The organism is Pantoea dispersa (genome assembly GCF_019890955.1).
In the GTDB taxonomy this organism is placed as follows: Bacteria; Pseudomonadota; Gammaproteobacteria; order Enterobacterales; family Enterobacteriaceae; genus Pantoea; species Pantoea dispersa.
The window spans coordinates 3711097-3768767 of record NZ_CP082346.1; the positions used below are offsets into that span (position 1 = coordinate 3711097).

Below are 57671 nucleotides of genomic sequence, written 5' to 3' on the forward strand. Positions count from 1 at the left end.
TCTTGTTCTTTGATGTCTTTGACGGTGCCTTCCGGCGCTTCGCGCTCGTAGATCACCAGACGCAGTTTAACGCGCAGCGGTGCGGAATACGTCACGCCACGGATCTGACATTCTGTCACGTCAAACACCGGCTCACCCAGACGGTAGCTGACATACTGCAACTCAGAGTTGCCGCTGTAGCTCGCGATTGGGAACACGGAACGGAAGGCTGCTTCCAGACCGTACTGGCCTTCTGGATCTTGCTCGATAAACTTCTGGAACGAGTCAAGCTGGATAGAAAGGAGATAAGGCACATCCAGTACTTGTGGACGTTTACCAAAATCCTTACGAATACGTTTTTTCTCGGTATAGGAGTAAACCATAGGGTTCCTCAGCTAGCTGACAAGTCGACCCACGCTGTCCGTCCTGAAGGGACAGTTCATGCAACACTATTTTGTTTTTCATGCGATGCGCGGCACCCCATGCAATACATCTTTCTATCACTCTTAAATCATTTCATCGCCGTTGCGCAGGCAGGGAACCCTCACAGGAAAGCGGTATATTAAGTCGTCGATAGAAAAAGATATTGAAGAGGAACAATGGACAAACAGTGCGAAACGCCATCATTCCCCTGTAGCGCAAAAAGGCTGGTGACCAAAAAGTCACCAGCCATCAGTCTGTTTACGCAGACTGCAACCCGAGGGTTGTCTTACTTAACTTCAACTTCAGCGCCAGCTTCTTTCAGAGCAGCTTCAAGTGCAGCTGCGTCGTCTTTGCTGATGCCTTCTTTGATTGCAGCTGGAGCAGCTTCAACCAGGTCTTTAGCTTCTTTCAGGCCCAGACCAGTTGCGCCACGAACGGCTTTGATTACAGCAACTTTGTTCGCGCCAGCAGCTTTCAGGATAACGTCGAATTCAGTTTTCTCTTCAACAGCTTCAGCCGGGCCAGCAGCAACAGCGACAGCAGCAGCAGCAGAAACGCCGAATTTTTCTTCCATAGCAGAAACCAGCTCAACTACTTCCATTACGGACATAGCTGCAACGGCTTCCAGGATTTGATCTTTAGTGATAGACATGACAATTGTTCCTAAGAATCAGTAAAAGTTTATACGTTAGCAAGTACGAAGAAAAAGAATCTGGCCTTAAGCCGCTTCTTTCGCGTCGCGAACAGCAGCCAGAGTGCGGACCAGCTTGCCAGCAGCAGCTTCTTTCATGGTCGACATCAGACGTGCCAGTGCTTCTTCGTAAGTCGGCAGCGTTGCCAGACGGTCAATTTGTGCCGCCGGGATCAGCTCACCTTCAAAGGCTGCAGCTTTGACCTCAAAGTTTGCATTCGCTTTCGCGAACTCTTTGAACAGACGAGCAGCAGCGCCCGGGTGTTCCATAGAGTATGCAATCAGGGTCGGACCAACAAACGTGTCTTTCAGGCACTCGAATGGAGTACCTTCAACGACGCGGCGCAGCAGGGTGTTACGAACAACACGCATGTAGACGCCAGCTTCACGACCTGCTTTACGCAGTTCAGTCATTTTATCAACGGTAACGCCACGGGAATCCGCAACAACCGCTGAAAGCGCGCCTTTGGCTACTTCGCTAACTTCAGCAACAATTGCTTGTTTGCCTTGAAGATTTAATGCCATTAGCTTTGCTCCTGGATTTGACCGGGAAAATTTCCCGGAACTCACTTCACTTACACACCCGAAGGCCGTAAGCGCGTTACACGGTGAGCAGAATCCAGTGAAGAAAAAATTCTTTTTGGTTCTGTCACCGTCTACGCAGGATATTAAGCATCACTTCCGAAGAGGTTCTGCTCCTGCGGTCTTGGACGGAGGCCAGGATCAGGCCTGGCTCCAACCTTAATCGCTGAATGACAAGGTGTTTAGACCTGTGCACTCCGCGACTATGAATTTGGGTTCTGAATTGACGGATCAACCAGAACAACGGGCGTAAGATTCTAGATGAATTTTTCGCCCGTTACAAGCAGCAATTAGTTTGCTGCTGCGTTCAGACCAGCCTGGTCAACGGCAACGCCGGCGCCCATGGTGGTAGAGATGCTGACTTTCTTGATGTACACGCCTTTCGCCTGAGCAGGTTTAGCTTTTTTCAGCGCAACCAGCAGAGATTCCAGGTTTTCTTTCAGTTTGTCAGCATCGAAGTCCACTTTACCGATGGTGGTGTGGATGATGCCGTTTTTGTCGTTACGGTAACGAACCTGACCCGCTTTAGCGTTTTTCACAGCTTCAGCAACGTTAGGAGTTACGGTACCAACTTTCGGGTTTGGCATCAGACCACGTGGGCCCAGAACCTGGCCCAGCTGGCCAACAACGCGCATTGCATCCGGAGAAGCAATAACAACGTCAAAGTTCATTTCGCCTTTCTTGATCTGATCAGCCAGGTCTTCCATACCTACCAGCTCAGCGCCAGCTGCTTTAGCAGCTTCAGCGTTTGCGCCCTGGGTAAAGACGGCAACACGTACTGAACGACCAGTACCGTGTGGCAGAACGGTCGCGCCGCGCACGTTCTGGTCAGATTTACGTGCATCGATGCCGAGGTTAACAGCAACGTCCACGCTCTCTACGAATTTAGCGGTAGCCAGTTCTTTCAGCAGAGCAACAGCTTCGTTGATGTCATACTGTTTAGTCGCATCAACCTTGTCACGGATCACGCGCATGCGCTTGGTCAGCTTAGCCATTTCTTAGTCCTCCACTACCAGGCCCATGGAACGAGCAGTACCTTCGATAGAGCGAGTCATCGCTTCTACGTCAGCACCAGTCATGTCCGCAGCTTTGGTTTCTGCGATTTCACGTACCTGAGCACGAGTTACTTTACCGACTTTATCTTTGTTCGGCTTACCAGAACCAGACTTGATGCCTGCTGCTTTTTTCAGCAGAACGGCAGCCGGAGGCGTTTTGGTAACGAAGGTGAAAGAACGGTCGCTGTATACGGTGATAACTACTGGAGTCGGCAGACCCTTTTCCAGTGATTCTGTTTTGGCGTTGAACGCTTTACAGAATTCCATGATGTTAACACCCTGCTGACCCAGAGCCGGACCAACTGGTGGGCTCGGGTTAGCCATACCAGCTGCAACCTGCAGCTTGACGTAGGCTTGTACTTTCTTGGCCATGATATTTCCTCTATTGGGTATAGCGCCTGGCGAACAGGCTCCCCGTGATAACGATTTACACGCTGTTGCCAGCGCATAAAAACAAAAGGCGCGAAATTATAGGTAAATTTCGCGCCTTCCGCAAGAGCTAAAAAGTGAACAAACGGCTTAGCCTTTCTCCACCTGAGCAAAGTCGAGTTCTACCGGCGTTGCACGGCCGAAGATAGAAACAGAAACCTTCAGGCGGCTCTTCTCGTAATCCACTTCTTCGACCACACCGTTGAAGTCGGCAAACGGGCCGTCGTTGACACGCACCATCTCGCCTGGCTCGAACAGCGTTTTCGGACGCGGCTTATCACCCACCTGCTGCAGGCGGTTCATGATCGCATCCACTTCTTTATCACTGATCGGTGCCGGACGGTCAGAGGTACCACCAATGAAGCCCATTACACGCGGTACACTGCGCACTAAGTGCCAGCTGGCGTCATTCATCACCATCTGGACCAGTACGTAACCAGGGAAGAATTTGCGTTCACTTTTGCGACGCTGGCCGCCACGGATTTCCACGACTTCTTCAGTCGGCACCATGACTTCGCCAAACAGTTCTTCCATGTTGTGCAGTTTGATATGCTCTTGCAGCGACTTGGCTACGCGGGCTTCAAAACCGGAAAACGCCTGAACGACGTACCAGCGTTTTTTTGGAGCTTCAGACATCTCAGAACCTCAGGCCAGTGATAAACGATACCAGACGGACCAGAATACCATCCAGCCCCCACAAAATCAGTGACATCACGGCAGTGACCGCGGCAACGATTAACGTGGTGTGCAATGTTTCCTGGCGAGTTGGCCAGATGACCTTACGCATTTCGGTTCTTGCTTCACGTGCAAAAGCCACGGTTGCTTTGCCTTTGGTGGTCAGCAACGCAATGCCGCCCGCCGCAGCGATCAACACCACGACAGCCAGCGCGCGTAAAGGCAGTGTCACATCGCGATACAGGTAGTTACCGACGATTGCTACCAGCAGCAATGCGATCACAACTACCCACTTTACCGCTTCCAGGCCGCGCCCGCTCCCTTGAGCTTCGGTATTCGCACTCATAAACCAACCTGCCACAATAATTCAGAAACTATTCTGCCCCGCAGAGCGAGGCATCCAAACCGAATGCGCTTTTGGGCATAACTCGGTATCCAGCGCCGTAATACAGAGCCTGTCTCAGCAATGATTATGATCGAAAATCACTGATGAGCCAGGTTCTGGTTAACAGCGTACAAAAGGGCATCAAATGATGCCCTTTCCGTGTGCATTGCGTCAAATATTATCGCTATTACGCGATAACTTTAGCAACAACGCCCGCGCCAACGGTACGGCCGCCTTCGCGGATTGCGAAGCGCAGACCTTCGTCCATTGCGATTGGATGGATCAGGGTAACAACCATTTTGATGTTGTCGCCTGGCATTACCATCTCAACGCCTTCTGGCAGCTCTACTGAACCGGTTACGTCAGTGGTACGGAAGTAGAACTGTGGACGGTAGCCTTTGAAGAACGGAGTATGACGGCCGCCTTCGTCTTTAGACAGAACGTAAACTTCTGACTCGAACTGGGTGTGTGGCTTGATAGTGCCTGGCTTAGCCAGAACCTGACCACGCTGGATCTCTTCACGCTTGATACCGCGCAGCAGAACACCACAGTTCTCGCCTGCCTGACCCTGGTCCAGCAGTTTGCGGAACATTTCAACACCGGTACAGGTAGACTTGGCAGTCGCTTTGATACCAACGATTTCTACTTCGTCGCCCACTTTCACGATGCCGCGCTCAACACGACCGGTAACAACGGTACCACGGCCAGAGATTGAGAATACGTCTTCGATTGGCAGCAGGAACGGCAGGTCGATAGCACGGACTGGATCGGGGATGTAGCTATCCAGGTGCTCAGCCAGCTCAACGATTTTCGCTTCCCACTCAGCTTCGCCTTCCAGCGCTTTCAGCGCAGAACCGCGTACGATTGGGGTATCGTCGCCAGGGAAGTCGTAAGCAGACAGCAGGTCACGCACTTCCATCTCAACCAGTTCCAGCAGCTCTTCGTCATCAACCATGTCGCACTTGTTCAGGAACACGATGATGTAAGGAACGCCAACCTGACGACCCAGCAGGATGTGCTCACGGGTCTGTGGCATTGGGCCATCAGTCGCAGCAACAACCAGGATCGCGCCGTCCATCTGCGCAGCACCGGTGATCATGTTTTTCACATAGTCGGCGTGGCCTGGGCAGTCAACGTGTGCGTAGTGACGGGTCGGGGTTTCATATTCAACGTGAGAGGTGTTGATGGTGATACCACGAGCCTTCTCTTCTGGCGCGTTATCGATCTGATCGAATGCACGCGCCTGGCCGCCGTAGGTTTTAGCCAGAACGGTGGTGATTGCCGCAGTCAGAGTGGTTTTACCGTGGTCGACGTGACCGATGGTGCCCACGTTTACGTGCAGTTTGTTACGTTGAAATTGCTCTTTAGCCATCGCTTGTCCCTCTAAGACACGGATATATCAAAGATATCGTCACATTAACCAGGCAAAACCTGATGTTAGTTTTACAGAGAGAGAATCAGGAGAGAGATAAAGGAAGTGGTGCTGATACCCAGAGTCGAACTGGGGACCTCACCCTTACCAAGGGTGCGCTCTACCAACTGAGCCATATCAGCACATCTGGAGCGGGCAGCGGGAATCGAACCCGCATCATCAGCTTGGAAGGCTGAGGTAATAGCCATTATACGATGCCCGCATCCTGGAACTCGGCTACCTGTTCTTTCTGTAGCTTATGAATAATAAAAGAAGACCTTCTATTATTCGAGCCAGTCAGAGTTTCCGACTGACGGTGATCACGCTACTGCGCAATCTGAATTCGAAGGTGAGAGAGTTGAACTCACCCATCAGATAAGCCTTTATCTGACGCTCAACCGAGAGGTTGAGATGGTGGTGGGAGAAGGATTCGAACCTTCGAAGTCTGTGACGGCAGATTTACAGTCTGCTCCCTTTGGCCGCTCGGGAATCCCACCTACTTGATGGTGCCGGCTACCGGAATCGAACTGGTGACCTACTGATTACAAGTCAGTTGCTCTACCAACTGAGCTAAGCCGGCATCAAGTGACGCGCATTCTAGGAAGACCGGGTTCAGGATGCAACAAAAAAATTGCTAAATTTGCACTACCGCTTACTATTTGTGCAAATCCTCGCAAAACGCCCCGCCAGCGCAGCAAAAAGCAGCAAACATGGTTTGTTTTTCCGCCAGCCCACAGCCTGATTATTCTTTGATACCGCGTTAGCCTCACACTGTGATCATAAAAATGCGGGCCTGCTTACGAAAGCGTGCTCAGGTTTATCATTTTACTTCTTTTTAAAGTCACACTGGTGTTACCCTCCTGCCCATTGTTCTCGTTAAATTACCCCTGTGACGTGCAACTGAGTTCGACACATCGCTGTATGCCTGTTGCTGCAAGGTGTTGATGAGCCAGAATTTGCGGTCAGATGCATGCTTATGAGTAAAAAAACGACGCCACTGACGACGCCCTACCTGCAGTTTGATCGCCAGCAATGGGCTGCGCTGCGAGATTCCGTACCGATGACGCTGGCCGCCAGCGAAATTGAACGGCTGCGCGGTATCAATGAAGATCTTTCGCTGGAAGAAGTCGCTGAGATCTACCTGCCGCTATCACGTCTGCTGAACTTCTATATCAGTTCAAATCTGCGCCGTCAGGCGGTGCTGGAGCAGTTCCTTGGCACCAATGGCCAGAAGATCCCTTACATTATCAGTATTGCCGGCAGTGTCGCCGTCGGTAAAAGCACCACCGCGCGCGTGTTACAGGCGCTGCTTAGCCGCTGGCCCGAGCACCGCAAGGTGGAACTCATCACCACCGATGGCTTTTTGCACCCTAATGCGGTGCTGAAAGAGCGCGGCCTGATGAAGAAGAAAGGCTTCCCGCAGTCGTATGATATGCATCGACTGGTGAAGTTCGTATCGGATTTGAAATCGGGCGCCAGTCAGGTCACCGCACCGGTGTATTCACACCTGATATACGATGTCATCCCGGATGGCGATAAGGTGGTGCAGCAGCCGGACATCCTGATTCTGGAAGGGCTGAACGTCCTGCAGAGCGGTATGGATTATCCGCACGATCCGCATCATGTATTTGTCTCAGATTTCGTCGACTTTTCAATATATGTCGATGCGCCAGAAAACTTATTAGAGCGCTGGTACGTTAATCGCTTTCTTAAATTCCGCGAAGGTGCCTTCAGCGATCCGGACTCTTATTTCCACCACTATTCCCAGCTGCCTGAAGAGGAAGCAGAGAGTATTGCACGTGGGTTATGGAAAGAGATTAACTGGCTGAATTTAAAAGAAAACATCTTACCTACACGTGAGCGGGCCAGCCTGATCATGACCAAGTCTGCGGATCATGCCGTGCAAAGCGTGCGGTTACGGAAATAGTATTAAAACGCCCTGCTTTGTCAGGGCATTTAATGCATTACTGTTTACTGTGTTAATTAGCGGGACGTAATGAGATTTCCCCACCGACCCAGGATTTAATCTCACCATCCTGTTCCAGCAATAAACCGCCCTGCTTATCAATTCCGCGCGCAATGCCATGCACTTCACGATCGCCAATCAGCAGTTTCACCGGACGATGGATAAAGTTATCCAGCGCTTCCCAGCGGCCGACAAACGGCGCCAGCCCATCGCGTTCAAACAGCGGTAAAGCTTCACGCAGACGGTTTATCAACCTGGCGGCGAGTTCGTTACGATTGATCTCAATGCCGGCTTCCTGCAGATTGATCCAACCCTGATTGATTTCCGCCGTGCCTTCGCCCCGCATCACCAGGTTGATCCCCGCGCCCATCACAATTTGCGCCGCATCGCCGGTTTTACCGGTGAGCTCAACCAGAATACCCGCCAGTTTACGATCCTGCAGATAGAGGTCATTTGGCCACTTAACGCGGACGTCTGCCGCGCCCAGCGACTGGATAACCTCTGCCATCACGATACCAATCACCAGACTCAGGCCCATTGCCGCAGCTGGCCCCTGCTCCAGTCGCCAGTACATGGACATGTAGAGATTGGCGCCAAACGGCGAGAACCATTTCCGTCCGCGCCGGCCGCGCCCGGCCTGTTGATATTCCGCGATGCATGCATAGCCGGAGTTCAGCTGGTCCATGCGATCGAGTAAATACTGATTCGTGGAGTCAATAACCGGAATCACCGCCAGATCTGCCTGATGCAGATGCGCCAGGATCGCCTCTTCATTCAGCAGCTGAATGGGCGCTGGCAGGCTGTAGCCTTTCCCTGTCACGGTGTAGACATCCAGGCCCCAGCTTTTCAGCGTCTGAATATGTTTATTCACGGCAGCGCGGCTCATACCGAGCGCTTCACCCAGTTGTTCACCAGAGTGAAATTCGCCATCGGCCAGCAGGGCGACCAGTTTTAATGGAACGCTATGATCTTTCATGAAATCACCTCGACGGCGTTACGCTCGCCCTGCGCGCCAATAAACCGCACCTCTGGCTCCAGCCACACGGCAAATTTTTTCCCCACCTCCTGGCGCACATGATGGGCCAGGGCGACAATATCCTGCGGTGTGGCATTGTCTTCATTGATCAGTACCAGTGCCTGCTGACGATGCACCGCAGCGCCGCCAAGACGGTAGCCTTTCAACGCACACTGATCGATCAGCCAGCCGGCGGCCAGCTTGACTTCACCACTGTGCTGTGGATAGTGCGGCATAGCAGGATAGTGCGTGAGCAATACCTCTGCCTGCTGAGCGGAAATCAGGGGGTTTTTAAAGAAACTGCCTACATTGCCTGTTACGCGCGGATCGGGCAGCTTACTTTGCCGCATATGGCACACCGCATTGAATACGTCCCACGCGCATACGGTGGCGGGATTGAGCTTCGCCAGATCGCCATAGCTCAGCACCGGTTTCCACTGCTTCGCCAGACGCAGCCCGACGGCCACAATCACATAGTCATGCTTCATCGCGTGTTTGAAGATGCTGTCGCGATAGCCAAACTGGCACTCATCACGGTGCAGACGCGTGACTGTGCTATCCGGCAGGTGTAACACCTCGACGTACTGGCAAATATCTTTAAATTCAACACCGTAAGCGCCAATGTTCTGGATGGGTGCCGATCCCGTCACGCCTGGAATCAGCGCCAGATTTTCCAGCCCGGTGAGGCCTTTCTTTAGAGTGTGCTCAACCAACTGATGCCAGTTTTCGCCAGCACCCACGTGCAGATGCCAGGCTTCGTCGTGCTCTTCCAGGGTGATGCCTTTAATCGCGTTAATCACCACGCAGCCGGCAAAATCTTCGAGGAACAGGACGTTACTGCCCTCGCCAAGCACCATAAACGGCTGATTATTCTGCTGGCTGGCGTGCCAGGCAGAGGAAATGGCTTCTGCGCTATCCGCAACAACAAGCTTTTCAGCCGCGATTGCAAGACCCAGTGTGTTGAACGCTTTCAGGGAAGTCTGAGGGCTGGACATGTTACGGCCTTTACTGATTAATCTGGCCGTAGTTTACCCGATTGCACGGTTTTACAGTGGGGAGTTTTCGCGTTTTTAGCGGGAAATTTGCCGGAGTACGGACGTAAAAAAGCCCCGGACTTTCGTCCGGGGCTTTTTTACGGGTTTGATGCCTGGCAGTTCCCTACTCTCGCATGGGGAGGCCCCACACTACCATCGGCGCTACGGCGTTTCACTTCTGAGTTCGGCATGGGGTCAGGTGGGACCACCGCGCTGTTGCCGCCAGGCAAATTCTGGTGCGCGAAACGAATCTTTTTCACTGATGCCGCGTTGGCCGCCCTCGTAAAGTCAGTCACATACTCGTGTATGCTCCTTCCTTTCCTCCGGCCTGCCGCCTTGCCTCAGCGCAAAATCTTTCGTTTCCGCTAATTTTTCCGTCACAAGCTGAAAATTCTCCGGTCTCTCAGACCAAAACGCCTCTGGCGTTGTAAGGTTAAGCCTCACGGGTCATTAGTACCGGTTAGCTCAACGCATCGCTGCGCTTACACACCCGGCCTATCAACGTCGTCGTCTTCAACGTCCCTTCAGGACCCTTAAAGGGTCAGGGAGAACTCATCTCGGGGCAAGTTTCGTGCTTAGATGCTTTCAGCACTTATCTCTTCCGCACTTAGCTACCGGGCAGTGCCATTGGCATGACAACCCGAACACCAGCGGTGCGTTCACTCCGGTCCTCTCGTACTAGGAGCAACCCCCCTCAATTCTCCAGCGCCCACGGCAGATAGGGACCGAACTGTCTCACGACGTTCTAAACCCAGCTCGCGTACCACTTTAAACGGCGAACAGCCGTACCCTTGGGACCTACTTCAGCCCCAGGATGTGATGAGCCGACATCGAGGTGCCAAACACCGCCGTCGATATGAACTCTTGGGCGGTATCAGCCTGTTATCCCCGGAGTACCTTTTATCCGTTGAGCGATGGCCCTTCCATTCAGAACCACCGGATCACTATGACCTGCTTTCGCACCTGCTCGAGCCGTCACTCTCGCAGTCAAGCTGGCTTATGCCATTGCACTAACCTCCTGATGTCCGACCAGGATTAGCCAACCTTCGTGCTCCTCCGTTACGCTTTGGGAGGAGACCGCCCCAGTCAAACTACCCACCAGACACTGTCCGCAGCCCGGGTAACGGGCCTACGTTAGAACATCAAACATTAAAGGGTGGTATTTCAAGGTTGGCTCCACGCAGACTGGCGTCCGCGCTTCAAAGCCTCCCACCTATCCTACACATCAAGGCTCAATGTTCAGTGTCAAGCTATAGTAAAGGTTCACGGGGTCTTTCCGTCTTGCCGCGGGTACACTGCATCTTCACAGCGATTTCAATTTCACTGAGTCTCGGGTGGAGACAGCCTGGCCATCATTACGCCATTCGTGCAGGTCGGAACTTACCCGACAAGGAATTTCGCTACCTTAGGACCGTTATAGTTACGGCCGCCGTTTACCGGGGCTTCGATCAAGAGCTTCTCCTTGCGGATAACCCCATCAATTAACCTTCCGGCACCGGGCAGGCGTCACACCGTATACGTCCACTTTCGTGTTTGCACAGTGCTGTGTTTTTAATAAACAGTTGCAGCCAGCTGGTATCTTCGACTGGCCTCGGCTCCGGGAGCAAGTCCCTTCACCTACGCGCCAGCGTGCCTTCTCCCGAAGTTACGGCACCATTTTGCCTAGTTCCTTCACCCGAGTTCTCTCAAGCGCCTTGGTATTCTCTACCTGACCACCTGTGTCGGTTTGGGGTACGATTTCGTGTTACCTGGAGCTTAGAGGCTTTTCCTGGAAGCAGGGCATCAGTTACTTCACCGCCGTGGCGGCTCGTCGTCACGCCTCAGTGTTAAAGAAGACCGGATTTGCCTGGTCTTCACACCTGCACGCTTAAACCGGGACAACCGTCGCCCGGATAACCTAGCCTTCTCCGTCCCCCCTTCGCAGTAACACCAAGTACAGGAATATTAACCTGTTTCCCATCGACTACGCTTTTCAGCCTCGCCTTAGGGGTCGACTCACCCTGCCCCGATTAACGTTGGACAGGAACCCTTGGTCTTCCGGCGAGCGGGCTTTTCACCCGCTTTATCGTTACTTATGTCAGCATTCGCACTTCTGATACCTCCAGCGTGCCTCACAGCACACCTTCAGCGGCTTACAGAACGCTCCCCTACCCAACAACACATAGTGTCGCTGCCGCAGCTTCGGTGCATGGTTTAGCCCCGTTACATCTTCCGCGCAGGCCGACTCGACCAGTGAGCTATTACGCTTTCTTTAAATGATGGCTGCTTCTAAGCCAACATCCTGGCTGTCTGTGCCTTCCCACATCGTTTCCCACTTAACCATGACTTTGGGACCTTAGCTGGCGGTCTGGGTTGTTTCCCTCTTCACGACGGACGTTAGCACCCGCCGTGTGTCTCCCGTGATAACATTCTCCGGTATTCGCAGTTTGCATCGGGTTGGTAAGCCGGGATGGCCCCCTAGCCGAAACAGTGCTCTACCCCCGGAGATGAGTTCACGAGGCGCTACCTAAATAGCTTTCGGGGAGAACCAGCTATCTCCCGGTTTGATTGGCCTTTCACCCCCAGCCACAAGTCATCCGCTAATTTTTCAACATTAGTCGGTTCGGTCCTCCAGTTAGTGTTACCCAACCTTCAACCTGCCCATGGCTAGATCACCGGGTTTCGGGTCTATACCCTGCAACTTAACGCCCAATTAAGACTCGGTTTCCCTTCGGCTCCCCTATGCGGTTAACCTTGCTACAGAATATAAGTCGCTGACCCATTATACAAAAGGTACGCAGTCACCTAACAAGTAGGCTCCCACTGCTTGTACGTACACGGTTTCAGGTTCTGTTTCACTCCCCTCGCCGGGGTTCTTTTCGCCTTTCCCTCACGGTACTGGTTCACTATCGGTCAGTCAGGAGTATTTAGCCTTGGAGGATGGTCCCCCCATATTCAGACAGGATACCACGTGTCCCGCCCTACTCGTCGGACTCACAACTCATGCATCTTCGTGTACGGGGCTGTCACCCGGTATCGCGCGACTTTCCAGACGCTTCCACTGATGCACAAGCTGATTCAGGTCCTGGGCTGCTCCCCGTTCGCTCGCCGCTACTGGGGGAATCTCGGTTGATTTCTTTTCCTCGGGGTACTTAGATGTTTCAGTTCCCCCGGTTCGCCTCGTTAACCTATGTATTCAGTTAACGATAGTGTGTCGAAACACACTGGGTTTCCCCATTCGGACATCGACGGCTGTAGCGGTTCATATCACCTTACCGTCGCTTTTCGCAGATTAGCACGTCCTTCATCGCCTCTGACTGCCAGGGCATCCACCGTGTACGCTTAGTCGCTTAACCTCACAACCCACAGGCGTTTTGCAACGCTGCAGACTGCAAGCATTTGAGAGACCCGAACGCATCGCCATTTCATTCTTATTACGGAGAATGAACACGACGCGTCGTTTCAAATTTTCAGCTTGTTCCGGATTGTTAAAGAGCAATATCTCAAACACGACGTTACCGTCAGTTTTGAGATATTCTGTGGAGACACCTTTCACCTGTCACCAAGCAGTGGCGTCCCCTAGGGGATTCGAACCCCTGTTGCCGCCGTGAAAGGGCGGAGTCCTAACCGCTAGACGAAGGGGACACAAAGTGTCACGACTTCGCAGCCGTCCTGCTCGTTACTTTTCTATCAGACAATCTGTGTGAGCACTTCGCGGGAAGGTATCTTCAGGTAAGGAGGTGATCCAACCGCAGGTTCCCCTACGGTTACCTTGTTACGACTTCACCCCAGTCATGAATCACAAAGTGGTAAGCGCCCTCCCGAAGGTTAAGCTACCTACTTCTTTTGCAACCCACTCCCATGGTGTGACGGGCGGTGTGTACAAGGCCCGGGAACGTATTCACCGTAGCATTCTGATCTACGATTACTAGCGATTCCGACTTCATGGAGTCGAGTTGCAGACTCCAATCCGGACTACGACGCACTTTATGAGGTCCGCTTGCTCTCGCGAGGTCGCTTCTCTTTGTATGCGCCATTGTAGCACGTGTGTAGCCCTGGCCGTAAGGGCCATGATGACTTGACGTCATCCCCACCTTCCTCCGGTTTATCACCGGCAGTCTCCTTTGAGTTCCCGGCCGAGCCGCTGGCAACAAAGGATAAGGGTTGCGCTCGTTGCGGGACTTAACCCAACATTTCACAACACGAGCTGACGACAGCCATGCAGCACCTGTCTCAGAGTTCCCGAAGGCACCAAAGCATCTCTGCTAAGTTCTCTGGATGTCAAGGCCAGGTAAGGTTCTTCGCGTTGCATCGAATTAAACCACATGCTCCACCGCTTGTGCGGGCCCCCGTCAATTCATTTGAGTTTTAACCTTGCGGCCGTACTCCCCAGGCGGTCGACTTAACGCGTTAGCTCCGGAAGCCACGCCTCAAGGGCACAACCTCCAAGTCGACATCGTTTACGGCGTGGACTACCAGGGTATCTAATCCTGTTTGCTCCCCACGCTTTCGCACCTGAGCGTCAGTCTTCGTCCAGGGGGCCGCCTTCGCCACCGGTATTCCTCCAGATCTCTACGCATTTCACCGCTACACCTGGAATTCTACCCCCCTCTACGAGACTCAAGCCTGCCAGTTTCAAATGCAGTTCCCAGGTTAAGCCCGGGGATTTCACATCTGACTTAACAGACCGCCTGCGTGCGCTTTACGCCCAGTAATTCCGATTAACGCTTGCACCCTCCGTATTACCGCGGCTGCTGGCACGGAGTTAGCCGGTGCTTCTTCTGCGGGTAACGTCAATCGGCAAGGTTATTAACCTCACCGCCTTCCTCCCCGCTGAAAGTACTTTACAACCCGAAGGCCTTCTTCATACACGCGGCATGGCTGCATCAGGCTTGCGCCCATTGTGCAATATTCCCCACTGCTGCCTCCCGTAGGAGTCTGGACCGTGTCTCAGTTCCAGTGTGGCTGGTCATCCTCTCAGACCAGCTAGGGATCGTCGCCTAGGTGAGCCATTACCCCACCTACTAGCTAATCCCATCTGGGCACATCCGATGGTGTGAGGCCCGAAGGTCCCCCACTTTGGTCTCGCGACGTTATGCGGTATTAGCTACCGTTTCCAGTAGTTATCCCCCTCCATCGGGCAGTTTCCCAGACATTACTCACCCGTCCGCCACTCGCCACCCAAAGAGCAAGCTCTTCTGTGCTGCCGTTCGACTTGCATGTGTTAGGCCTGCCGCCAGCGTTCAATCTGAGCCATGATCAAACTCTTCAATTTAAAGTTTGATTTGCTGCAACCAGTGCAGCGATGCTCTGTGAATTAAACTTCGTAATGAATTACGTGTTCACTCAGCAAAGACTTGATATTTTTTACGTCCGGAGACGCTGATATCAATCCTGCGAGTGCCCACACAGATTGTCTGATAAATTGTTAAAGAGCGGTGCGACGCGGCGTTCGGCCTGCTGTCGCGAGGTGGCGTATATTACGCTTTCCTCCTTCAGAGTCAAACACTTTTTTCAGCGTTTTTCTCCGGCGGGGTGAATCACTCCACGCCCTGCTGAGCCGTCTGCGTTGCCGCTTTGCCGTCTCAGTGGTGGCGCATTATAGGGCGTTAATTCTGGCTGACAAGGGTTTATTGCAAAAAAATAATCGTTCGGCCTAAATTTCACCACTACGCGTTATTTTGCGGCAATTTGCCTGGTAACTGTGCGAAATCCTGGGCAAAACGCGTGACTTTCTCCCAGTCGGTGTATTCAACTTCCTTCGATGTATCCGTTTCGCCGCCGGTCATACGCATAATGAACTGAATCATGATGCGATCGAACCAGCGATAGCGTGGATAGCGTAGCGCACCGGCAAACACCGCACAGCGATCCGGTTGCCACGGTGACTGCGCCAGGAACTTACGCGTATAGGCATTGGTTTCCGGCGTGCACTTATCGGCTTTGCGCGCAGTAAGATTGACGCTGAAAAAGCCGCTGACGCGCTGCTGCAGTGCCGCTTTATGTTGCGTGACGAATTTCATCAGCTCAGGCTGGAAATGGCCATAGCGGATCGAAGCACCAATCAGCACGCGATCATACTGTGCCCACTCCACCTGCGGCGCCTGTGCCAGATCCAGCACATCGCACAACTGCTGCGGTGTCAGCGTGCGGGCAATACGCGCCGCGATTTCACGGGTTTGCCCGTCACGGCTGGAATAAAGAATCAACGCTTTCATCACTCATTCCTGTTTTATTATTCGCGCCAGAAGGTGGGCGTGAACAGCACCAGCAGCGTGAACACTTCAAGGCGTCCAAACAGCATGGTGGAGATTAAAATCCACTTGGCGACATCATTCATCGACGTGAAGTTATCTGCCACCACACCCAGACCCGGGCCAAGGTTATTCAGCGTCGCCGCCACTGCGGCGAAGGCCGAGAAGTCATCCACGCCGGTGGCGATAATCGCCAGCATGCTGACCAGAAACACCAGCGCGTAAGCCGAGAAAAAGCCCCACACCGCTTCGAGAATACGTTCCGGCAGCGCACGGTTCCCCAGTTTAATGGTATAGACCGCATTGGGATGCACCAGGCGTTTCAGTTCGCGCGACCCCTGCTTGCACAGCAGCAGAATACGAATCACCTTCAGGCCACCGCCGGTCGAACCCGCCATACCGCCGATAAAGGCTGAACACAGCAGCAGCACCGGCAGGAACAGCGGCCAGCGCGCAATACTGTCGGTGGTAAAGCCCGCCGTCGTCGCCATCGATACCACCTGGAAAAACGCCTGATTGAGGGTTTGCCAGCCGCTGGAATAGACATTATGAAACCACAGCACCAGGGTACAAATCAGCACCAGCGTCAGCTGCACGCCAATGAACATGCGGAATTCCGGATCGCGCCAGTAGACTTTCAGGTTTCGCCCGCTGAGCAACGAGAAGTGCAGGCCGTAGTTACAGCCGGAGATCAGCAGGAAAATCGCCACGATGGTATTAATGGTCGGGCTATTGAAGTAGCCGATGCTGGCATCATGGGTAGAAAAACCGCCGATGGCGATGGTCGAGAAGCTGTGACCGATGGCATCAAACATCGGCATGCCCGCCAGCCACAGCGCCAGCGCACAGGCCACCGTTAGCAGTACATAAATCAGCCACAGGGTTTTAGCCGTTTCGGCAATGCGCGGGCGCATTTTGTTATCTTTCAGCGGCCCCGGCATTTCGGCGCGATACAGCTGCATACCACCGACGCCAAGAATCGGCAGAATGGCCACCGCCAGCACGATGATCCCCATGCCGCCAAGCCACTGCAGCATCTGGCGATAGAACAGAATCGCTTTGGGCAGCGAGTCGAGCCCTACTAACGTAGTGGCACCGGTGGTGGTTAAGCCAGAGAACGATTCGAAGAAGGCGTCGGTCACCGACAGATGTGGCTGCTCGGCGAAGATAAACGGCATTGCCCCCACGCTGCCCAGCACGGTCCAGAACAGCACCACAATCAGAAAGCCTTCACGCGGTTTCAGCTCACTTTTTTGTTTGCGGTTGGGCCACCACAGCAGCGAACCGATGACGATCGCCATCATAAACGTCTGACTGAACGCGCGCCCGGCACCGTCGCGATAAATCAGGGCCACTAAGCCTGGCAGGATCATGGTTACCGAGAACAGAATCACCAGCAGGCCCACGATGCGGGTAATGGCGCGAAAATGCATTCAGCCGTTTCCTTTAAACAGATGCGGTTAGTTGTCCAGCGGGATCAGCGCCAAAGCGCCCCGGCTGTAATCAGAAAGGTTTTGCCTGAAGCCATCAATCTGCGGATGGGGCAACGCCAGACGCAGCGTAATGCGATCCTGATAATGGCTCTGTTCAATGCTGCCGTCAAAACGCTGCAGCAGGCGCTCTATATCGCTCAGCTGCGCATAGTCACACTGCAGGGTAAAACGTTGCATCGGCACTTTGCGCTGGCGCGCCAGCAGCTTCAGCCCCTGCTGCACGCCGCCACCGTAGGCTTTTACCAGCCCGCCGGTGCCCAGCATGATACCGCCATAATAGCGCACCACCACGGCGGTGATCTCGCCCACGCCGCTGCCCATCAGCTGCGCCAGCATCGGCTTACCGGCCGTGCCGGAGGGTTCGCCATCGTCAGAAAACCCCAGCTGTTGTGAATCATCGGGCGCGCCCGCCACCCAGGCCCAGCAGTGATGCCGCGCGGTCGGGTGTTCGTGCTTTACCTGCTGCACAAAGGCGCGCGCAGCGGCCACCCCATCGGTATGCGCCAGCAGGGTAATAAAGCGGCTCTTTTTGATGGTCTCCTCGCTGAGACTGACGGCCTCAGCGGGAATGTCGTAAGCGTCCATCAGGCCAGATGCAAGTCACGCGTCATGTTTTCGATGCGGCTGGCGTGAATCACCACATTATCCTCGATACGAATGCCCCCGTACGGCTTCAGGGCATCAATCGCCTGCCAGTCAAAGTGCTGACTGAACTTACCGCCGCGCAGCGGCGCCAGCAGTGAATCGATAATATAGAAGCCCGGTTCAATGGTCAGCACCATGCCCGGCTGCAGCACCCGTGTACAGCGCAGATAAGGATATTGCGATGGCGCCGCCAGATGCGTGCCGCTGTCGTCCTGCATAAACCCGGCAACGTCGTGCACCTGCAGGCCCAGCGGATGGCCGAGGCCGTGCGGCATAAACGGCCCGGTGAGGTTTTCCGCCACCAGCGTCTCTTCGCTCAGCCCCTGCACCAGTTCAAACTTCAGCAGCAGACGCGCGATACGCTGATGCATTTGAAGATGGTAATCGGTATAGCGCACGCCGGCTTTCAGCGTAGCGATCAGCGCCAGCTCCTCTTTATTCATCGCAGCAACCATTTCCGCGTAGCGCGTTTTGCTCTGCGCCGCGTAGCTGCGCGTCAGGTCTGCCGCATAGCCAAGATACTCTGCGCCGGCATCAATCAGGAAGCTGTGACGTTTCGCCGGCGGCTGATGGTCAAGCCGGGTGTAGTGCAACACCGCAGCATGTTCATTCAGCGCGATGATATTGCCATACGGTACATCAATGTCACGGTGGCCGGTGGCGGTCAGATAGGCAAGATTGATATCAAACTCGCTCATGCCGGAGAAGAACGCCTCTTTCGCTGCGCGATGGCCTGCCACCGCCAGCTTCTGCGCTTCGCGCATACAGGCCAGCTCGTAATCGGTTTTGATGCTGCGATGATAATGCAGGAAGTCGATAACGCCCTGAGGATTGATCCCCTCGCTGTGGATGCCCAGCTGGGTGGCGCGGGACGGTACTGGCCCGATATAAGCTACATTGTCGCGCTGTGCCGGCAACAGCTGAGCGATATCGTCAGCGTTTTTCAGGCCGATGACCTCAACATCCTGGGTCCAGAAGCTGTCCGGCAATGGCTCGACGTTGTGCCAGTAATCGACCGGCGAGTAGAACCACAGTTTGGGTTTATTCACGCCATCGATCCACAGCCAGCAGTTGGGCACCTGCGTCACTGGTACCCAGGCTTTAAACTGGGGATTCACCTTAAACGGATAGTCATGATCGTCAAGAAATACGGTCAGCAACTCGCCTGAATGAATCAGCATGGCGTCCAGCTTAAAGCGCGCCAGCACCTGTTGCGCACGCTGCTGCAGCGTTGAGATATGCGCGTGATACAGGGTTTTCAGTGAATCCATGGACTTGTCTCCGATGTCGCGAAAGTGGCGGCAGTGTAGCACAGCCGCGCGGGGGATGCCGTGCTGCGCGCGCTGTGATCGCCGTATCAAATAAGCAAACTCTCGTTTGCAAAAAATTAACATGACACCCACACTCCTGATCATCTGGTATGACCAGATCACCTTTCGCGTTTCAGGAGACGGACATGCTCTACCAAGGCGATACCCTTTCAGTGCACTGGCTTGACGATGGCATCGCCGAGCTGGTTTTTGATGCGCCCGGTTCGGTGAACAAACTTGATACCAAAACCGTCGCCGCCTTAGGCGAGGCGCTGAGCGTACTGGAGCAGCAAAGCACGCTGCGCGGCCTGCTGCTCTCTTCCGCCAAACCGGCGTTTATTGTCGGGGCGGATATCACAGAATTCCTGTCGCTGTTTGATGCGCCCGCTGAGCAGCTTAGCCAGTGGCTGACATTCGCTAACAGCATCTTTAATCGTCTGGAAGATTTGCCGGTGCCAACCATCGCCGCCATCGACGGCTACGCGCTGGGCGGGGGCTGCGAGTGTGTGCTGGCGACCGACTTCCGCGTGGCCACGCCCACCGCGCGCATTGGCCTGCCGGAAACCAAACTCGGCATTATGCCGGGCTTCGGCGGCAGCGTGCGTCTGCCGCGCCTGCTCGGTGCCGACAGCGCGCTGGAGATCATCGCCGCCGGTAAAGATATTGATGGCGCGAGCGCGCTGAAGCTCGGTCTGGTGGATGCGGTGGTCAGCAGCGAGAAGCTGCGCAGCGCGGCGCTGACCATGCTGCAGGATGCCATAGCCCAGGGCAGCTGGCAGGCGCGTCGTGCGCCGAAGCTGGCACCGCTTAAGCTCAGTCCGATTGAAGCCGCGATGAGTTTTACCCTCGCCAAAAGCATGGTGCAGCAAACCGCCGGTAAACACTATCCGGCCCCGATCGCCGCAGTGCGAACCATCGAAGCGGCAGCGGGCTTAGGCCGTGATGATGCGCTGAAGCTGGAAACCGCGGCCTTTGTGCCGCTGGCGCAGAGTGATGTGGCACGCGCGCTGGTCGGCATCTTCCTCAATGACCAGTACGTAAAAGGCCTGGCGAAGAAACACAGCAGCGCGGCCGGCACGCCAGAGCAGGCGGCGGTACTCGGCGCAGGGATCATGGGCGGCGGCATCGCCTGGCAGTCGGCCTGGAAAGGCGTGCCGGTGAAGATGAAAGATATTAATCCGCAGGCGCTGACGCTGGGCATGAATGAAGCCAGCAAGCTGCTTAATAAGCAGCTGGAGCGCGGCAAAATCGACGGTACCAGGCTGGCGAGCGTGCTGGCGAGCATTCAGCCGACGCTGGATTACAGCGGCTTTGATCGCGCCGATGTGGTGGTCGAAGCGGTGGTCGAGAATCCGCAAATCAAAGCCAAAGTGCTGGCTGAAACCGAGCAGCAGCTGCGGGATGATGCCGTGCTGGCCTCGAATACCTCCACCATTCCAATCAGCCAACTGGCGCAGGCGCTGCAGCGTCCACAAAATTTCTGCGGCATGCACTTCTTCAATCCGGTGCCGCGTATGCCGCTGGTCGAAGTGATTCGCGGTACGCAAACCTCTGAAGCCACCATCAGCAAAGTGGTGGCGTGGGCCAGCAAGATGGGCAAAACACCGATTGTGGTGAATGACTGTCCCGGCTTCTTTGTGAACCGCGTGCTGTTCCCCTACTTTGCCGCCTTCAGCCTGCTACTGCGCGACGGCGCGGACTTCCGCCAGATCGATAAAGTGATGGAGAAGCAGTTTGGCTGGCCGATGGGGCCGGCGTGGCTGCTGGACGTGGTGGGCATTGATACCGCGCATCATGCGCAACAGGTGATGGCGCAGGGCTTCCCGTCGCGGATGCAGAAAGATTACCGCGATGCCATTGATGTGCTGTTTGAAGCCAAACGCTACGGCCAGAAAAATGGCCAGGGCTTTTACCGCTGGGAGCAGGATAAAAAAGGCAAAGCACAGAAGCGTGCCGATGCAGATGTCGATGCGCTGCTGGAGCCGGTATGTGAACCGAAGCGGGTATTCAGCGATGAAGAGATCGCCAACCGCATGATGCTGCCGATGCTGAACGAAGTGGTGCGCTGCCTCGAAGAAAACATCATCGCTTCCCCCGCCGAGGCGGATATGGCGCTGGTGTATGGCTTAGGCTTCCCGCCGTTCCGCGGTGGCGCGTTCCGCTATATGGACACGCTGGGCATCAGCAATGTCGTCGATCAGGCTAAACGCTACCTCGCGCTCGGCCCGCTGTACGCGCTGCCTGAGCTGCTGGTTCAGAAAGCCCACCAGCATCAGAGCTGGTATCCCGTCGCTCAACCGATTGACGCAGCGGCGCTGCAAACTGCCTGAGGTAATGAACATGGAAAACGTAGTGATTGTTGATGCCGTGCGCACGCCGATGGGCCGTTCCAAAGGCGGCGCCTTTCGCCAGGTGCGCGCCGAGGATCTCTCCGCCCATCTGATGCGCGAACTCCTCAGCCGCAATCCGGCCGTCGATGCCGCCGCGCTGGATGACATTATCTGGGGCTGCGTGCAGCAGACGCTGGAACAGGGCTTTAATATCGCCCGCAACGCCGCGCTGCTGGCGGAGATCCCGCATCGCGTGCCGGCCAGCACCGTCAATCGCCTGTGCGGCTCGTCCATGCAGGCGCTGCACGATGCGGCGCGCGCGATTATGGTCGGCGATGCCCACAGCTGTCTGATTGGCGGCGTGGAACATATGGGCCACGTACCGATGAACCACGGCGTGGATTTTCATCCTGGCCTGGGGCGCACCGTGGCGAAAGCGGCGGGTATGATGGGGCTGACCGCCGAGATGCTGGCGCGCATGCACCACATCAGCCGTGAACAGCAGGACGCCTTCGCGCTGCGTTCACACCAGCGCGCTGCGGCCGCCACTCAGCGCGGTGATTTCAAACGCGAAATCGTGCCGACCTACGGCCACGATGCCGATGGCGTGCTGAAACGCTATGACAGCGATGAAGTGATTCGCGAGGACACCAGCCTTGAAGGCTTAGCCGCGCTGCGTCCGGCGTTCGATCCGGTCAACGGCACGGTTACCGCCGGCAGTTCGTCGGCGCTGTCCGACGGCGCGGCCGCCATGCTGATCATGAGCGAAAGCCGGGCGCGCGAACTGGGACTGTCGCCGCGCGCACGCATCCGCAGCATGGCGGTGGTCGGCTGCGATCCGTCGATCATGGGTTACGGCCCGGTACCGGCCAGTAAGCTGGCGCTGAAGCGCGCCGGGCTGAGCGTGCAGGATATCGATCTGTTCGAACTCAACGAAGCCTTCGCCGCGCAGACGCTGCCGTGCCTGAAAGATTTAGGGCTGCTGGAGCAGCTGGATGAGAAAGTGAACCTTAACGGCGGCGCAATCGCACTCGGGCATCCGCTGGGATGTTCCGGAGCTCGTATCAGCACCACGTTGCTGAATCTGATGGAGCGTCGCGATGCACAGTTTGGTCTGGCAACCATGTGCATTGGCTTAGGCCAGGGCATCGCGACGGTATTCGAACGGGTTTAATACGTTGACCACTACACTTGCACGTGTTCCCGCCCAACCGGGCGGGCTTTTTTTTGCAGCGGCACGTCGATGCGCACCGTGTCACACATCAGATAAAGGCAAACGCATCGCCATACATCTGCGCTTCTAACGCACCACGTTCGGCACAGAAGCGCTCGCGGGCAATTTTTGCCATCTCAAACCGGCCAGCAATATAGATATCGTGTCCGCTCAGGCTGGCATAATCCTGCATCACCGCGGTCAGCACCGTGCCGCTGCGCCCCTGCCAGTCCTCCGCTGGCTGCTCCACCACCGGAATCACTTTCAGGTTCGGATGCTTCACCGCCAGCGCATTGAGCTCATCCAGATCGTACAGATGTCTCAGCTCGCGGCCGCCCCAGTAGATAGCGATATCGCGATCCGGCTGCTGCGCCAGCGCGGTCAGCAGAATCGAACGCGCATAGGAGAAGCCGGTGCCGCCGGCAATCAGCACAATCGGCCGCGCGCTGTCTTCACGCAGCCAGGCGTCGCCGTGCGGCATATCTACGGTGATCTGCCGATCATTTTTGATGCGATCCATCACCGCCATGGCGTACAGGTTCAGCTCTGAGGCACCAATGTGCAGCTCAATGATGTCCTTTTCCATTGGCGTCGATGCCAGCGAAAACGGGCGCTTGTCGCGCTCATCCATCACCACCATCAGATACTGGCCGGCGCGGAAGCTAAAATCCGCCGCCGGAATTAACCGCACGCGGTAAACCGTGTCCGTAATTGCTTCAACCGAAGTCACTTTGCAGCTTAACGTCGTCATAGGTGCCCTTTTTTATGGTTCTCAGCCGCCATCAGCGCTGCGGCGGCTCGGCAAAGATCGCTAACTCATCCCAGATTGCATCAATACGCGCCGTAACCGCAGGATCTTTCACAATCGGCGTCCCCCATTCACGCTGGGTTTCACCCGGCCACTTGTTGGTGGCATCCAGTCCCATCTTCGAGCCAAGTCCGGAAACCGGCGAAGCGAAGTCGAGATAGTCAATTGGCGTGTTTTCTACCAGTACCGTATCGCGCGCCGGATCCATCCGCGTGGTGATGGCCCAAATCACGTCGTTCCAGTCACGCGCGTTGACGTCATCGTCACACACAATCACAAACTTGGTGTACATAAACTGGCGCAGGAACGACCACACGCCGAACATCACGCGCTTGGCGTGACCGGCATACTGTTTTTTAATCGTCACTACCGCGAGGCGATAAGAGCAGCCTTCCGGCGGCAGATAGAAATCCACAATCTCCGGGAACTGTTTGATCAGAATCGGCACCAGCACTTCGTTCAGCGCCACGCCCAGTACCGCGGGCTCATCCGGCGGACGGCCGGTGTAGGTGGAGTGGTAAATCGGGTTGCGCCGCTGGGTCACGTGCGTCACGGTAAACACCGGGAAGCTGTCTACTTCATTGTAGTAGCCGGTGTGATCGCCGTACGGCCCTTCCGGCGCCATGTCGCCCGGTTCGATGTAGCCTTCCAGCACGATTTCGGCGCTGGCCGGCACTTCCAGATCGTTCGAGACGCACTTCACCACCTCGGTTTTGTTGCCGCGCAGCAGACCGGCAAACGCATATTCCGATAGCGTATCCGGCACCGGCGTCACCGCACCAAGAATGGTGGCCGGATCGGCGCCCAGCGCCACCGCCACCGGGAAGCGTTCACCGGGATGCGCTTTGCACCACTCCTGGAAATCCAGCGCGCCACCGCGATGCGACAGCCAGCGCATGATCACCCGATTTTTACCAATCACCTGCTGACGATAAATGCCGAGATTCTGCCGCTCTTTATGCGGTCCGCGCGAGACGGTTAATCCCCAGGTAATCAGCGGCGCCGCATCGCCCGGCCAGCATTTCATGACCGGGATGCGCGCCAGATCGACCTCGTCACCACTGAAAATCTCTTCCTGACACGGCGCATTACGCAGCCGTTTGGTCGGCATGTTCAGCACCTGTTTGAACTGCGGCATCTTATCGAACAGATCGCGGAACCCCTTCGGCGGCTCCGGCTCTTTCAGAAACGCCAGCAGCTTACCCACTTCGCGCAGCGCGCTGACCTCTTCCTGGCCCATACCCATGGCCACGCGCTTCGGCGTGCCAAACAGGTTGCACAGCACCGGCATGCTGTAGCCCTTCGGGTTTTCGAACAGCAGCGCCGGGCCACCGGCCCGCAGCGTGCGGTCGGCGATTTCGGTCATCTCGAGGACAGGATCGATCTCCTGAGTGATGCGCTTTAACTCGCCGCGCTGTTCCAGCAGCGCGAGAAAGTCTCGTAAATCCTGATATTTCATGCGGCGTTAGTCTTCCGGCCAGAGTGAAGCGTCATTATAAGTTTGTTCACGCCAGCGTGTTTAAGTTTCTGCGTCAGGCGGGCTGACAGGAAAACGGCACCAGCGACTGCAGGGCCAGCACATCATGATAAGCGGCAATCGCTTCACCGTGACGGAACACTTTGAAATCTTCACCGCGCGCGCTGTAGTAGCGCAGACGGTTCTCACTGACGTGCAGGAAGCTGGCTTCACGCAGCGCAATCACCGACTCCTGCGGATTCACCGCGCAGAACTCGGCCAGACGCTCATCACGGGTTTCGCCCATATGGCCGCTGACGTGCGCATCAAGATAGTGAGGATTGATTTGCACCGGGAACAGCCCCAGCGCAGGCAGCACCACGCTGCTGCGTACCGGCATATCATTGGTGGTGCGAATCGACGGCGTCGCAACGTTGCAGCCCGCGCTCCAGCCAACGTAAGGGACGTCGCGCTCGCGCACTGCGCGCTGAATCGCCACGATCAGCCCCTGCTCGTGCAGCATCTGGTTCAGCAGCCAGGTATTGCCGCCGCTCACCAGAATCAGCTCCGCCTGCTCAATGGCCGCAACCGGTGTCTCGAACTCGTGTACCGTGCGCACCGGAATGCCCAGTGACTGAGACAACGCCTGCGCACGCTGGGCGTGATCGTCACGAATAATGGCGTAGGGCACCAGCACCGCCGAGGTGATGCCGCGCTGGGCAATCATCGCGTGCAGCTGCGGATGCGCATAGCTCAGCAGCGGCGCATCGTCGGCCACTTTGCCATTGCTCAGTAAAAACAGTTCCATCAGCCCGTCCTTTTTCTTCGTCTAATGGGTTGGCAGTCTGATACAGATGATCGCCAGACGTCAATTTTCTTGCTGAAAAGCGTTAGTTCGCCGCACCAATCGGAAAATTCGTAGAGATTTTTCTTGTGTGACCGGGTTTCCGGCCGCCGATGCGCTATAACTCTGACAACAGGTTTGTTATTCTTAGCGTCCATTATTTGGGAGCAGTTATGGAATCCTGGTACTTACTCTATTGCAAACGTGGTCAGCTGTTGCGCGCGAAGGAGCATCTTGAGCGGCAGGAGGTGAATTGCCTCAGCCCGATGATCGCTCTGGAGAAGATTGTGCGCGGCAAACGCACCACCGTGAGTGAGCCGCTGTTTCCCAACTATCTGTTTATCGAATTCGATCCGGAAGCGATTCACACCACCACCATCAGCAGCACGCGCGGCGTCAGCCACTTTGTGCGCTTTGGTGCCATGCCCGCGACGGTGCCGTATGAAGTGATCGAAGCGCTGCAAACCGATGCGCCGCAGATCCTGCTGGATCCGGAAACGCCGCAGGTCGGTGATGAAGTGCTGATCACCGACGGCACCTTTGAAGGGCTGCGCGCTATCTTTGCCGAGCCCGATGGTGAAACCCGCTCAATCCTGCTGCTTAACCTGCTGAATAAACAGGTGATGCGCAGCGTGGACAACAAGCAGTTCCGTAAGGTTTAAGCCAGCCTGAATAGCTGACGTGCGTTGTGGTCGACGCGTGCCGCCAGTGCGTCTGGCTGTTCACCACGCCAGTGCGCCACCTGCTGAACGATATGCGGCAGAAAGCAGGGTTCGTTACGGCGCGAGGTCGGACGCGGACGCATATCGCGCGGCAGCAGATAGGGCGCGTCGGTCTCCAGCAGCAGACGATCTGTTGGAATCAGCGGCAGCATGTCACGCAGCGCCATTCCGCGCCGTTCATCGCACACCCAGCCGGTAATGCCCACCGATAACCCCAGCGCCAGGCAGGCTTCCAGCTCGTCACGCGTGCCGGTAAAACAGTGCACCACCGCGCCCACAAGTTTCGGCAGCCACGGCTGCAGCACCGCCAGAAAACGTTCATGTGCCTCACGACAGTGTAAAAACACCGGCAGCTGCAGTTCCGCCGCCAGCTGGAGCTGCGCATCAAACGCGTACTCCTGCTGCTCGTGCGCGGAAAGGTTCCGGTTGAAGTCGAGCCCGCATTCACCAATCGCGACCACCTGCTCGCTGTCAGCCAGGCGGCGCAGCGTACTGGCGGTTTCCGCCGACCACTCGCTGGCATGATGCGGGTGCACGCCGGCGGTCGACCAGCAGTAGCCCGCGTGCCGGGTCGCCAGCTGACGCGCCTGCTGGCTCTCCAGGGCATTGGTGCCGGTGATTAACAGGCCGGTGACGCCTGCTTCGCGCGCGCGTTTTACCACCTGATCGCGATCTTTTGCGAATTGCGTGCTGGTCAGGTTTACACCGATATCAAACATGTTTGCTCCCCATTCCGTCTTAAAGCGACGGATAGAAAAACCGCCCGGCAGGCGGGCGGTTAAGATTCATCATCACCCCATCAGCGGGATGCCCTGCATAAAAGACATCAGGCGTCGGGGTTCTGTTCCTCATCGTCTGCCGCCTGACGTCCTTTACCCACATAGTAGCGGGAGAAGAATACGCCGACTTCAAACAGGCAGTACATCGGAATAGCGAGCAAAGTTTGCGAGAAAACGTCCGGCGGTGTGAGCAACATCCCAACCACAAACGCGCCGACCAGAATATACGGCCGTTTCTTTTTCAGATCGTCCGGGCTGGTAATGCCGGTCCAGCACAGCAGCACGATGGCAATCGGCACCTCAAACGCCACGCCAAACGCCATGAACAGCGTCATGACAAAGTCGAGGTAGTTAGTGATGTCCGTGGCGATGGTGACGCCCTGCGGCGCGGTTTTGGCGAAGAAGCCAAATGCCAGCGGGAATACAATGAAGTAGGCAAAGGCCACGCCGACATAAAACAGCAGCGTACTGGAGAACAGCAGCGGCATCACCAGGCGGCGCTCATGGCGATACAGCGCGGGGGCGACAAACGCCCAGACCTGATAAAGAATCACCGGCACCGCAAGAAACACCGACACAATGATGGTCAGTTTGATCGGCGTAAAGAACGGTGAGGCCACGTCAGTGGCGATCATGCTGGCGCCGGCGGGCATCTGGCTAATCAGCGGCGCTGCCACCGCGTGATAAATGTCGTTGGCGAAGTAAACCAGACACAGGAAGATAACAAACACCGCGATGATGCAGTTCAGCAGACGCTTGCGCAGCTCAATCAGGTGGCTGATGAGCGGTTGGGTATCTTCAACGGCCATGTTTATCGTTCATCTTTTACGGGAGGAGTGGTCGCAGGCGCGACGGAATCGGTGTGGCTGGTGGCTGGTGCAGGCTGCGGCGCCTGCGCCGGGGCGCTGGCCTGATGCGCCGCGCTGGCCGGCGTCACAACGCTGTGCGGCTCAGCGGGCTGCGGTGCGGCAGCGGGCTGTGGCGCAGCAGCGGGCGGCTGATGAATGGTGTTGGCTTCATCTTCCGCTTTTTCGATATCGATGCTCTGCTGCACCGAGCGCTTCATGGAGTCCGCGGTTTTACGCAGCTCTTCCATGGATTGTTTCAGCTCCGGCGACAGCGTGCCGCGTCCTGCCTCTTCGACCTTTTTCAGGCTGTCCTGCAGCTCCTGCAGTTTCAGCTCCTGGGCCAGTTCGTTCTGCACATTAGCAGCCAGCGAGCGAATGGCCCGGATCCAGCCAACAACGGTTTTCACCGCAACCGGTAAGCGCTGCGGGCCCAGTACAATCAGCCCGATCACGAACACCAATACCAGTTCACTAAAACCAATATCGAACACAGTTTTACCTTACTTGTCCCGGGCGTCGTCTTTGCTCGCCGGGGTGTGCTGTTTGTCTGCCAGTTTGGCGTTGAAGTCAGCGTCCTGCTCTTTCGGTTGATCCTTTTTCTCGTCTTCATCGCTCATGGCTTTTTTGAAGCCGCGAATGGAAGAGCCTAAATCCGAACCCAGGTTACGAAGCTTATTGGTACCGAACAGAAGTACAACAATGACGGCAATGATTAACAATTGCCAAATACTGATACCGCCCATGAGATATGCCTCTAATATTCTGTGAAAAACGGTTAACTGTAACGCACAGAAAGTCCGTTTTTACCCGGACTTAAGCCTGCGACATTACGCGATTTGCACCAGGCAGACAATCAGTTTGTCTTGCGCCAGCCGATGAGCCAGGTGACGATGCCGGCGGCCATTAACAGCGCCGGGAAGAAGTCCCAGTCAGGCCGGCTCAGCAGCACTGCGGTGCCACTTAATAACAGTGTAGCCCCGACGCCAAACAGATAACGTGCCTGATGATGACGGGTGCGCTGCGCGTTCAAATCGGTGACGAGTTTATCGACACTGAGCTGCAATAACTTGTGCTGGCGCATACTGTCGTAAAAAAGCTCCGGCAGCTCCGGCAGTTTCTCCGCCCAGAACGGCGCCTTCTCTTTCACCGCCCGCAGGATGGCCGGAATGCCGATCTGATCCTTAATCCAGTCCTCCAGGAACGGCTTGGCGGTTTTCCACAGATCGAGCTGCGGATAGAGCTGACGGCCGATGCCCTCGATGTACAACAGGGTTTTCTGCAGCAGCACCAGCTGCGGCTGCACTTCCATATTGAAACGGCGCGCGGTGTTGAACAGATTGAGCAGCACGTGACCAAAGGAGATTTCCGCCAGCGGCTTTTCGAAAATCGGCTCGCATACGGTACGGATCGCGAACTCAAAATCTTCCACGTTGGTATCCGGCGGTACCCAGCCCGAGTCGACGTGCAGCTCGGCCACTTTGCGGTAGTCGCGGTTGAAGAAGGCGATGAAGTTTTCCGCCAGGTAGCGCTTATCTTCTTTGTTCAGCGAGCCAACGATGCCGCAGTCAATGCCGATGTACTGCGGATCTTCCGGATGCTCGTAGCTCACGAAGATGTTGCCGGGATGCATATCGGCGTGGAAGAAGCTGTCGCGGAATACCTGAGTGAAGAACACCTGCACGCCGCGTTCGGCCAGCAGCTTCATGTTGACGCCGTGCTGCTCCAGCGTGGCAACGTCGGAGATAGGAATGCCATAAATGCGCTCCATTACCAGCATGGTTTCGCTGCAGTAGTCGGAGAACACTTCCGGCACGTACAGCATGCGGCTCTGGTCAAAGTTGCGGCGCAGCTGAATCGCATTGGCGGCTTCACGCAGCAGATTGAGTTCATCAATCAGCGTTTTTTCGTAGTCGCGCACCACTTCCATCGGACGCAGACGGCGACCGTCCGGCAGCAGACGTGGCACCCAGCGCGCCAGGCGGTAAATCAGCTTCATGTCAGCTTTGATCACCGGCAGGATATCCGGGCGAATCACTTTGATCACCACTTCGCGGCCGTTGGATTTCAGCGTCGCGGTATGCACCTGGGCAATCGAAGCGGATGCCAGCGGTTTGATATCGAAGTCGTCGAACCAGGTTTCCACCGGGCCGCCAATCGAACGCTCAATCTGCGCTTTGGCTTTCACGCCGTCGAACGGCGCCACACGGTCCTGCAGAATCGCCAGCTCATCGGCAATTTTCGGCGGGAACAGGTCGCGGCGCGTCGAGAGCATCTGACCGAACTTGATCCAAACCGGACCGAGCTGCTCCATGGCCAGACGCAGACGGATGCCCATCTCGGCTTCTTTGTGCCGGTTGGGGATCCAGAAAACACAGCGCCGCCACAGCCGCAGCGGCAGCGTAATGCGCATATGCGGAATCAGTTCATCCAGCCCGTAGGTCAGAAAAACTTTGATAATGAAGTATAAGCGCCGAATTTCTCCCAGCGTCATTTCGCCTCCAGCTGTGCCAAACGCGCCTCAAACGCATTAAGCGCACGTTCCATCGCTTCTACCTCCTCACAAAACCACGCCTGCTCCAGCGCCCCCGGAGCCACGCGCCACTCTTCGGTCAGCACCTGCCCCAGATAATCCTGACGGCGGGTGACCTGCTGTCTGAGCTGGGCCAGCGCACGCTGAGCGGCCTGGCTGATGCCCTGTGCCGCAATGTCGCCCACCCACGGCGCGAGATATTCGGCCGGGTCGAGTTCAGCCAGATCCATCAGCGCGGAGAATTGCTGTACCACCTGCAGATCGCCTTCCACGTCCAGCTCACCGCTGCGAATCAGGCTGGTCAGCTGCTGACGATCGCGCAGCTTAGGCAGCGTGCTGAAACGCAGGCTGACGTTACAGTCGCTGCGGTCCTGCCAGTCACTCAGCACATCCAGCTGGTTTTCACTGAACACCAGCACCAGCGGAAAATCCAGCTCCTGCAGGCGCAGCAGCAGGACTTTGCCGGCCAGACGCTGGCGTGCGGTTTTCAGGCTGCGATCGCGGTACAACACACGGTTCAGGGCGGTCTCAAGACCGCCGGTGATGAGAGGGGTAAAAGTCATGATTAATCAGAACTTAAAGCCACGATGCAGCGCCACAATGCCGCCGGTCATGTTGTAGTAGCTGGTATTTTCAAAGCCCGCGTCGTTCATCATCGCCTTCAGGGTTTCCTGATCCGGATGCATACGAATCGACTCCGCCAGATAGCGATAGCTCTCCGCGTCTTTTGCCACCAGCTGGCCGATGCGCGGCAGAATGTGGAAAGAGTAAGTGTCGTAGGCTTTGCTCAGCGGATCGAAAACCGGTTTAGAGAACTCCAGCACCAGCAGACGACCACCTGGCTTGAGCACGCGGAACATCGACGCCAGCGCCTTCTCTTTTTCGGTCACGTTACGCAGGCCGAAGGAGATGGTGATGCAGTCGAAATAGTTATCCGGGAACGGCAGCGCTTCTGCGTTAGCCTGCACGTAGCTGACGTTGCCGGTTACGCCGAGGTTGCGCAGCTTTTCGCGTCCCATCTTCAGCATTGAGCTGTTGATGTCCGCCAGCACCACCTGACCGGTTTCACCGACCAGGCGCGAGAATTTTGCCGTCAGATCGCCGGTACCGCCGGCCAGATCCAGGACGCGCTGACCGCGGCGCACGCCGCTGCTGTCGATGGTAAAACGCTTCCAGACGCGATGGATGCCGAACGACATCAGATCGTTCATCAGGTCATATTTCGCCGCGACGGAGTGAAACACGTCCGCGACTTTATCGGCCTTTTCACTTTTGGCGACGGTCTGAAAGCCAAAATGGGTAGTTTCCTGCTGTGATTCATCTGCCATCGGTTTTACCTGCTCCACAAACAATACTTCCCGAAGTGTATCAGAGTCGGGCGATCCGAGCACGCCACCGGCGTGTTATTCGTTGATGCGGCGCAGGGAGGCGGCGGAAGAATCTGCCGCATTTTCAGCGGGCTCGCTGTCATCGGCCCATGCATCATCCGCCGTGTCGGGCTGCGCCTGCTCCGCCAGCTGCGGGTTGATGGGCCGTTTGATCTCCACGCCAAGCGCACGAAACGACTCGCTCTGGGCGATCAGGTTGCCGCGCCCCTGCGCCAGCTTTTTCATCGCCAGCTGATAACTCTGCTGCGCTTTGTCGAGGCTATGCCCGATGCCACTCATGTCATCAACAAACAGCCGCATCTTGTCGTACAAGCGCGCAGCGCGGTCGGCGATGCGCTGGGCATTACGGCTCTGATGCTCATAGCGCCACAGATTATTAATGGTGCGCAGCGCCACCAGCAGCGTGGTCGGGCTGACCAGCATAATGTTTTGCTGCAGCGCTTCGCTGATCAGCTCCGGCTGACGATCGATCGCCAGCAGAAACGCCGGTTCGACCGGAATAAACATCAGCACATAATCCAGCGAGCGTAAACCGGGCAATTGTTGATAATCTTTACGCCCCAGCAGCCGGATATGGCCGCGCACCGCGTTGATGTGCTCCTGAATCGCCTGCTCGCGCGTCAGCTCATCGTCGGCGTTGAAGTAGCGCTCATAGGCAATCAGCGTCATTTTGGCGTCAATCACCACATCTTTACCCTGCGGCAGACGCACAATCACATCCGGTTGCATACGGCCCTGCTGCTCCAGCTGCACACTGACCTGGGTCTGGTACTCGTAGCCTTCGCGCAGGCCTGAGGCCTCCAGCACCCGGCTGAGCACCACTTCGCCCCAGTTGCCCTGAATTTTATTGTCGCCCTTCAGCGCTTTGGTGAGGTTGATCGCTTCCTGCGCCATCTGCGCGTTGAGCTGCTGCAGCTGGCGAATCTCGTGCGCCAGCGTGTGGCGTTCACGCGCTTCCTGGCCGAAGCTATCGTTGACCTGGCGACGAAAGCCGTCCAGCTGTTCGCGCAGCGGGCCGATCAGGCTATTGAGGCTCTGCCGGTTCTGCTCGTCGACGCGTTTTCCGCTGTTTTCGAAGATTCGGTTGGCGAGGTTTTCAAACTGCGCACTCAGGCGCTGTTCGCTGTTGGTCAGCAGACGCTGCTTCTCCTCAGCGGCGAAACGCGTCTCTTCTAATCGAATGGTGACTTCCCGCAGTTCGGCTTCCTGCGCGCTGTTAACTTCCAGCTGATTACGCAGCTCGCGGCTGAGCTGTTCACTCTCGGCCCGCCAGTAATCCAGCTGCTGCAGGCGCTCCTGCGCGCCGCTAAGCGTGCCGTGAAGCTGGCGCAGCTCCTGTTCGCGCTGCTGCAGTTGCTGTTGCAGCTGTTCCAGCTGCTGCTGCTGACGCTGCTGCGCCTGTTCCAGCAGGCGGCGTTCGGTGGTGAAGCTGGCGTGCTGATGGCCGGCGCGCAGCTGGGCAATAATCCAGCCAATGCCCAAACCGGCCAGCGCCAGCGCGCCGCTGATGATAAGTTGCTGATCCATAATCCCCCCGCGGATCGTCTCGCTGAGGAGAAGGTAGAGCGCCACTGTATGAATGTCCAGAACATTCATGGCAACCCGCGGATTTTATCGCGGGCGCAATAGGCACCGTCCGGGTAACTACAGGGCGCGTACGGTCAGGTCGCCGGCTTTCCAGGCGTCGATCAGGAAAAACGGCATCGGCAGCACCCATTCGCTGTCGCTTTTCACCTTCGCCGGATAGCACCAGCTGTTGCCGCCGTAGGTCAGCTCCACCTGCTGCTGGCCATTTTCGGCGTTGGCCACTTTGCCGGCCATGCTGGCGAAACCGGCATTGCTGCCGACGTGGAAGCTGTCGGTCTGCCAGCGAATCGGCGCATGCGCCGGCCACGGCTGCGCGTGGTGGAAGTGAAAAATATCGTCGTGATTGAGGATGCTGTCACGCACCGTCGGCCACAGCGCTACCTTGAGGAAGTACTGGTCGGTAAAGCGCTCGCTGCCGTCATACTGCGCGATAAAGTCGCGCATCTGCTGCTCCACGTTGTGAAACACGCCGTGACAGCCGCCCCACATGCCGGCCAGTAACAGCTCGGTGTGCGAATAATAATCGCGCATGTGGTGGAACCAGAATGGCGAAGCCAGCCAGGCGTCGACGGCCGCCACTTCGCGCTCTGAAAGCAGCGAATCCGCATCCCGCACGATGTAGCGTTTTACGCTGGCATCGTCCATCACCAGAAAGCGCCACAGCGTAGGGAAAATGATTTTCTCCTGCGACATATCCACCAGCTGGGTGTTTGACTGGGTCAGGCGCTGCCACACGTGCTGCGGCACACTGTCGTCGAGATAGATGCGGCACATCCAGTCCGGATAGAGCTCACGCGCCACCTCAACATTTTTAATCAGGGTTTCGCAGTAGCGCGGCTGACCGCCATACAGGCTGAAGGAGATGATATTTTCTGCCGGATTGCTGCGGTTAATCGGCGCAGGCGCCGGTGCGGGAAAAGTCGCTTTCGCGCCCTGACTGAAACGCATATCGGATTGGGTGAGCGATTCCAGGCCATAACGCGCCACTTCATCTGTCTTATCCAGCCAGCCACACACTTCCGTCAGGCCATCCAGCCAGGTTTCCGACGCCTGCGCGCGCTGCGCCGCCGGTGCCTGATAGATTTTCTGGTAAATCTTGTAGGATTTTTTATGTTCGCCGACGCGCATCAGCGTCAGCGCGTAGTCGCTGAGCACCTGCATCTGGTTAGGCATGACGCGCAGCACTTCTTCGCAGCACTGGCGCGCCAGAGGATAATCTGACGCGGCCATTGCCTGACGAAAGCGCGCGGCGGCACTCTCAACGCAGGCCTGCATTGCAGCAGGGCGGCTGGTAAAACCCGGACGTGGGACAGAGATCGTTTTGCGCATAGGAAATTTCTCAGAATCGGCTGAAATTGCGCGCATTCTAATCAGGCAATTGCTGAGCTCCCTATAAGCCTGGTCTCGAAATCATTCCCTGACTGGCGCGCTAAAGTAAACGACGCGCGGCATCCACCACAATTTTCACCGCATCGCTTTCTGTCTGCTTCATGGTGGCCGCATCCGGGATCTCTTTTTGCGTGCGATTCACGATGACGCCAGCCACCATGCCGGCACGCAGTCCCTGACTGGCGCACATGGTTAACAGTGTAGCGGATTCCATCTCATAGTTAAGCACGCCCATTTGCTGCCACTCTTTCATCGAGCCCTGGAAGCGGCTCACCACGCGTCCGGAGAAGGTGTCGTAGCGCTCCTGGCCAGGATAGAAGGTGTCTGACGAGGCGGTGACACCAATATGCGTGGTCGCGCCGCAGGCTTCTGCCGCGGCCACCAGCGCGGTGGTGCAGGCGAAGTCAGCCACCGCCGGGAATTCCATCGGCGCAAAGTGCAGGCTGGCACCGTCCAGACGGACCGAGGCGGTGGTCACCAGCACATCACCCACGTTGATGTGTGGCTGAATCGCGCCGGTGGTACCCACACGCAGGAAGGTACGCACGCCCAGCTGCGCCAGCTCTTCAACGGCGATAGAGGTAGACGGACCGCCAATACCGGTGGAACAGACAACCACCGGTTTGCCGTCGATCTCCGCCAGCCAGGTGGTGAATTCACGGTGCGACGCGAGGTGCTGTGGATTCTCCATCAGCGCTGCGATTTTCTTCACGCGCTCCGGATCGCCAGGAACAATCGCCAGCGTGGCTCCTTTCAAATCGGCTTTGGTGATGCCAAGGTGGAAAACGTCAGACTGGGCCATATCAGACTCCTGGAAGATAAGGGGAATAAGCGCGCCACTTTACGTCAGCGGCCCGGATAAATATGTGACTGAATTCACTATCAATAATGAAAGTTACATTGAACTAAAGATATTGTGTGACTCCAATCACATATTAGCGGTCTGCTGCGCTGAATTGCTACAAGCGGTGCTGTGTAACCGTAAAAGGCAGTGTTAATAGAGAAGCAGACCAGGTTAACCATCCCCCGTCCCCTACGCCAGCCTTGCCGTAAGGCCAGGCTATAGTTACGTGATTGCGCACTTGCTAGCACGGAGAGAACCATGAAAACCGAAGACAATATGGCACAAAAATCCGCCACCGACGGCTTTGCGCCAGCGGTGCAGCCCACCGCAGCCAGCACCATCATTACCGCCAGCGATGCCATTCACGCGGGCGAGACGTCCGTGCCGAGCCAGGGTGAGAACCTGCCGGCTTATTATGCTCGTCCGCAACAGTTTAGCGGCACGCTGCCGGTCGTGCTGGTGGTGCAGGAAATTTTCGGCGTGCACGAGCACATCCGCGATCTGTGCCGCCGTCTGGCACTGGAAGGCTATCTCGCCGTGGCGCCGGAGCTCTATTTCCGCGAAGGCGATCCCAACGATTACAACGATATCCCCACCCTGTTCAAAGAGCTGGTGAGCAAAGTGCCGGATTCGCAGGTACTGTCGGATCTCGACCACGTGGCCAACTGGGCGGCGCGCCACGGCGGCGATATCCGTCGTCTGGCGATCACCGGTTTCTGCTGGGGCGGTCGCATCAGCTGGCTGTTTGCCGCCCATAATCCGCAGGTGCGCGCCGCCGCCGCCTGGTACGGTCGCCTGGAGGGCGAGAAAACGCTGAAGCAGCAGAAACATCCTATTGATATTGCAGTAGATTTGAATGCACCGGTGCTGGGCCTGTATGGCGGCCAGGATGAAAGCATTCCATTGGAAAGCATCGATAAGATGCGCCAGGCCCTGCACGCGGCCAATGCCAAAGCCGAGATTGTGGTGTATCCGGAAGCTGGCCACGCCTTTAACGCCGACTATCGTCCGAGCTACCACGCCGATTCCGCACAGGATGGCTGGCAGCGCATGCTGGCGTGGTTTAAGCAGTATGGCGTCGCGCCGAACGCGGAATAAAAAAGGGGCGCCAGCGCGCCCCAACTCAACAACACAACGTATTATCCTGTCATCCAACGGTTTCGGCGCGCAGCTTCTGCGCCGCTTTCACCATGTTGGCCAGCGCCTGACGCGTTTCACTCCAGCCACGCGTTTTCAGGCCGCAGTCCGGGTTCACCCACAGACGCTGCTGCGGAATACTCTGCGCCGCTTTGCGCAGCAGATCTTCCATCCATTCCACGCTCGGTACGTTGGGTGAGTGGATGTCATACACGCCCGGCCCGATTTCGTTCGGATACTCAAACGCTTTAAACGCATCCAGCAGATCCATATCAGAACGTGAGGTTTCGATAGTGATCACGTCGGCGTCCAGCGCGGCGATCGAATCCATGATGTCGTTGAACTCGCAATAACACATGTGGGTGTGAATCTGCGTCTCGTCCTGCGCCACCGCAGCGTTGAGGCGGAACGCGTCCACCGCCCAGCGCAGGTAGGCTGCCCAGTCAGACTGATGCAGCGGCAAGCCTTCACGCAGCGCCGGTTCGTCAATCTGAATGATGCCGATACCGGCTTTTTCCAGGTCCTGCACTTCGTCGCGCAGCGCCAGCGCAATCTGTTTTGCGATGGTTTCGCGCGTCACGTCTTCCCGCGGGAACGACCAGCACAGGATGGTGACCGGTCCGGTCAGCATGCCCTTCACCGGTTTGTCGGTCAGCGACTGCGCATACTTTGCCCACTCGACGGTAATCGGCTGCGGGCGGCTGACGTCCCCGATGATCACCGGCGGCTTAACACAGCGCGAGCCGTAGCTCTGTACCCAGCCGTTCTGCGTGAAAACAAAGCCGTCGAGGTTTTCGCCGAAGTACTCCACCATGTCGTTACGCTCGGCTTCGCCATGCACCAGCACGTCGAGCCCCAGACGCTCCTGCTCCGCAATCGCCTGCCGGATGTGTTCCGCGATACCGGTGCGGTAGTGGCCGCCGTCAATGTTGCCTTTTTTGAAGTCAAGGCGCAGGCCGCGGATCTCGGTGGTCTGCGGGAAAGAACCGATGGTGGTGGTAGGCCACGCCGGCAGGTTAAAGCGCTGACGCTGCGCCTGAGCACGCACGGTGTAGCTGCTGTTGCGCTCAGTGTCTCTGGCCTGGATTTGCGCCAGACGCTGCGCCACGGCGGGGTTATGCACGCGAGCAGAGTTTGCCCGGGCACGAATCGGCGCGCTCCAGGCGTGCAGCGCAGCGGCATCGTGCTGGTTCAGCGCCTGACTCAGCAGCGACAGCTCCGTACACTTCTGTAACGCAAAGGCGAACCAGCTTTTTACCTCGTCGTCGAGACGGGTTTCCACGCTCAGGTCAATGGGGCTGTGCAGTAGTGAACAGGAAGATCCAATCCACAGTTGCTGACGCTGGCCGATCAGCGGCTGCAGGCGCTCAAACCAGCGGGTGAGATCGGCGCGCCAGACGTTACGGCCATTGATCACCCCCAGCGACAGCAGCCAGTCCGCCGGGATCTGCTGGTTGAGTTGCTCAAGGTCATCTTTGCCGTGCACCAGGTCCACGTGCAGGCCCTGCACCGGCAGCGTTTTGATGACATCAAGATTCTGACCAATGCTGTCAAAGTAGGTGGTCAGCAGCAGTTTCACTTCGCCCTGTAGCGCGTCGTACGCCGGTTTAAACGCCTCGCGCCACGCCTGCGGCAGTTCCAGCGCCAGCGCCGGCTCATCAATCTGCACCCATTCGATGCCGCGTTGATGCAGTTCAGCCAGCACCTGACGGTACACCGGCAGAATGGCCTGCAGCAGCGACAGGCGGTCAAAGGCGTCACCTTTCACCTTACCCAGCCACAAATAGGTCACCGGCCCCAGCAGCACCGGTTTGATGGCGTGGCCGAGCGCCAGCGCTTCATCCACCTCGTCCAGCAGCTGCGTCCAGCTGAGACGGAACTGCTGACCCTGGGTAAATTCCGGCACGATGTAGTGATAATTGGTGTTAAACCATTTGGTCATCTCTGCTGCCGCTGCAGGTTCGCCGCTGGGCGCCCGACCGCGACCGATACGGAACAGGGTGTCGAGGTCAATCGAGCCGTCTTTATTCTGGTGCCGTGCCGGTACGTTACCGAGCAGCAGACTGGTGGTCAGCACGTGATCGTACCAGGCAAAATCGCCGACCGGCAGCAGATCAACACCGGCGTCTTTCTGCTGCTGCCAGTGACGGGCGCGCAGTTCACGACCCACCGCCAGCAGTTCGTCCTGTGAGCTGTTCCCGGCCCAGTAGCTTTCCTGCGCTTTTTTCAGTTCGCGGCGCAGTCCGACGCGAGGGAAACCGAGAGTATGGTTCAGAATGGTCATGTGAGATTCTCCAGAAATTGTTCGCTGTGCGACAGTCGCAGCAACCGATTTACGTTCATCCAGCGGGCAATCCTGCCGTGCGCTGAGCGTGTTAGCTGGACAAAGGTAAAGTGGCCGTCGCGTCTGACTGAGATGTTTAGCCGTCCAGATGTTTACACCGCTATAATCTGCGGGTACTGTATGTGTCTCAAGCGCAATTTGTTCAATCTCGATGTGAAGGACTCTCATGATCGAACTCAAACACCTGCGGACGCTGCAGGCGTTACGGCACACCGGCTCGCTGGCTGCCGCCGCCGCCCAGCTTCATCAGACGCAATCGGCGTTGTCTCACCAGTTCAGCGACCTGGAACAGCGGCTGGGCTTCCGGCTGTTCGTGCGTAAGAGCCAGCCGCTCCGTTTTACGCCGCAGGGAGAGATTCTGTTGCAGCTGGCGGAGCAGATTCTGCCGCAGATCCAGCAGGCGCTGCAGGCCTGTCATGAGCCGCATCAGACCACGTTGCGCATCGCTATCGAATGCCACAGCTGCATCCAGTGGCTGACGCCGGCCCTGAACAATTTCCGTCAGAGCTGGCCGCAGGTGGTGATGGACTTCAAATCCGGCGTGACCTTTGATCCGCAGCCGGCGCTGCAGCAGGGCGAACTGGACGTGGTGCTGACGTCCGATATTCTGCCGCGCAGCGGTTTGTTCTATGCGCCGATGTTTGATTTTGAGGTGCGGCTGGTGCTGGCGCCGGATCACCGCCTGGCGCAGCTGGCCCACATCACGCCGGAAGATTTGGCCGATGAGGTGCTGATGATCTATCCGGTACAGCGTCAGCGGCTGGACGTGTGGCGTAACTTCTTACAGCCAGCCGGCGTCAGCCCGGCGCTGAAGAGCGTGGATAATACGCTGCTGCTGATCCAGATGGTGTCGGCCGGCATGGGCATTGCCGCGCTGCCGCACTGGGTGGTAGAGAGCTTTGAGCACCAGGGGCTGGTGGTGACGCGCACGCTGGGCGACGGATTGTGGAGCCGTTTATACGCGGCGATGCGCGACGGCGAGCAGCGGCAGCCGGTGCTGGAGGCCTTTGTGCGCTTTGCCCGTCAGCACGCCTGCGAGCACCTGCCTTACGTGCGCGATGCCTCGCGCCCCGGTTCCCTGCAGCCGGTCTCGTCCTGATGCCGCGGGCGGCCAATGTCGCCCGTGCTGTTATCCCCGCCCTGCCTGCTCTATAATGCGCCGCCTTAACCGCTACCGGAGAGTTTCACCATGACCAATAACGATGTGCTGCGCAGCGTGCGCTATATGCTGGATTTGAGCGACAGCAAAGTGGTGGAGATTTTTGCGCTGGCGGGCAGTGAAGTACCGCGTGAAGATGTGCAGGCGTGGCTGAAGAAAGATGACGATGAGGCGTTTCGTAAACTGCCGGATGTGCTGATGGGCTACTTCCTCAACGGTCTGATTTTCTACCGTCGCGGCAAAAGCGAAGACGCGCCGGCCCCGTCGGTTGAGCGCCGCATGAACAATAATATCTTTCTCAAGAAGTTACGCATCGCCTTCGCGCTGAAAACCACCGATATCCCGGATATCTTATTGAAGGCTAACTTCAAGGTGTCACAGGCTGAAATCGGCGCGATTTTCCGCAACCCGGATCATAAAAATTATCGCGAGTGCGGTGACCAGATTCTGCGTAACTTCCTGAAAGGTTTAACGCTGATTCAGCGGCCATCGACACCCGCGAAAAAAAGCTAAGCGCCTGAGCTGCTGCTTTTGGCCGTGTGTCCCAGTACCCAGCGTTTATGCACGTACAGGGACGCAAAAATCACTATCGCCCCGGTGATAAAGCTCGGCCAGTGCGGCTTCTCCTGCCAGATCGCCAAATTCACCAGTAATCCTGCCGGCACGTGCATGTTGTTCATAATGCCCAGCGTCCCGGCATCGACCTGGGTCGCGCCGTAGTTCCACATGAAGTAACCCAGCCCGGACGCGGCCACGCCCAGCCACACCAGCACGCTCCACTGCAGCGTGGTGGTCGGCAGCTTGTGCGGATTGCCCCAGATGCACCAGGCGATCACCGCGATCAGCACTGCGCCGAGATAGAACCACGAGAACGCGGTGTGCTGCGGCATCGGGCGGACTTCCTGCAGGCGCTTATAGCCCACCATGCCAATCGCAAAGCAGATGTTGGCCGCCTGCACCAGCAGCAGTCCGAACCAGAAATCATCGCTGACTTTGTCGTAGCGGATAATGGCCGCACCGAGCACCGCCAGCAGCGCGCTGAAGGCATAGCCAATGCGCAGCGGGCGCTTGCTGAGCAGGTCATAAATCAGTGTGACATACAGCGGCGTCATCACCGTAAACAGCAGGAATTCCGGCACGCTGAGATAGAGATAAGCCTCGAAGCTGATCAAATACATAATGCCTAATTGCAGCATGCCCACCAGCATATAGAGCAGCAACGTTGAAGCGCGGTAACCGCGCCAGCGCAGAAACGGCAGAAAGACCAGCGCCGCCAGGCCTAAACGCATCAGCACCGAGAACCAGGTATCCACCTGCCCCGCCAGATACTCCCCGATTAAACTAAAAGAAAAAGCCCACAGAATGGTGGTAACGATCAGCAACAGCACGGTTATGCATCCTAAAGTTCAACACTGGCGCTAGTGTAAACAAACTACAGCGCGCTGGCGGGATAATCTGGTTGACATGTGATGAAATTAAACACGATCGCATCTTCGCTGACTGGTCAGTAGGCACGTGTTCGCATGGCGGGTTGACCGATGGGCGGCGATTTTTATGAGGCAGCGCGCCGTTTTCTCTGGCAGAAATGCGCGAAATCCAACATTTACTGGTTTATATCGCTCTTTATTGTCATAAAACTGTAACATATGTGTCACACGTCACAGTAACTGCGCGTAACCATCACTATTCTGTGCGCGAAATGGAAAGGTTGCTTTCTGTTCGCTGTCGTACTTTTTTTTGCCCCAACCTGCTGGGAATCGATAACTATATTGCGCCCTGGAGGGCCATTCTGATGTTGAGTATTTTTAAACCTGCACCACACCAGCCCCAGGTGGCGGACGATCGCGTCGATCCGCTCTATCGTCGTCTGCGCTGGCAGATCTTCTTCGGCATTTTCTTTGGCTACGCCGCCTATTATCTGGTGCGCAAAAACTTTGCGCTGGCGATGCCTTACCTTGTCGAACAGGGCTTTTCCCGCGGCGACCTTGGCTTTGCCCTCTCCGGCATCTCCATCGCCTACGGTTTTTCCAAATTCATCATGGGATCGGTCTCGGATCGCTCCAACCCGCGGGTCTTTTTGCCCGCCGGCCTGATTCTCGCCGCCGCCGTGATGCTGGTGATGGGCTTCGTGCCCTGGGCAACCTCGAGCATCATGGTGATGTTCGTGCTGCTGTTTCTGTGTGGCTGGTTCCAGGGCATGGGCTGGCCACCGTGTGGACGCACCATGGTGCACTGGTGGTCGCAGAAAGAGCGCGGCGGCATTGTGTCGGTATGGAACTGCGCGCACAACGTGGGTGGCGGCATTCCTCCGCTGCTGTTCCTGCTCGGCATGGCGTGGTTTAACGACTGGAAAGCCGCGCTCTATATGCCGGCGTTTGGTGCCATCCTCGTCGCCATCATCGCTTTTGCGCTGATGCGCGATACGCCGCAGTCGTGCGGGCTGCCGCCGATTGAGGCATGGAAGAATGACTATCCGCCGGATTACAGCGAGAACCACGAACAGGAGCTGACGGCGAAGCAGATTTTCATGCAGTACGTGCTGCCGAATAAGCTGCTGTGGTACATCGCGCTGGCCAACGTATTCGTTTATCTGCTGCGTTACGGCATCCTCGACTGGTCACCGACCTATCTGAAAGAGGTGAAGCACTTCACGCTGGATAAATCCTCGTGGGCCTATTTCCTGTACGAATACGCCGGGATTCCGGGCACGCTGCTGTGCGGCTGGATGTCGGACAAGGTATTCCGCGGCAATCGCGGTGCCACCGGGGTGTTTTTCATGACGCTGGTGACCATCGCCACCATCATTTACTGGCTGAACCCGCCGGGCAATCCGGGCGTGGATATGATCTGCATGATCGTCATTGGCTTCCTGATCTACGGTCCGGTGATGCTGATTGGTCTGCACGCGCTGGAGCTGGCACCGAAAAAAGCGGCCGGCACTGCAGCAGGCTTTACCGGTCTGTTCGGCTATCTCGGTGGATCGGTAGCAGCCAGTGCGATTGTCGGTTACACCGTGGATTTCTTCGGCTGGGACGGCGGTTTCTTAGTGATGATTGTCGGATCGGTGCTGGCGGTGGTGTTACTGCTGCTGACCATGGTCAGCGAGCATCGCCACAAGCAGCAGCAGGCATAATCTGAGCGGGCCGGTGAATACCGGCCCGTTTTTATTCAGGCCAGGAACAACTTACGCAGCGTCTGCGGCACCGCGTCATCGGCGTTGCTGCCAATCACTTCCAGCGTCGGCAGGGTATCTTTCAGGCGCTGATGGGCGTTACGCATGATGCAGCCTTTGCCCGCCATACTCAGCATCTCGACATCATTCATGCCGTCGCCAAACGCGATGCACTCTTTTAGCGAATAGCCAAGCTGTTTCGCCACCGCTTCCAGCGCGTGCCCTTTCGAGACGCCGCCAGCCATCACTTCCAGACAGGTGGGCAGCGAGAAACTGACGTTAACCCGGTCACCCCAGCGCGCTTCAATCGCCTGTTCCAGCGGAACCAGATGATCCGGATCGTCGCAGGTGAAGAACACTTTGCTGATGCCGTCGGTGGCCAGCATGCCGGGCTGATACACCTGATAGGTGAACACCGATTCCTGGAAAAACTCCGCTTCCTGCGGATTATGGCGGCTGATGTGCCACTCATCGTCGCGGTAAACGTGCGTCAGGATTTTCTCATCGTGATACTTCAGGCCAAACAGCTCGCTGGCGATATCGCTGTCCAGATTGTGGCTGAACACCAGTTCGCCGTCGGCGTTATGCACGCGCGCGCCGTTTGAGGTGATCATATACGCCGGAATGCCGAGCTTATCGCGCATCTGACCGACGTCGATGTAGTGGCGTCCGGTGGCAAAGATAAAATGCACATCGCGCGCCACCAGTTCCTGCAGCGTGGTGCGGGCAAACGGCGTCAGACGATGTTGCGGAGAAAGCAGCGTGCCATCCAGGTCGGATGCAACGATGTGGTACATGTAGGCCTCTGGTATTGATGTCTAAGAATACATTAGTCACGGTGGCGCTGATAAAAGTTGACCACCGCATTGAGCGCTTCGGCGCGCATGGCGTCTGTTTCAAACAGGATCTCGTGACGCGCGCCCTGAATGATGTAAGGCGTGGTGCCTTCCACCGCATGTCCCGCTGCCGCCATGGCTTCACAGAACAGATCCTGCGCGCGGTTATCCACCACGTCGTCTTCACTGGCCTGCAGCAGCAGAATCGGTGTCGTAATCTGCGCCACCTGATTAAGGATATGGCGTCCGGCCTGAATCCCTTCCCGCACCCAGTGATAGGTGGGGCCGCCGACGCGAATCGCCGGATCGTCGGCATAAAAGCGCAGATTGCGACGATAACGTTCGCGACTGTGCGTCAGCCGGTTAATGCCAAACGGGCTGGCGCGCCAGCGTCCGGTGCCCAGCGCGTAGCCGTCGCGCAGCGCGGGCAGCTTTTCCGCCCAGTCGAGAATACGGTGCGCCAGAAACGGCGGCAGCGGCAGCACGATACCAAACATCGGCGCACAAAACACCGCCGCGTGGAAGGCCTGCGGCTGACGCGCCAGGAACAGCGCCACAATTGCGCCGCCCATCGAGTGCGCCAGCACGTAGCGCTGCTGATAGTGATGGCTGACGATCTCTTTCAGATACAGCGTTTCCAGATCGTCGACATAATCGCTGAACTCCACCACGTGACCGCGATGCGAATCGGCCAGCAGCCGGTCTGAACGCCCCTGACCGCGATGGTCGATAATCACCACATCGTAGCCGCAGTGGAACAGGTCATAGGCCAGCTCGGGGTATTTGATGTAGCTTTCGATGCGTCCGGGCACAATCAGGATGACACGGCGGTGTTGCGGTGAGGTGAAGCGCACATAGCGAATGGTCAGATTGCCCACGCCGCTGAATTCACACTCTTCACGCTGACGCCAGAAGTCGAGCAGCGGACCGGTAGCAAAGGCTGAAAAAGCGTGCTCACGTCCGAGCCAACTCTGTTTATGCTGCTGCATCAGTCCCCCTGAAAAAACGTCAAACGCGGCCCTGCACTTAATAGCGCAGCGCGATTTTCTGGCGTATTGTGTCACACTTCACTCTCTTCAGGGAATGTCACCCATGACCATTGAATGGTGGTTAACCTACCTGTTAACCACGACCATCCTCAGCCTCTCGCCCGGTTCCGGCGCGATCAACACCATGAGCACCGGCATCAGCCACGGCTATCGCGGTGCGGCAGCCTCAATTACAGGATTACAGCTGGGTCTCGCCGTGCATATTGTGCTGGTGGGCGCCGGTCTGGGCGCGCTATTTTCGCAGTCGGTGCTGGCGTTTGAGGTACTGAAATGGGCGGGCGCGGCCTATCTGGTGTGGCTTGGCATTCAGCAGTGGCGCTCAGCGGGCGGAATCGATCTCAATGCGGTGGCCAAAGCGATGCCGCGTCGTCGTCTGTTTCAGCGCGCGCTGCTGGTGAATCTCACCAATCCAAAGAGCATTGTGTTTCTCGCCGCGCTGTTTCCGCAGTTTATCGTGCCGCACCAGCCGCAGCTGATGCAGTATCTGGTGCTCGGCGTGACCACCATCGTGGTCGACATCATTGTGATGATTGGTTACGCCACGCTGGCGACGCGCATTGCTGGCTGGATCAAAGGTCCGAAGCAGATGAAGCTGCTGAACCGGGTGTTTGGTGGCTTGTTTATGGCGGTCGGCGCACTGCTGGCCAGCGCACGTAAAATGGCGTAACGATTGGCACTGATCGTAGCGGCACGCTTTATCGCGCCCAGTTGAAACGCGCAAAAAATTGCGCCGCTACGGTTCGGGATCTTATCGGGAGATGATGAGGTGAATACCAAACCCGGCAAACAGCACGCCCGCCATACCGTCCACCCACTTCGCCATCCGCTGATACTTATCGCGCATCCACGGCAGGGCAAAAATCGCCGCCACCAGGGTAAACCAGGCAAAGGTTTCACCGACGATCAGCAGGAACAGGCCCCAGCGCTCAATCGCGCCCACATCGTTACCCACGAACAGTGAAAACACACTGCCGAAGTAGATGATGGCTTTCGGGTTAGACAGGTTGGTGAGAAACCCTTTGAGGAAGCTCATGCCACGCTTTGGCAGCTCAACCACCGGCGCTTCCGTATGAGGTTGCTTGTGACGCTGACGCGCCGAGCGCAGCAGCTGCCAGCCCATCCACAGCAGATACAGCCCGCCACCGACCATGATGATTTCATGCAGCCACGCCATTTTCTCCAGAATCAGATGCAGGCCCATCAGCGCGACGCCGGCCCAAATCACAATCCCCAGCGTAATGCCGAGCACGCCCATCATTGCCTCTTTGCGCGAGCGGCTGGCGGCGGTCTGTGAGACAAAAAAGAAGTCCGGTCCCGGACTCATCAGCGCAACCAGATGTACCAGCGCGACGGTGGCAAATAACATCAGCATGGTTTATTTCCCTTATTCTTCATCAAGATGTTCTTTGATCATCAGCAGGAACGGCTTACCGAAGCGCTCCAGTTTGCGATGACCGACCCCGTTCACGCTCAGCATCTCTGAAGCGCTGACCGGCATTTGTTCTGCCATTTCAATCAGCGTGGCGTCGTTAAACACCACGTAAGGCGGAATATTCTCTTCGTCGGCGATGGCTTTACGCAGCTTACGCAACTTGGCGAACAGCTTGCGATCGTAATTGCCGCCGTAGACTTTTGGCGCGCTGCTGCGGCTTTTCACCGTCACGGTACGCGGTACCGCCAGCATCAGCGGCACTTCAGCGCGCAGCACCGGGCGCGCGGCCTCGGTGAGCTGCAGCGCCGAGTGCATGGCGATGTTTTGCGTCACCATGCCCAGATGGATCAGCTGGCGCAGCACGCTGACCCAGTGCTCCTGACTCTGCTCGCGCCCGAGGCCGTACACCGGCAGTTTGTCGTGGCCGTTATCGCGGATGCGCTGGTTGGTTGAGCCGCGCAAAACTTCAACAATATAGCTCATCCCAAAACGCTGCCCGGTACGATAAATGCCCGACAGCGCTTTTTGCGCTTCGACCAGGCCGTCATAGCGACGCGGCGGATCGAGGCAGATATCGCAGTTGCCGCACGGCTGCTGGCGACCTTCACCAAAGTAGTTAAGCAGCACCAGACGACGGCAGGTTTGCGCCTCGGCAAACGCGCCCATGGCATTGAGTTTGTGGCGTTCAATATCCTGCAGCGGCCCGGGCGCTTTCTCTTCCAGGCACTTACGCAGCCACGCCATGTCGGCCGGGTCGTACAGCATCATCGCTTCGGCTGGCAGGCCATCACGCCCGGCGCGGCCGGTCTCCTGATAGTAGGATTCGATATTGCGCGGAATGTCGAAGTGCACCACAAAACGCACGTTGGGTTTGTTGATGCCCATGCCGAACGCCACGGTCGCGACCACGATTTGCAAATCGTCACGCTGAAACGCTTCCTGCACGCGTGCGCGCTGCTCGCTGTCGATGCCGGCATGATAAGCGCCAACGCTGATGCCGCGACTCTGCAGACGCGCAGCGGTGTCTTCCACTTTGGCGCGGCTGTTACAGTAGATGATGCCGCTTTTGCCGCGCTGATCCTGCACATAGCGCAGCAGCTGCTCGGTAGGCTTAAACTTCTCCACCAGCGTGTAGCGAATGTTGGGACGGTCAAAACTGCTGATCTGAATCAGCGGATCGTGCATCTGCAGCAGATGCACGATGTCGTTACGCGTGGCTTCATCGGCGGTGGCGGTCAGCGCCATCACCGGCAGCTGCGGAATGCGCTGGCGCAGCTGACCGAGCGCGCCATATTCCGGACGAAAATCGTGGCCCCACTGCGAAATACAGTGCGCTTCATCGACGGCCAGCATCACCGGATTCCAGTGCTGCAGGGTGTCGAGGAAGTTATCCATCATCAGACGTTCCGGCGCGATGTACAGCAGCCGCAGTTTGCCGCTGCGGCAGTCCGCAAACACCTGCTGCTGCTGCTCACGCGTCTGCGTCGAGTTAAGGCACGCCGCCGCCACGCCGTTCGCCAGCAGCTGATCAACCTGATCTTTCATCAGTGAAATCAGCGGCGAAACCACCAGCGTCAGCCCTTCGCGCACCAGCGCCGGGATTTGATAGCACAGCGATTTGCCGCCGCCGGTCGGCATCACCACCAGGCAGTCGCGCCCTGACAGCGCGGTTTCGATGATGGTTTGCTGACCCGGACGGAACTGCTGATAGCCGAAGGTATCCTGTAATACCTGCTGCGCCAGCATTTCCTGATTAAGCACTGCCGATGTTGCCACGGTAATCCTGTTTTGACTGGTTAGAACAGATCGTTAAGCGTTACGCCGACGCCAAGACGCGTCTGGCGATGGTTATAGTCAATAAGGGATTCACCATAACCGCTGAACAGCTGCGTGTAAAAGCGCACGTGTTCAGAAATCGGATAGCTCCACGCGAAGGTTGCACCGCCGTAGCCGCTATTCCAGTTGTAGTTGCCTTCCACGCTGAAAATGCTGTCGCCGAGCATATAGCCCAGCTTCGCGCGGTAGTAGCCCATGTATTTGGTGATGTCCGGGTTATCGTCGTTGCTGGCACTTTCCGGCAGACGATACCAGGGTTTGATTTCCGCCAGGAAGTTGCCGTTCTCCGCCATCAGACGGGCGTAAGCGCGGTTCCAGCTGCGTGACGTGGGATCGCTGCGGCCATTTGACTGATGATTCAGACCCAGCTCGACGTCGCGTAATGTCCAGCCGCCCAGCGAATAGTCGGTGGCCCAGCCGAGAAAAATCTGCGGCTCATAGTTGGTTTCACGAAACGGTGATGAAGCCCCCCGGTTCGACAACTGCCACCAGGAGCGCTGAGTATACGACGCGGCCAGCACCGAGTTGTCACCCAAAATGCCGCGCCACAGCGGAAACGCCAGGCTGAGCTGGAATTTTACTTCATCCTTTTTCGCTTTGTCTGCCCAGTTGTAAGAGGAAATCGCCTCTTTATTCATGTCGCTGGTGTAGGTGTAAAGCAGATAGTTATTTTCATAGGGATAAAGCACGAATGGGTTATCGTGTTTTTCCAGCAGGTTAGCGATAATACTGCCCTTCACCGCTGGTGCGTCATGAACCTCTTTCACGGTGGCTTCATCGGCCTGCGCCAGCGCAGGAACCATAAATGCCGCGGCCAGCAAGGCGTACTGCTTACGCATAGAATTCTCCAGAGCGCTGCAAAGTTATCGTCGGGCGACGGTTCAAAAAGCACGCCATTCTACACGCAAACCCGGTGGTTGATTAGCGCGGATTTCTGAAACTGGAAAGCGGCGCGAACGCGGCATAATATACACAATTCTTTAACATCTTAAGGCAGGAAAAATGTCATCCCCGATGCTGACACAGCAGGAAGCGCGCCGGCTGATTGGCGAAATTTTTGTCTATCACATGCCGTTTAATCAGGCACTGGGCCTTGAGCTGGATCGCCTTGAAGCCGATTACGCTGAACTCGGCTTTGCCAATAAAACCATGCTGGTGGGTAATGCCGCGCAGCAGATTCTGCACGGTGGCGTGATTGCCTCAGTGCTGGATGTTGCCGCCGGGCTGGTGTGCGTCAGCCATGCGCTGTCGCGCCAGCAGAGCATCAGCGAAGAGGAGCTGCGTCAGCGCCTGTCACGCATGGGCACCATTGATATGCGCGTCGACTACCTGCGCCCGGGCCGCGGCGAGCGCTTTGTCGCCACCAGCAGCCTGCTGCGCGCCGGGAATAAAGTCGCGGTTGCGCGCGTCGAATTGCACAATCAGCAGGGCGATTACATCGCCACCGCGACTGCGACCTATCTTATTGGTTAACTTCGTGCGGCCTGCCACACTCGCCGCTTTTCTGGAATAGATGATGGATACGCAACAAACGCGTCAGGGCATTTTTTATGCGCTGGGCGCTTACTTTATCTGGGGCATCGCGCCGGCCTATTTCAAGCTGGTCAAAGAGGTGCCACCGACAGAAATTATGACCCACCGCGTAATTTGGTCGGCCCTGTTTATGCTGGGGCTGATTACCCTGAGCCGCAGCTGGCGTCAGGTACGCAGCGTGCTGGCCCAGCCGAAAAAAGTGCTGCTGCTGGCGCTGACCGCACTGACTATCGGCGGCAACTGGCTGCTGTTTATCTGGGCGGTGAATAATCAGCATATGCTGGAGGCCAGCCTCGGCTACTTTATCAACCCACTGATTAACGTGGTGTTTGGCATGCTGTTTCTGCGTGAGCGCTTCCGCCGTCTGCAGTGGCTGGCGGTGCTGCTGGCGGCCACCGGCGTGCTGGTGCAGCTGTGGCAGTTCGGTTCGCTGCCGATCATCGGTCTTGGTCTGGCGCTGAGCTTTGCGCTGTACGGGCTGGTGCGCAAGAAGATTAAGGTTGATGCACAGAGCGGTATGCTGATTGAAACCGCGTGGCTGTTCCCGCTGGCGGCCATCTATCTGTTTGGCTTTGCCGACAGCGCCACCAGCCACCTCAGCGCTAATCCGCTCAGCCTGAATATCAAGCTGATCGCCGCCGGCATCATTACCACCATTCCGCTGATGCTGTTTGCCGCCGCCTGCGCGCGCCTGCGCCTGTCGACGGTCGGTTTTTTTCAGTACCTCGGGCCGACGCTGATGTTCCTGCTGGCGGTGCTGTTTTACGGTGAGAGCCTGACGCCGGATAAAATGGTGACCTTCGGCTTCATCTGGCTGGCGCTGGCGATCTTCATTCTGGACGCGCTGCTGTTTTCAGCCCGCACGCGCGTGCGCATAGCGTGAGATAAAACGGGCCATCGCCGGGCCGGTGAGCAGAATGGTAAACAGACGCAGCGTCTGCAGCGCCATAACAAACGCAATATCGACCCGGCTGCCAGCAGCAATAATCGCCACCGTATCCAGCCCGCCCGGGCTGGTTGCCAGATAAGCGGTCATCAAATCGACGTGCAGCACGCGCGTCAGCATCCACGCCAGCCCCCCGCACAGCAGCATCAGGCCGATAATCGAGGCGATCATTTGCGGCAGCGTGCGCAGCGCCAGCAAAAAGATCGGCCGGGTAAAGCGCAGGCCAACGCTCCAGCCGATCAGCGCATAGGCCAGTGCCAGCAGCCACTCCGGCACCTGCAGCGTCGCGACCCCCGTTCCGTGCAGCGTGGCACCCATCAGCGCCGGCAGCAGGAGCGCGCCGGACGGAATACGCAGTTTCTGCCCCAGCCACGCACCCGCCACCATCACCAGCAGCGTCAGCACGAAGCCACTGTGCAGCGGCGGCAGCCAGACAATGTGGGCGGCAGCCCCGCTGCTGCCAAGGCCGATGCGGGCCACCACGGCCGCGGCGGTGGCGACAAACAGTACGCGCAGATATTGCATAAACGCCACCAGCCGCACGTCGGCGCCGAAATCGCCCGCCATCGCCACCATTGCGGACGCGCCGCCCGGCGACGATCCCCACGCGCCGGTCGGTCCCGGCAGCGAGCTAAAGCGCACCAGCAGAAAACCGGACAGCCCGCTGGCCGCCAGCGTCAGCAGCAGCACCGCCAGCACCACCGGCCAGTCATCGAGCAGCGGTGAGAGGATCGCAGGCGACAGGCTCTGGCCGATCATGCAGCCCAGCACCGCCTGTGCCAGCACGAACAGCCGTTTGTCGATGCGCACGGTTGCGCCGCTCAGACCCATAATGGTACCGACAATCATCGGACCGAGCAGCAGTGCAGCCGGCAGGTGCAATAGCTGCAGCAGGCAGCCCAGCAACAGCGAAGCCGTCAGCAGCAGCGCCCACTGCTGCCGCAAAGAGAAACGCGCCATAAGGTGGAAATCAGAAAGTGAGTTGAGGCAACAGGTTAGCAGATTAGCGCTGGCGCGTCAGGGGTAAGGCGCCAGCAAAAGACCGCACGCTGTTGTAGCGGCGCAATTTATTGCGCTCAGGTTTGCGTATTAATAACGCGAATGCCACGACGCAATATGCTGAGCATCCGTTAGACAAAGCGCGATGAATCGCGCCGCTACGGTTCTGTGCGATGATGCAATGCTGTGCGATTACAGCCAGTTCTTCCGTTTGAAATAGAGATACGGCGCCAGCCCGGCGAGAATCATCAGGCCAATCGCGCCGGGATAACCAAAGCTCCACTTCAGCTCCGGCATAAACTCAAAGTTCATGCCGTAGCTGGAGGCCACCAGCGTCGGCGGCAGGAACACCACGGACACCACCGAGAAGATTTTGATGATGCGGTTCTGCTCGATGTTAATAAAGCCCATCGCCGCCTGCATCAGGAAGTTAACCTTCTGGAACAGCGATTCGTTGTGCGGCAGCAGCGATTCGATGTCGCGCAGGATCTCGCGCGCCTGCTCCAGCTGATTGCCCGGCAGCCGCGCTTTACGCACCAGGAAGTTCAGCGCACGCTGGGTATCCATCAGGCAAAGACGCACTTTCCAGCCGATATCTTCCAGCTCCGCCAGGCGCGACAGCGCGTCGTCGTACTCTTCGCCCTGTTGCCCTTCCATGATTACGCGGCTGAGTTTTTCCAGCGCGCTATAGATGTTCTCGATCTCATCCGCCAGCTGCTCGATTTTGGTTTCGAACAGATCGAGCAGCAGCTCGTAGGCGTTGCCGTCGGTCAGCTGCTGATTGCGCGCGCGCATGCGGTACAGGCGGAACGCCGGCAGCTCACGCTCGCGCAGTGTGTACAGGCGATCTTCGCGGATGGTAAACGCCACGGTGGAGTTGCCAGCGTGGTCTTCAGCATCTTCAAAAAAGAAAAAGGAGTGGATGTGCAGGCCGTCTTCGTCTTCGAAGAAACGCGCCGAGGCCTCAATGTCCTCCAGTTCGGGACGCGTTGCCAGGCTCTGCCCCAGTTCTGACTGCACGCGCTCACGCTCGCTGTCGTCCGGCTCGATCAGATCGACCCACACCGAGGTGTTGAGTTTGTCGTTGTTGTCTTCCAGCTCGATGCGCGTCAGGCGATCGCGCTCCAGTTTAAATGCGCTCAGCATAGCAATACTCCCCATTGCAGACGACATGGGACAAGGCGGTGAACCGCAGTGCTGCTGGCACCACGGGCACGGCAAAGCCTGAACGCGGAAACTTTCGCTTCAAGGGTAAATCAGTGCTGACTCGTGCGACGGGATCAAAAAGGGAGGTCGCTGATAACCGCTAAGGCTACCCGCGTTAAAGAGGTAGCCTTAGAAATTGTCCCTGTTAACCAGGGTATAGAGCCAGCATCGACTGGGCGCGTCCAAGGCATTGTCCTCTCATGATAATAGTGCGCGCATGTTACGCTGAGACGAAAAAGTCGTCAAGGTAGCGCAACCGCGCTACACGGTTTCCAGCCGGGCGTAAGCCGCCACCAGCCACTTAATGCCCTGGCCCTGGAAGGCCACCTGCAGACGACTGTGCTCGCCGCTGCCTTCCAGATTGATAATGGTGCCTTCGCCGAACTTAGCGTGGCGCACGCGCTGCCCGAGCGCGAAGCCGCTGTCGCTCTTCGCCACCGGTGTGCCCATGCGCTGATGACTCACCGGCCGGCTCACGCTGGCGCGCAGCCGCACCTCTTCCACGCACTCTTCCGGCAGTTCACCAATGAAACGCGATGGCCGGTGATACACTTCCTTACCATAAAGGCGACGGGTTTCGGCGTAGGTGAGCGTCAGCTTCTCCATCGCGCGCGTCACGCCGACATACGCCAGGCGACGCTCCTCCTCCAGCCGGCCGCCTTCGTCCAGCGACATCTGGCTCGGGAACATGCCCTCTTCCATGCCGACGATAAACACCTGGCTGAACTCCAGCCCTTTCGCCGAGTGCAGCGTCATCAGCTGCACCGCATCCTGCCACTTGTCCGCCTGGCCTTCACCGGCTTCCAGCGCCGCGTGCGACAGAAACGCCTGCAGTGGCATCAGATCTTCGTCTTCGTCCTGATAGCTGAACTGGCGCGTGGCGGTGACCAGTTCCTCTAAGTTTTCGATACGCGCCTGACCTTTTTCGCCCTTTTCCTGCTCGTACATCAGCCACAGGCCGGAGTCTTTAATCACCCGATCGGTCTGTACGTGCAGCGGCAGCTCAGCGGTTTCCGTCGCCAGCGCATCCACCAGTTCGCAGAAGCGCTGCAGCGCCGAGGCGGCACGGCCAGCCAGCGCTTTGGATTGCAGCAGTGCGCGTGTGGCCTGCCACAGCGTCAGCTGCTGCTCACGTGCGGTCTGGCGCACCACGTCGAGCGTGCGATCGCCAACGCCGCGCACCGGCGTGTTGACCACGCGCTCGAATGCCGCATCGTCGTTGCGGTTGGCCAGCAGCCGCAGATAGGCCAGCGCATCTTTGATCTCCTGGCGCTCGAAGAAGCGCATGCCGCCGTAAATGCGGTACGGCATACTGCCCTGCAGCAGCGCCTCTTCCAGCACGCGCGACTGGGCGTTGCTGCGATAGAGAATGGCGCAATCCTGCAGCGCGTTGCCGTTTTCATGCCAGGTTTTGATGCGATTGACGACAAAGCGCGCTTCATCCAGCTCGTTGAACGCGCAATACAGCGAAATCTTTTCGCCGTCGCTGCCGTCGGTCCACAGCTCTTTCCCCAGGCGGCCATTGTTGTTGGCAATCAGGGCGTTGGCTGCTTTCAGAATGTTATTGGTGGAGCGATAGTTCTGCTCAAGACGGATGGTCTCCGCGCCTGGGAAATCCTGCAGGAAACGCTGGATGTTCTCCACCTGCGCGCCGCGCCAGCCGTAAATGGACTGATCGTCATCGCCAACGATGATGACCCGGCCGCTGTCGCCAGCCAGCATGCGAATCCACGCGTACTGAATGTTGTTGGTGTCCTGGAATTCGTCCACCAGAATATTGCTGAAGCGCTCGCGGTAGTGATTGAGAATCTGCGGCTTGTTGAGCCACAGCTCATGCGCCCGCAGCAGCAGTTCGGCGAAGTCGACCAGCCCGGCGCGATCGCAGGCTTCCTGGTACGCCTGATAGATACGCAGCCACGTCTGCTCCACCGGATTGCCGTAGCTTTCGATGTGCTTAGGCCGCAGCCCTTCGTCCTTTTTGCCGTTGATGTACCACATGCCCTGACGCGCCGGCCACTGCTTCTCGTCGAGGTTCATGGCTTTGATCAGGCGCTTGAGCAGACGCAGCTGATCTTCGCTGTCGAGGATCTGGAAATCCTGCGGCAGCCCGGCATCCAGGTGGTGCGCACGCAGTAAACGGTGCGCCAGGCCGTGGAAGGTACCAATCCACATGCCGCCCTGGCTGGTACCGATCAGCTGGTCGATACGGTGGCGCATCTCCGCCGCCGCCTTGTTGGTGAAGGTCACCGCCATGATTGAGTAAGGCGAGCAGTTCTCTACCGACAACAGCCAGGCGATGCGATGCACCAGCACGCGGGTTTTACCGCTGCCTGCTCCGGCCAGCACCAGCAGATTGCTGCGCGGCGCGGCGACCGCTTCGCGCTGTTTGTCATTCAAGCCGTTAAGCAGATCGGAAACGTCCATAAGCACCGTTTTAAGCAAGTAGGATGCGTATCCTGCACCGTTCGCGTTGCCGCCAGACGGCAAGGGCAGACATCTGCGAGGGCGTAATCAGCTATGCGATCAGGCTGGTGACGCACAGCCTGCACGGCCGCGCGTTGCAGAATACAGAATACGACTGGATAAATTTACAGCCATTATAGCAGCGAGGTCAGCGATGCCAACTGATGAATTTCCACGTGTGGCAGCAGGCGCGCGTCGTCAATCTTCATCAGATTGCCGTCACGCAGGTTGATCCAGCACGCCTGCAGACCAGCGCGCAGCGCACCGGCGACGTCGGTGGTCAGGTCATCGCCGACGTGCAGAATATGCTGCGGCGCAATGCCCAACCGTTCGGCGGCCAGATGGTACATATCCTGCCACGGCTTGGCGCGCCCGTGCGGACCGGCGCGCAGCGCGAACTGGAAGTAGTGATCGATGCCGAGCTTTTGCGGGTCGGCGTTGCCATTGGTGATCGCCACCAGCGGCACGCGCTCGCCGAGCCAGGCCAGCGTCTGATGGGTCTCTTCTGGCATCTCCACCGCACTGCGCCACTGATGAAACACGCTCATCACGTCGCGGGCACCTGCGCTGGCTTGCGCGGCCGGCAGTCCGGCGTTGAGCAGCGCCAGCTCTACCGAGCGGCGACGCCACTCAGAGACATCGTGATAAATTTCCGGCTCACGCAGCAGCAGTTCATCGCGCAGCGCCTGATAATCTTCCGGCGTAAACTCGCGCAGCGCCGGGTGATACGCCTGCAGTGCAGCGTGCGATTCCGCCGTGGTTTTGCGGATCACCGGATAGTTGTCATACAGCGTATCGTCAAGATCGAAGGTGATGGCTTTGATCGGGCCCAGCGGGCGATAAAACTTCATTCAGACTTTCCTCGTTTGGCACGCGGGTGTGCCGCATCGTATACCGACGCCAGATGCTGGAAATCCAGGTGGGTATAGATTTGCGTGGTCGAGAGGTTGGCGTGGCCGAGCAGCTCCTGCACCGCGCGCAGATCGCCGCTCGATTCCAGCAGATGGGTAGCAAACGAGTGGCGCAGCTTATGCGGGTGGATATGGCTGGCGACGCCCTGCTTAATGCCCCATTCGGCGAAGCGTTTCTGCACATTGCGCGCCGAAATACGGCTGCCGCGCGTCGACACAAAAACTGCATCATCCTGCGGCGCGAAGCTGTTGCGTAGCGGCAGCCAGTGCTGCAGCCAGGTGACGGCGGTGCCGCCAATCGGCACGCGGCGCTCTTTGCTGCCTTTGCCCCGCACCCAGACTTCACCGCTCTCCAGGTCCAGATGACGACAGTCGATGCCCACCAGCTCAGCGAGACGTAAACCGCCGCCGTACATGGTTTCCAGCATGGCGCGGTCGCGCACCGCCAGCGGATCGTCGAGGTCGATCTCCAGCAGCTGGCTGACTTCGTCGACATCCATATTTTTTGGCAGATGCCGTGCGTTGCGCGGCGTGGCGATGCCTTTCGCCGGATTGGCGCTCAGCATGCCCTGGCTGACCTGCCA

General features: G+C 57.3%; 50 protein-coding genes, 5 tRNA genes and 3 rRNA genes (2 of these 58 only partly in view). 11 read left to right on the plus strand and 47 right to left on the minus strand.

What is annotated here, in order from left to right; translation table 11 throughout:
- From rpoB to K7H94_RS17355, 12 genes are all read right to left on the minus strand, one after another.
- Positions 1-362, minus strand: partial view of a DNA-directed RNA polymerase subunit beta gene (rpoB, locus tag K7H94_RS17300; protein WP_021508205.1) — the beginning only. 3667 nt of this gene lie to the left of the window's left edge; 362 of the gene's 4029 nt are visible here — the first part of the coding sequence; the start codon lies at positions 360-362; its stop codon lies beyond the left edge, outside the window.
- Between the two features lie 326 nt (positions 363-688).
- Positions 689-1054, minus strand: coding sequence for a 50S ribosomal protein L7/L12 (rplL, locus tag K7H94_RS17305; RefSeq protein WP_021508206.1), 366 nt, complete (start codon positions 1052-1054; stop codon positions 689-691).
- 66 nt (positions 1055-1120) lie between these two features.
- Positions 1121-1618 carry a 50S ribosomal protein L10 gene (gene rplJ, locus K7H94_RS17310; protein WP_021508207.1) on the minus strand — a complete coding sequence of 166 codons (498 nt, stop codon included), beginning with the start codon at positions 1616-1618 and terminating at the stop codon, positions 1121-1123.
- Positions 1619-1965: 347 nt separating this feature from the next.
- Positions 1966-2670, minus strand: coding sequence for a 50S ribosomal protein L1 (gene rplA / locus K7H94_RS17315; protein ID WP_021508208.1), 705 nt, complete (start codon positions 2668-2670; stop codon positions 1966-1968).
- Positions 2671-2673: 3 nt separating this feature from the next.
- Positions 2674-3102 (minus strand): 50S ribosomal protein L11, encoded by a 429-nt coding sequence (gene rplK / locus K7H94_RS17320; RefSeq protein ID WP_013507401.1) that lies wholly within the window; start codon positions 3100-3102, stop codon positions 2674-2676.
- Positions 3103-3249: 147 nt separating this feature from the next.
- Positions 3250-3795, minus strand: a complete 546-nt coding sequence (gene nusG, locus K7H94_RS17325) for a transcription termination/antitermination protein NusG (RefSeq protein ID WP_010616908.1) — start codon at positions 3793-3795, stop codon at positions 3250-3252.
- A 1-nt stretch (position 3796) separates the two neighbouring features.
- Positions 3797-4180, minus strand: coding sequence for a preprotein translocase subunit SecE (gene secE, locus K7H94_RS17330; RefSeq protein WP_021508209.1), 384 nt, complete (start codon positions 4178-4180; stop codon positions 3797-3799).
- A 226-nt stretch (positions 4181-4406) separates the two neighbouring features.
- Positions 4407-5591, minus strand: coding sequence for an elongation factor Tu (gene tuf / locus K7H94_RS17335; RefSeq protein WP_150059788.1), 1185 nt, complete (start codon positions 5589-5591; stop codon positions 4407-4409).
- Between the two features lie 106 nt (positions 5592-5697).
- A tRNA-Thr gene (locus tag K7H94_RS17340) sits at positions 5698-5773 on the minus strand.
- A 5-nt stretch (positions 5774-5778) separates the two neighbouring features.
- Positions 5779-5853 (minus strand) — tRNA-Gly (locus tag K7H94_RS17345).
- A gap of 189 nt (positions 5854-6042) precedes the next feature.
- Positions 6043-6127 (minus strand) — tRNA-Tyr (locus tag K7H94_RS17350).
- A 7-nt stretch (positions 6128-6134) separates the two neighbouring features.
- Positions 6135-6210: transfer RNA gene (locus K7H94_RS17355), tRNA-Thr, on the minus strand.
- A gap of 396 nt (positions 6211-6606) precedes the next feature.
- Here K7H94_RS17355 and coaA point away from each other — a divergent pair.
- A complete protein-coding gene (gene coaA, locus K7H94_RS17360) occupies positions 6607-7557 on the plus strand; it encodes a type I pantothenate kinase (protein WP_058759911.1) in 951 nt (316 codons plus the stop codon).
- A 52-nt stretch (positions 7558-7609) separates the two neighbouring features.
- Here coaA and birA read toward each other — a convergent pair whose 3' ends face one another.
- The 10 genes from birA to pepQ form a co-directional block, all read right to left on the minus strand.
- Positions 7610-8572 (minus strand): bifunctional biotin--[acetyl-CoA-carboxylase] ligase/biotin operon repressor BirA, encoded by a 963-nt coding sequence (gene birA, locus K7H94_RS17365; RefSeq protein ID WP_058759910.1) that lies wholly within the window; start codon positions 8570-8572, stop codon positions 7610-7612.
- The gene (murB, locus tag K7H94_RS17370) at positions 8569-9606 is read right to left on the minus strand and encodes a UDP-N-acetylmuramate dehydrogenase (RefSeq protein WP_141497198.1); all 1038 of its coding nucleotides are present in this window, start codon (positions 9604-9606) and stop codon (positions 8569-8571) included. Before murB ends, birA begins: the two co-directional genes overlap by 4 nt.
- A 150-nt stretch (positions 9607-9756) precedes the next feature.
- Positions 9757-9872 (minus strand): 5S ribosomal RNA (rrf, locus tag K7H94_RS17375).
- 202 nt (positions 9873-10074) lie between these two features.
- Positions 10075-12980: ribosomal RNA gene (locus K7H94_RS17380) — 23S ribosomal RNA — on the minus strand.
- A gap of 214 nt (positions 12981-13194) precedes the next feature.
- Positions 13195-13269 (minus strand) — tRNA-Glu (locus K7H94_RS17385).
- A gap of 88 nt (positions 13270-13357) precedes the next feature.
- Positions 13358-14899, minus strand: a 16S ribosomal RNA gene (locus K7H94_RS17390).
- The 16S, 23S and 5S rRNA genes sit together here with 1 tRNA gene alongside, the layout of an rRNA operon.
- Before the next feature lie 394 nt (positions 14900-15293).
- Entirely contained in the window at positions 15294-15842 is a 549-nt protein-coding gene (gene hemG / locus K7H94_RS17395; protein ID WP_058781596.1) for a menaquinone-dependent protoporphyrinogen IX dehydrogenase, read from the minus strand.
- Positions 15843-15859: 17 nt separating this feature from the next.
- The gene (gene trkH, locus K7H94_RS17400; protein WP_021506935.1) at positions 15860-17311 is read right to left on the minus strand and encodes a Trk system potassium transporter TrkH; all 1452 of its coding nucleotides are present in this window, start codon (positions 17309-17311) and stop codon (positions 15860-15862) included.
- Between the two features lie 27 nt (positions 17312-17338).
- Complete coding sequence (locus K7H94_RS17405) at positions 17339-17956, minus strand: IMPACT family protein (RefSeq protein ID WP_021506936.1); 618 nt, start codon at positions 17954-17956, stop codon at positions 17339-17341.
- Positions 17956-19287, minus strand: a complete 1332-nt coding sequence (gene pepQ / locus K7H94_RS17410) for a Xaa-Pro dipeptidase (protein ID WP_141497096.1) — start codon at positions 19285-19287, stop codon at positions 17956-17958. The genes K7H94_RS17405 and pepQ overlap by 1 nt, the downstream gene beginning before the upstream one ends.
- Positions 19288-19472: 185 nt before the next feature.
- Here pepQ and fadB point away from each other — a divergent pair, with 185 nt between their 5' ends.
- Together fadB and fadA are read left to right on the plus strand one after the other, a co-directional pair.
- Positions 19473-21656 carry a fatty acid oxidation complex subunit alpha FadB gene (fadB, locus tag K7H94_RS17415; RefSeq protein ID WP_222951401.1) on the plus strand — a complete coding sequence of 728 codons (2184 nt, stop codon included), beginning with the start codon at positions 19473-19475 and terminating at the stop codon, positions 21654-21656.
- A gap of 10 nt (positions 21657-21666) precedes the next feature.
- Complete coding sequence (fadA, locus tag K7H94_RS17420) at positions 21667-22830, plus strand: acetyl-CoA C-acyltransferase FadA (RefSeq protein WP_031279606.1); 1164 nt, start codon at positions 21667-21669, stop codon at positions 22828-22830.
- An 88-nt stretch (positions 22831-22918) separates the two neighbouring features.
- Here fadA and fre read toward each other — a convergent pair whose 3' ends face one another.
- From fre to pepE, 3 genes are all read right to left on the minus strand, one after another.
- Positions 22919-23620 carry an NAD(P)H-flavin reductase gene (gene fre / locus K7H94_RS17425; RefSeq protein WP_021506940.1) on the minus strand — a complete coding sequence of 234 codons (702 nt, stop codon included), beginning with the start codon at positions 23618-23620 and terminating at the stop codon, positions 22919-22921.
- 31 nt (positions 23621-23651) lie between these two features.
- Entirely contained in the window at positions 23652-25136 is a 1485-nt protein-coding gene (gene ubiD, locus K7H94_RS17430; RefSeq protein ID WP_021506941.1) for a 4-hydroxy-3-polyprenylbenzoate decarboxylase, read from the minus strand.
- A gap of 73 nt (positions 25137-25209) precedes the next feature.
- Positions 25210-25941: a dipeptidase PepE gene (gene pepE, locus K7H94_RS17435; protein ID WP_058758126.1), complete on the minus strand. Its 732-nt coding sequence runs from the start codon at positions 25939-25941 to the stop codon at positions 25210-25212.
- A 209-nt stretch (positions 25942-26150) separates the two neighbouring features.
- Between pepE and rfaH the strand changes: the two genes are divergently transcribed.
- Positions 26151-26639 (plus strand): transcription/translation regulatory transformer protein RfaH, encoded by a 489-nt coding sequence (gene rfaH, locus K7H94_RS17440; RefSeq protein WP_031279607.1) that lies wholly within the window; start codon positions 26151-26153, stop codon positions 26637-26639.
- Here the strand turns inward: rfaH and tatD are convergent.
- The 10 genes from tatD to udp all read right to left on the minus strand — a co-directional run bounded on the left by tatD (position 26636) and on the right by udp (position 36022).
- Positions 26636-27418, minus strand: a complete 783-nt coding sequence (tatD, locus tag K7H94_RS17445; RefSeq protein ID WP_125310340.1) for a 3'-5' ssDNA/RNA exonuclease TatD — start codon at positions 27416-27418, stop codon at positions 26636-26638. The two genes, rfaH and tatD, sit on opposite strands and share 4 nt — an antisense overlap.
- Positions 27419-27525: 107 nt before the next feature.
- Entirely contained in the window at positions 27526-28287 is a 762-nt protein-coding gene (gene tatC, locus K7H94_RS17450) for a Sec-independent protein translocase subunit TatC (RefSeq protein ID WP_021506945.1), read from the minus strand.
- Positions 28288-28289: 2 nt separating this feature from the next.
- Entirely contained in the window at positions 28290-28817 is a 528-nt protein-coding gene (gene tatB / locus K7H94_RS17455) for a Sec-independent protein translocase protein TatB (protein ID WP_021506946.1), read from the minus strand.
- 9 nt (positions 28818-28826) lie between these two features.
- Complete coding sequence (gene tatA / locus K7H94_RS17460) at positions 28827-29069, minus strand: Sec-independent protein translocase subunit TatA (protein ID WP_010618194.1); 243 nt, start codon at positions 29067-29069, stop codon at positions 28827-28829.
- Positions 29070-29179: 110 nt separating this feature from the next.
- The gene (ubiB, locus tag K7H94_RS17465; protein WP_222951402.1) at positions 29180-30817 is read right to left on the minus strand and encodes a ubiquinone biosynthesis regulatory protein kinase UbiB; all 1638 of its coding nucleotides are present in this window, start codon (positions 30815-30817) and stop codon (positions 29180-29182) included.
- Positions 30814-31419 (minus strand): ubiquinone biosynthesis protein UbiJ, encoded by a 606-nt coding sequence (gene ubiJ / locus K7H94_RS17470; protein WP_021506948.1) that lies wholly within the window; start codon positions 31417-31419, stop codon positions 30814-30816. The genes ubiB and ubiJ overlap by 4 nt, the downstream gene beginning before the upstream one ends.
- A 6-nt stretch (positions 31420-31425) precedes the next feature.
- The gene (ubiE, locus tag K7H94_RS17475; RefSeq protein WP_021506949.1) at positions 31426-32184 is read right to left on the minus strand and encodes a bifunctional demethylmenaquinone methyltransferase/2-methoxy-6-polyprenyl-1,4-benzoquinol methylase UbiE; all 759 of its coding nucleotides are present in this window, start codon (positions 32182-32184) and stop codon (positions 31426-31428) included.
- 75 nt (positions 32185-32259) lie between these two features.
- Positions 32260-33771 (minus strand): DNA recombination protein RmuC, encoded by a 1512-nt coding sequence (gene rmuC, locus K7H94_RS17480; protein WP_150361807.1) that lies wholly within the window; start codon positions 33769-33771, stop codon positions 32260-32262.
- Between the two features lie 117 nt (positions 33772-33888).
- Positions 33889-35160 (minus strand): tetratricopeptide repeat protein, encoded by a 1272-nt coding sequence (locus K7H94_RS17485; RefSeq protein WP_222951403.1) that lies wholly within the window; start codon positions 35158-35160, stop codon positions 33889-33891.
- A gap of 100 nt (positions 35161-35260) precedes the next feature.
- Complete coding sequence (gene udp, locus K7H94_RS17490) at positions 35261-36022, minus strand: uridine phosphorylase (RefSeq protein WP_021506952.1); 762 nt, start codon at positions 36020-36022, stop codon at positions 35261-35263.
- A 300-nt stretch (positions 36023-36322) separates the two neighbouring features.
- On the opposite strand from udp, the gene K7H94_RS17495 reads away from it, so the two are divergent.
- The gene (locus K7H94_RS17495) at positions 36323-37162 is read left to right on the plus strand and encodes a dienelactone hydrolase family protein (RefSeq protein ID WP_021506953.1); all 840 of its coding nucleotides are present in this window, start codon (positions 36323-36325) and stop codon (positions 37160-37162) included.
- Between the two features lie 49 nt (positions 37163-37211).
- On the opposite strand, the gene metE is transcribed toward K7H94_RS17495, so the two are convergent.
- On the minus strand, positions 37212-39485 hold the full coding sequence (metE, locus tag K7H94_RS17500; RefSeq protein WP_058758120.1) for a 5-methyltetrahydropteroyltriglutamate--homocysteine S-methyltransferase: 2274 nt from the start codon (positions 39483-39485) through the stop codon (positions 37212-37214).
- Between the two features lie 226 nt (positions 39486-39711).
- On the opposite strand from metE, the gene metR reads away from it, so the two are divergent.
- Both metR and K7H94_RS17510 read left to right on the plus strand, forming a co-directional pair.
- Positions 39712-40644 carry an HTH-type transcriptional regulator MetR gene (gene metR, locus K7H94_RS17505; RefSeq protein ID WP_021506955.1) on the plus strand — a complete coding sequence of 311 codons (933 nt, stop codon included), beginning with the start codon at positions 39712-39714 and terminating at the stop codon, positions 40642-40644.
- A gap of 90 nt (positions 40645-40734) precedes the next feature.
- The gene (locus tag K7H94_RS17510) at positions 40735-41217 is read left to right on the plus strand and encodes a YehS family protein (protein WP_021506956.1); all 483 of its coding nucleotides are present in this window, start codon (positions 40735-40737) and stop codon (positions 41215-41217) included.
- Here K7H94_RS17510 and K7H94_RS17515 read toward each other — a convergent pair.
- Positions 41214-42092: a carboxylate/amino acid/amine transporter gene (locus K7H94_RS17515; protein WP_058758119.1), complete on the minus strand. Its 879-nt coding sequence runs from the start codon at positions 42090-42092 to the stop codon at positions 41214-41216. The two genes, K7H94_RS17510 and K7H94_RS17515, sit on opposite strands and share 4 nt — an antisense overlap.
- Positions 42093-42496: 404 nt before the next feature.
- Here K7H94_RS17515 and glpT point away from each other — a divergent pair, with 404 nt between their 5' ends.
- Positions 42497-43837: a glycerol-3-phosphate transporter gene (gene glpT / locus K7H94_RS17520; RefSeq protein ID WP_058758118.1), complete on the plus strand. Its 1341-nt coding sequence runs from the start codon at positions 42497-42499 to the stop codon at positions 43835-43837.
- Between the two features lie 35 nt (positions 43838-43872).
- On the opposite strand, the gene yigL is transcribed toward glpT, so the two are convergent.
- Together yigL and pldB are read right to left on the minus strand one after the other, a co-directional pair.
- Positions 43873-44673, minus strand: a complete 801-nt coding sequence (gene yigL / locus K7H94_RS17525; protein WP_150059513.1) for a sugar/pyridoxal phosphate phosphatase YigL — start codon at positions 44671-44673, stop codon at positions 43873-43875.
- A 32-nt stretch (positions 44674-44705) separates the two neighbouring features.
- Positions 44706-45701: a lysophospholipase L2 gene (gene pldB / locus K7H94_RS17530; RefSeq protein ID WP_222951404.1), complete on the minus strand. Its 996-nt coding sequence runs from the start codon at positions 45699-45701 to the stop codon at positions 44706-44708.
- Positions 45702-45804: 103 nt separating this feature from the next.
- Between pldB and rhtB the strand changes: the two genes are divergently transcribed.
- Positions 45805-46428 carry a homoserine/homoserine lactone efflux protein gene (gene rhtB, locus K7H94_RS17535; protein WP_021506962.1) on the plus strand — a complete coding sequence of 208 codons (624 nt, stop codon included), beginning with the start codon at positions 45805-45807 and terminating at the stop codon, positions 46426-46428.
- Between the two features lie 81 nt (positions 46429-46509).
- Here rhtB and rhtC read toward each other — a convergent pair whose 3' ends face one another.
- From rhtC to pldA, 3 genes are read right to left on the minus strand one after another with little or no spacing between them, the layout of a single operon-like run.
- Positions 46510-47133: a threonine export protein RhtC gene (rhtC, locus tag K7H94_RS17540; protein WP_021506963.1), complete on the minus strand. Its 624-nt coding sequence runs from the start codon at positions 47131-47133 to the stop codon at positions 46510-46512.
- A gap of 12 nt (positions 47134-47145) precedes the next feature.
- Positions 47146-48969 carry an ATP-dependent DNA helicase RecQ gene (gene recQ / locus K7H94_RS17545; protein WP_058758115.1) on the minus strand — a complete coding sequence of 608 codons (1824 nt, stop codon included), beginning with the start codon at positions 48967-48969 and terminating at the stop codon, positions 47146-47148.
- Positions 48970-48989: 20 nt separating this feature from the next.
- A complete protein-coding gene (gene pldA, locus K7H94_RS17550; protein ID WP_021506965.1) occupies positions 48990-49868 on the minus strand; it encodes a phospholipase A in 879 nt (292 codons plus the stop codon).
- Positions 49869-50031: 163 nt separating this feature from the next.
- Here pldA and K7H94_RS17555 point away from each other — a divergent pair, with 163 nt between their 5' ends.
- Positions 50032-50502 (plus strand): thioesterase family protein, encoded by a 471-nt coding sequence (locus tag K7H94_RS17555; RefSeq protein ID WP_031279610.1) that lies wholly within the window; start codon positions 50032-50034, stop codon positions 50500-50502.
- 43 nt (positions 50503-50545) lie between these two features.
- Positions 50546-51445, plus strand: coding sequence for an EamA family transporter RarD (rarD, locus tag K7H94_RS17560; RefSeq protein WP_222952063.1), 900 nt, complete (start codon positions 50546-50548; stop codon positions 51443-51445).
- Here the strand turns inward: rarD and K7H94_RS17565 are convergent.
- From K7H94_RS17565 to xerC, 5 genes are all read right to left on the minus strand, one after another.
- The gene (locus tag K7H94_RS17565; RefSeq protein ID WP_031279611.1) at positions 51416-52468 is read right to left on the minus strand and encodes an AbrB family transcriptional regulator; all 1053 of its coding nucleotides are present in this window, start codon (positions 52466-52468) and stop codon (positions 51416-51418) included. The two genes, rarD and K7H94_RS17565, sit on opposite strands and share 30 nt — an antisense overlap.
- Positions 52469-52699: 231 nt before the next feature.
- Entirely contained in the window at positions 52700-53653 is a 954-nt protein-coding gene (gene corA, locus K7H94_RS17570) for a magnesium/cobalt transporter CorA (protein ID WP_010617090.1), read from the minus strand.
- Between the two features lie 321 nt (positions 53654-53974).
- A complete protein-coding gene (gene uvrD, locus K7H94_RS17575) occupies positions 53975-56137 on the minus strand; it encodes a DNA helicase II (protein ID WP_021506969.1) in 2163 nt (720 codons plus the stop codon).
- A gap of 173 nt (positions 56138-56310) precedes the next feature.
- Positions 56311-57027, minus strand: coding sequence for a 5-amino-6-(5-phospho-D-ribitylamino)uracil phosphatase YigB (yigB, locus tag K7H94_RS17580; RefSeq protein ID WP_021506970.1), 717 nt, complete (start codon positions 57025-57027; stop codon positions 56311-56313).
- Positions 57024-57671 carry the 3' portion of a tyrosine recombinase XerC gene (gene xerC / locus K7H94_RS17585; protein ID WP_021506971.1) on the minus strand. Its footprint extends 264 nt past the window's final position, so the window shows 648 of its 912 coding nt (coding positions 265-912); the start codon falls outside the window, past its right edge; the stop codon is at positions 57024-57026. The genes yigB and xerC overlap by 4 nt, the downstream gene beginning before the upstream one ends.

Excerpts from the sequence above, each read along its gene's own strand:
- coaA (WP_058759911.1), top strand. The coding sequence starts at position 6,607 with ATGAGTAAAAAAACGACGCCACTGACGACGCCCTACCTGCAGTTTGAT.
- glpT (WP_058758118.1), top strand. The coding sequence starts at position 42,497 with ATGTTGAGTATTTTTAAACCTGCACCACACCAGCCCCAGGTGGCGGAC.
- pepE (WP_058758126.1), bottom strand. The coding sequence starts at position 25,941 with ATGGAACTGTTTTTACTGAGCAATGGCAAAGTGGCCGACGATGCGCCG.
- tatD (WP_125310340.1), bottom strand. The coding sequence starts at position 27,418 with ATGTTTGATATCGGTGTAAACCTGACCAGCACGCAATTCGCAAAAGAT.
- rhtB (WP_021506962.1), top strand. The coding sequence starts at position 45,805 with ATGACCATTGAATGGTGGTTAACCTACCTGTTAACCACGACCATCCTC.
- rfaH (WP_031279607.1), top strand. The coding sequence starts at position 26,151 with ATGGAATCCTGGTACTTACTCTATTGCAAACGTGGTCAGCTGTTGCGC.
- birA (WP_058759910.1), bottom strand. The coding sequence starts at position 8,572 with ATGAAAGATCATAGCGTTCCATTAAAACTGGTCGCCCTGCTGGCCGAT.
- pldA (WP_021506965.1), bottom strand. The coding sequence starts at position 49,868 with ATGCGTAAGCAGTACGCCTTGCTGGCCGCGGCATTTATGGTTCCTGCG.
- metR (WP_021506955.1), top strand. The coding sequence starts at position 39,712 with ATGATCGAACTCAAACACCTGCGGACGCTGCAGGCGTTACGGCACACC.
- ubiD (WP_021506941.1), bottom strand. The coding sequence starts at position 25,136 with ATGAAATATCAGGATTTACGAGACTTTCTCGCGCTGCTGGAACAGCGC.
- ubiJ (WP_021506948.1), bottom strand. The coding sequence starts at position 31,419 with ATGACTTTTACCCCTCTCATCACCGGCGGTCTTGAGACCGCCCTGAAC.
- nusG (WP_010616908.1), bottom strand. The coding sequence starts at position 3,795 with ATGTCTGAAGCTCCAAAAAAACGCTGGTACGTCGTTCAGGCGTTTTCC.
- tatA (WP_010618194.1), bottom strand. The coding sequence starts at position 29,069 with ATGGGCGGTATCAGTATTTGGCAATTGTTAATCATTGCCGTCATTGTT.
- fadB (WP_222951401.1), top strand. The coding sequence starts at position 19,473 with ATGCTCTACCAAGGCGATACCCTTTCAGTGCACTGGCTTGACGATGGC.
- rarD (WP_222952063.1), top strand. The coding sequence starts at position 50,546 with ATGGATACGCAACAAACGCGTCAGGGCATTTTTTATGCGCTGGGCGCT.
- trkH (WP_021506935.1), bottom strand. The coding sequence starts at position 17,311 with ATGCATTTTCGCGCCATTACCCGCATCGTGGGCCTGCTGGTGATTCTG.
- ubiB (WP_222951402.1), bottom strand. The coding sequence starts at position 30,817 with ATGACGCTGGGAGAAATTCGGCGCTTATACTTCATTATCAAAGTTTTT.
- murB (WP_141497198.1), bottom strand. The coding sequence starts at position 9,606 with ATGTCCAGCCCTCAGACTTCCCTGAAAGCGTTCAACACACTGGGTCTT.
- rplA (WP_021508208.1), bottom strand. The coding sequence starts at position 2,670 with ATGGCTAAGCTGACCAAGCGCATGCGCGTGATCCGTGACAAGGTTGAT.
- pepQ (WP_141497096.1), bottom strand. The coding sequence starts at position 19,287 with ATGGATTCACTGAAAACCCTGTATCACGCGCATATCTCAACGCTGCAG.
- yigB (WP_021506970.1), bottom strand. The coding sequence starts at position 57,027 with ATGAAGTTTTATCGCCCGCTGGGCCCGATCAAAGCCATCACCTTCGAT.
- hemG (WP_058781596.1), bottom strand. The coding sequence starts at position 15,842 with ATGAAAGCGTTGATTCTTTATTCCAGCCGTGACGGGCAAACCCGTGAA.
- corA (WP_010617090.1), bottom strand. The coding sequence starts at position 53,653 with ATGCTGAGCGCATTTAAACTGGAGCGCGATCGCCTGACGCGCATCGAG.
- yigL (WP_150059513.1), bottom strand. The coding sequence starts at position 44,673 with ATGTACCACATCGTTGCATCCGACCTGGATGGCACGCTGCTTTCTCCG.
- K7H94_RS17495 (WP_021506953.1), top strand. The coding sequence starts at position 36,323 with ATGAAAACCGAAGACAATATGGCACAAAAATCCGCCACCGACGGCTTT.
- rmuC (WP_150361807.1), bottom strand. The coding sequence starts at position 33,771 with ATGGATCAGCAACTTATCATCAGCGGCGCGCTGGCGCTGGCCGGTTTG.
- udp (WP_021506952.1), bottom strand. The coding sequence starts at position 36,022 with ATGGCCCAGTCTGACGTTTTCCACCTTGGCATCACCAAAGCCGATTTG.
- K7H94_RS17510 (WP_021506956.1), top strand. The coding sequence starts at position 40,735 with ATGACCAATAACGATGTGCTGCGCAGCGTGCGCTATATGCTGGATTTG.
- fadA (WP_031279606.1), top strand. The coding sequence starts at position 21,667 with ATGGAAAACGTAGTGATTGTTGATGCCGTGCGCACGCCGATGGGCCGT.
- rhtC (WP_021506963.1), bottom strand. The coding sequence starts at position 47,133 with ATGCTGATGTTATTTGCCACCGTCGCGCTGGTACATCTGGTTGCGCTG.
- K7H94_RS17555 (WP_031279610.1), top strand. The coding sequence starts at position 50,032 with ATGTCATCCCCGATGCTGACACAGCAGGAAGCGCGCCGGCTGATTGGC.
- pldB (WP_222951404.1), bottom strand. The coding sequence starts at position 45,701 with ATGCAGCAGCATAAACAGAGTTGGCTCGGACGTGAGCACGCTTTTTCA.
- metE (WP_058758120.1), bottom strand. The coding sequence starts at position 39,485 with ATGACCATTCTGAACCATACTCTCGGTTTCCCTCGCGTCGGACTGCGC.
- rplL (WP_021508206.1), bottom strand. The coding sequence starts at position 1,054 with ATGTCTATCACTAAAGATCAAATCCTGGAAGCCGTTGCAGCTATGTCC.
- rplJ (WP_021508207.1), bottom strand. The coding sequence starts at position 1,618 with ATGGCATTAAATCTTCAAGGCAAACAAGCAATTGTTGCTGAAGTTAGC.
- K7H94_RS17565 (WP_031279611.1), bottom strand. The coding sequence starts at position 52,468 with ATGGCGCGTTTCTCTTTGCGGCAGCAGTGGGCGCTGCTGCTGACGGCT.
- tuf (WP_150059788.1), bottom strand. The coding sequence starts at position 5,591 with ATGGCTAAAGAGCAATTTCAACGTAACAAACTGCACGTAAACGTGGGC.
- ubiE (WP_021506949.1), bottom strand. The coding sequence starts at position 32,184 with ATGGCAGATGAATCACAGCAGGAAACTACCCATTTTGGCTTTCAGACC.
- tatC (WP_021506945.1), bottom strand. The coding sequence starts at position 28,287 with ATGGCCGTTGAAGATACCCAACCGCTCATCAGCCACCTGATTGAGCTG.
- K7H94_RS17485 (WP_222951403.1), bottom strand. The coding sequence starts at position 35,160 with ATGCGCAAAACGATCTCTGTCCCACGTCCGGGTTTTACCAGCCGCCCT.
- rplK (WP_013507401.1), bottom strand. The coding sequence starts at position 3,102 with ATGGCCAAGAAAGTACAAGCCTACGTCAAGCTGCAGGTTGCAGCTGGT.
- K7H94_RS17405 (WP_021506936.1), bottom strand. The coding sequence starts at position 17,956 with ATGGACGCTTACGACATTCCCGCTGAGGCCGTCAGTCTCAGCGAGGAG.
- uvrD (WP_021506969.1), bottom strand. The coding sequence starts at position 56,137 with ATGGACGTTTCCGATCTGCTTAACGGCTTGAATGACAAACAGCGCGAA.
- fre (WP_021506940.1), bottom strand. The coding sequence starts at position 23,620 with ATGACGACGTTAAGCTGCAAAGTGACTTCGGTTGAAGCAATTACGGAC.
- secE (WP_021508209.1), bottom strand. The coding sequence starts at position 4,180 with ATGAGTGCGAATACCGAAGCTCAAGGGAGCGGGCGCGGCCTGGAAGCG.